The 41,740-nt window shown below is 42.0% G+C and carries 39 protein-coding genes and 1 tRNA gene; 19 read left to right on the forward strand and 21 right to left on the reverse strand.

Annotated elements, in window-relative coordinates:
• From Q0R52_RS03070 to Q0R52_RS03080, 3 genes are all read left to right on the forward strand, one after another.
• On the forward strand, window positions 1-327 hold a 327-nt coding region (locus Q0R52_RS03070; protein ID WP_295792009.1), incomplete at its 5' end, for a gliding motility-associated C-terminal domain-containing protein.
• A gap of 218 nt (window positions 328-545) precedes the next feature.
• Complete coding sequence (locus Q0R52_RS03075) at window positions 546-2,258, forward strand: tetratricopeptide repeat protein (protein WP_295792013.1); 1,713 nt, start codon at window positions 546-548, stop codon at window positions 2,256-2,258.
• Between the two features lie 174 nt (window positions 2,259-2,432).
• The gene (locus Q0R52_RS03080) at window positions 2,433-2,663 is read left to right on the forward strand and encodes a hypothetical protein (RefSeq protein WP_295792015.1); all 231 of its coding nucleotides are present in this window, start codon (window positions 2,433-2,435) and stop codon (window positions 2,661-2,663) included.
• A 157-nt stretch (window positions 2,664-2,820) separates the two neighbouring features.
• On the opposite strand, the gene Q0R52_RS03085 is transcribed toward Q0R52_RS03080, so the two are convergent.
• The gene (locus tag Q0R52_RS03085; RefSeq protein WP_295792017.1) at window positions 2,821-3,528 is read right to left on the reverse strand and encodes a twin-arginine translocation signal domain-containing protein; all 708 of its coding nucleotides are present in this window, start codon (window positions 3,526-3,528) and stop codon (window positions 2,821-2,823) included.
• A gap of 251 nt (window positions 3,529-3,779) precedes the next feature.
• On the opposite strand from Q0R52_RS03085, the gene Q0R52_RS03090 reads away from it, so the two are divergent.
• The 4 genes from Q0R52_RS03090 to Q0R52_RS03105 all read left to right on the forward strand — a co-directional run bounded on the left by Q0R52_RS03090 (window position 3,780) and on the right by Q0R52_RS03105 (window position 7,299).
• Entirely contained in the window at window positions 3,780-4,802 is a 1,023-nt protein-coding gene (locus tag Q0R52_RS03090; RefSeq protein WP_295792018.1) for a sialidase family protein, read from the forward strand.
• Window positions 4,803-5,054: 252 nt separating this feature from the next.
• Window positions 5,055-6,248, forward strand: a complete 1,194-nt coding sequence (locus tag Q0R52_RS03095; protein ID WP_295792019.1) for a crosslink repair DNA glycosylase YcaQ family protein — start codon at window positions 5,055-5,057, stop codon at window positions 6,246-6,248.
• 139 nt (window positions 6,249-6,387) lie between these two features.
• On the forward strand, window positions 6,388-6,585 hold the full coding sequence (locus Q0R52_RS03100) for a hypothetical protein (protein ID WP_295792020.1): 198 nt from the start codon (window positions 6,388-6,390) through the stop codon (window positions 6,583-6,585).
• A gap of 240 nt (window positions 6,586-6,825) precedes the next feature.
• A complete protein-coding gene (locus Q0R52_RS03105; RefSeq protein ID WP_295792022.1) occupies window positions 6,826-7,299 on the forward strand; it encodes a hypothetical protein in 474 nt (157 codons plus the stop codon).
• Window positions 7,300-7,880: 581 nt separating this feature from the next.
• On the opposite strand, the gene Q0R52_RS03110 is transcribed toward Q0R52_RS03105, so the two are convergent.
• Together Q0R52_RS03110 and Q0R52_RS03115 are read right to left on the reverse strand one after the other, a co-directional pair.
• Window positions 7,881-8,912, reverse strand: coding sequence for a DUF262 domain-containing protein (locus Q0R52_RS03110; RefSeq protein ID WP_295792049.1), 1,032 nt, complete (start codon window positions 8,910-8,912; stop codon window positions 7,881-7,883).
• Window positions 8,902-9,486, reverse strand: coding sequence for a hypothetical protein (locus tag Q0R52_RS03115; RefSeq protein ID WP_295792051.1), 585 nt, complete (start codon window positions 9,484-9,486; stop codon window positions 8,902-8,904). The genes Q0R52_RS03110 and Q0R52_RS03115 overlap by 11 nt, the downstream gene beginning before the upstream one ends.
• A gap of 247 nt (window positions 9,487-9,733) precedes the next feature.
• Here Q0R52_RS03115 and Q0R52_RS03120 point away from each other — a divergent pair, with 247 nt between their 5' ends.
• On the forward strand, window positions 9,734-10,810 hold the full coding sequence (locus tag Q0R52_RS03120) for a hypothetical protein (RefSeq protein ID WP_295792052.1): 1,077 nt from the start codon (window positions 9,734-9,736) through the stop codon (window positions 10,808-10,810).
• 11 nt (window positions 10,811-10,821) lie between these two features.
• Window positions 10,822-11,172 (forward strand): hypothetical protein, encoded by a 351-nt coding sequence (locus Q0R52_RS03125; RefSeq protein WP_295792053.1) that lies wholly within the window; start codon window positions 10,822-10,824, stop codon window positions 11,170-11,172.
• Window positions 11,173-11,301: 129 nt separating this feature from the next.
• Here Q0R52_RS03125 and Q0R52_RS03130 read toward each other — a convergent pair whose 3' ends face one another.
• Window positions 11,302-12,141: a hypothetical protein gene (locus tag Q0R52_RS03130; protein WP_295792056.1), complete on the reverse strand. Its 840-nt coding sequence runs from the start codon at window positions 12,139-12,141 to the stop codon at window positions 11,302-11,304.
• An 838-nt stretch (window positions 12,142-12,979) separates the two neighbouring features.
• On the opposite strand from Q0R52_RS03130, the gene Q0R52_RS03135 reads away from it, so the two are divergent.
• Entirely contained in the window at window positions 12,980-15,355 is a 2,376-nt protein-coding gene (locus tag Q0R52_RS03135) for an ABC transporter permease (RefSeq protein WP_295792057.1), read from the forward strand.
• Between the two features lie 232 nt (window positions 15,356-15,587).
• On the opposite strand, the gene Q0R52_RS03140 is transcribed toward Q0R52_RS03135, so the two are convergent.
• The 4 genes from Q0R52_RS03140 to Q0R52_RS03155 form a co-directional block, all read right to left on the reverse strand.
• Window positions 15,588-16,721 (reverse strand): hypothetical protein, encoded by a 1,134-nt coding sequence (locus Q0R52_RS03140; RefSeq protein ID WP_295792058.1) that lies wholly within the window; start codon window positions 16,719-16,721, stop codon window positions 15,588-15,590.
• Between the two features lie 64 nt (window positions 16,722-16,785).
• Window positions 16,786-17,220 (reverse strand): nuclear transport factor 2 family protein, encoded by a 435-nt coding sequence (locus tag Q0R52_RS03145; protein WP_295792060.1) that lies wholly within the window; start codon window positions 17,218-17,220, stop codon window positions 16,786-16,788.
• Window positions 17,221-17,352: 132 nt separating this feature from the next.
• Window positions 17,353-17,754 carry a TIGR03067 domain-containing protein gene (locus tag Q0R52_RS03150; RefSeq protein ID WP_295792062.1) on the reverse strand — a complete coding sequence of 134 codons (402 nt, stop codon included), beginning with the start codon at window positions 17,752-17,754 and terminating at the stop codon, window positions 17,353-17,355.
• Between the two features lie 84 nt (window positions 17,755-17,838).
• Complete coding sequence (locus tag Q0R52_RS03155; RefSeq protein WP_295792064.1) at window positions 17,839-18,741, reverse strand: metallophosphoesterase; 903 nt, start codon at window positions 18,739-18,741, stop codon at window positions 17,839-17,841.
• A gap of 229 nt (window positions 18,742-18,970) precedes the next feature.
• On the opposite strand from Q0R52_RS03155, the gene Q0R52_RS03160 reads away from it, so the two are divergent.
• Window positions 18,971-19,846, forward strand: a complete 876-nt coding sequence (locus Q0R52_RS03160; RefSeq protein WP_295792066.1) for a PfkB family carbohydrate kinase — start codon at window positions 18,971-18,973, stop codon at window positions 19,844-19,846.
• Between the two features lie 8 nt (window positions 19,847-19,854).
• Window positions 19,855-20,235 carry a DUF1801 domain-containing protein gene (locus Q0R52_RS03165; RefSeq protein ID WP_295792068.1) on the forward strand — a complete coding sequence of 127 codons (381 nt, stop codon included), beginning with the start codon at window positions 19,855-19,857 and terminating at the stop codon, window positions 20,233-20,235.
• A gap of 16 nt (window positions 20,236-20,251) precedes the next feature.
• On the opposite strand, the gene Q0R52_RS03170 is transcribed toward Q0R52_RS03165, so the two are convergent.
• Window positions 20,252-21,682 (reverse strand): HAMP domain-containing sensor histidine kinase, encoded by a 1,431-nt coding sequence (locus Q0R52_RS03170; RefSeq protein ID WP_295792070.1) that lies wholly within the window; start codon window positions 21,680-21,682, stop codon window positions 20,252-20,254.
• Between the two features lie 419 nt (window positions 21,683-22,101).
• Entirely contained in the window at window positions 22,102-22,575 is a 474-nt protein-coding gene (locus Q0R52_RS03175; protein WP_295792072.1) for a hypothetical protein, read from the reverse strand.
• A gap of 140 nt (window positions 22,576-22,715) precedes the next feature.
• On the opposite strand from Q0R52_RS03175, the gene Q0R52_RS03180 reads away from it, so the two are divergent.
• A complete protein-coding gene (locus Q0R52_RS03180) occupies window positions 22,716-24,056 on the forward strand; it encodes an FAD-binding protein (RefSeq protein WP_295792074.1) in 1,341 nt (446 codons plus the stop codon).
• 254 nt (window positions 24,057-24,310) lie between these two features.
• Here the strand turns inward: Q0R52_RS03180 and Q0R52_RS03185 are convergent, their stop codons facing one another.
• From Q0R52_RS03185 to Q0R52_RS03195, 3 genes are all read right to left on the reverse strand, one after another.
• On the reverse strand, window positions 24,311-25,102 hold the full coding sequence (locus Q0R52_RS03185; RefSeq protein WP_295792076.1) for a succinate dehydrogenase/fumarate reductase iron-sulfur subunit: 792 nt from the start codon (window positions 25,100-25,102) through the stop codon (window positions 24,311-24,313).
• A 70-nt stretch (window positions 25,103-25,172) separates the two neighbouring features.
• Entirely contained in the window at window positions 25,173-27,107 is a 1,935-nt protein-coding gene (locus Q0R52_RS03190) for a fumarate reductase/succinate dehydrogenase flavoprotein subunit (RefSeq protein ID WP_295792078.1), read from the reverse strand.
• 150 nt (window positions 27,108-27,257) lie between these two features.
• Entirely contained in the window at window positions 27,258-28,043 is a 786-nt protein-coding gene (locus Q0R52_RS03195) for a succinate dehydrogenase cytochrome b subunit (protein WP_295792081.1), read from the reverse strand.
• Between the two features lie 197 nt (window positions 28,044-28,240).
• On the opposite strand from Q0R52_RS03195, the gene Q0R52_RS03200 reads away from it, so the two are divergent.
• On the forward strand, window positions 28,241-29,380 hold the full coding sequence (locus Q0R52_RS03200; protein WP_295792082.1) for a thioredoxin family protein: 1,140 nt from the start codon (window positions 28,241-28,243) through the stop codon (window positions 29,378-29,380).
• A gap of 398 nt (window positions 29,381-29,778) precedes the next feature.
• On the opposite strand, the gene Q0R52_RS03205 is transcribed toward Q0R52_RS03200, so the two are convergent.
• From Q0R52_RS03205 to Q0R52_RS03215, 3 genes are read right to left on the reverse strand one after another with little or no spacing between them, the layout of a single operon-like run.
• Entirely contained in the window at window positions 29,779-30,567 is a 789-nt protein-coding gene (locus Q0R52_RS03205; RefSeq protein ID WP_295792083.1) for a (Fe-S)-binding protein, read from the reverse strand.
• A 22-nt stretch (window positions 30,568-30,589) separates the two neighbouring features.
• Entirely contained in the window at window positions 30,590-31,030 is a 441-nt protein-coding gene (locus tag Q0R52_RS03210; protein WP_295792084.1) for a DUF2750 domain-containing protein, read from the reverse strand.
• Window positions 31,031-31,041: 11 nt separating this feature from the next.
• Entirely contained in the window at window positions 31,042-32,352 is a 1,311-nt protein-coding gene (locus Q0R52_RS03215) for a (Fe-S)-binding protein (RefSeq protein WP_295792085.1), read from the reverse strand.
• 261 nt (window positions 32,353-32,613) lie between these two features.
• On the opposite strand from Q0R52_RS03215, the gene Q0R52_RS03220 reads away from it, so the two are divergent.
• Window positions 32,614-32,686 (forward strand) — tRNA-Phe (locus Q0R52_RS03220).
• Between the two features lie 542 nt (window positions 32,687-33,228).
• Here Q0R52_RS03220 and Q0R52_RS03225 read toward each other — a convergent pair.
• The gene (locus Q0R52_RS03225) at window positions 33,229-34,389 is read right to left on the reverse strand and encodes an RNA-binding domain-containing protein (RefSeq protein WP_295792086.1); all 1,161 of its coding nucleotides are present in this window, start codon (window positions 34,387-34,389) and stop codon (window positions 33,229-33,231) included.
• Between the two features lie 359 nt (window positions 34,390-34,748).
• Here Q0R52_RS03225 and Q0R52_RS03230 point away from each other — a divergent pair, with 359 nt between their 5' ends.
• From Q0R52_RS03230 to Q0R52_RS03240, 4 genes are all read left to right on the forward strand, one after another.
• A complete protein-coding gene (locus Q0R52_RS03230; protein ID WP_295792087.1) occupies window positions 34,749-35,021 on the forward strand; it encodes a hypothetical protein in 273 nt (90 codons plus the stop codon).
• An 884-nt stretch (window positions 35,022-35,905) separates the two neighbouring features.
• Entirely contained in the window at window positions 35,906-36,118 is a 213-nt protein-coding gene (locus Q0R52_RS29300) for a helix-turn-helix transcriptional regulator (RefSeq protein ID WP_366520846.1), read from the forward strand.
• Window positions 36,119-36,453: 335 nt separating this feature from the next.
• Window positions 36,454-37,581 carry a S1/P1 nuclease gene (locus Q0R52_RS03235; RefSeq protein WP_295792088.1) on the forward strand — a complete coding sequence of 376 codons (1,128 nt, stop codon included), beginning with the start codon at window positions 36,454-36,456 and terminating at the stop codon, window positions 37,579-37,581.
• Between the two features lie 38 nt (window positions 37,582-37,619).
• Window positions 37,620-37,877, forward strand: a complete 258-nt coding sequence (locus tag Q0R52_RS03240; RefSeq protein ID WP_295792089.1) for a hypothetical protein — start codon at window positions 37,620-37,622, stop codon at window positions 37,875-37,877.
• Between the two features lie 25 nt (window positions 37,878-37,902).
• Here the strand turns inward: Q0R52_RS03240 and Q0R52_RS03245 are convergent, their stop codons facing one another.
• From Q0R52_RS03245 to Q0R52_RS03260, 4 genes are all read right to left on the reverse strand, one after another.
• On the reverse strand, window positions 37,903-38,385 hold the full coding sequence (locus Q0R52_RS03245) for a hypothetical protein (RefSeq protein WP_295792090.1): 483 nt from the start codon (window positions 38,383-38,385) through the stop codon (window positions 37,903-37,905).
• A 51-nt stretch (window positions 38,386-38,436) separates the two neighbouring features.
• Window positions 38,437-39,168, reverse strand: a complete 732-nt coding sequence (locus Q0R52_RS03250) for an N-6 DNA methylase (RefSeq protein ID WP_295792091.1) — start codon at window positions 39,166-39,168, stop codon at window positions 38,437-38,439.
• Between the two features lie 216 nt (window positions 39,169-39,384).
• Window positions 39,385-40,167 (reverse strand): DUF2971 domain-containing protein, encoded by a 783-nt coding sequence (locus Q0R52_RS03255; RefSeq protein WP_295792092.1) that lies wholly within the window; start codon window positions 40,165-40,167, stop codon window positions 39,385-39,387.
• A gap of 58 nt (window positions 40,168-40,225) precedes the next feature.
• Window positions 40,226-40,897, reverse strand: a complete 672-nt coding sequence (locus Q0R52_RS03260; protein WP_295792093.1) for a hypothetical protein — start codon at window positions 40,895-40,897, stop codon at window positions 40,226-40,228.
• Window positions 40,898-41,740 lie beyond the last annotated feature (843 nt).

Raw genomic sequence — 41,740 nt, forward strand, 5'->3', positions numbered from 1 at the left:
GTTATGCAATATCAGCCTCAGGAATCGCCGATCACTAACACCGCAATTGTTGTTCACCAGAACGTATCGCCAAATGGCGACGGGAACAGTGACGCACTGGTTATTGAAGGTATCGCTGCGCATCCCGATAACAAGATACAGATCATGAACCGAAGCGGAGCTTTGGTATACGAGGCTAAAGGTTATGACAATGCAACAAAATCGTTTGATGGACACTCCAGCACCAACGGTAAATTACAACAGCCCGGTACTTATTTCTACTCTTTGGAATATAAAGACGGAAATGAAACTAAACACAAAACCGGCTTTATTGTACTTAAATATTAGAGCCTAAAGGTCCTTCAGCATAAACGAAAAAGCAAGGGTTGTAGCTCTTGCTTTTTTTGTGTTCTTACCTGTTCTATCGTTGCTCGCTTTAGAAACATTGCCTTGCCAAAACCCACCACAAATTCTTCGTCAAAAACCCAAAAAAATGCCAAAAGAAATTATCTTTATCGCTAAAAATAATGCGCATCGGGAGAATTATTTTTTTCTGCTTTTTTTTAATGCAGGCATTATATGCTGATGCGCAGGTTTTTGACACCCTAAAAAGTATTCCAACAAAAAACCGCGCGTCGCAGGCACTTGCAATTTACAAAGCCAACTATCGCCATATTGATTCGGCAATTGCATTTAAAAAGATCGACGAACTCACAAAGATTGCAGCGGAACTAAACGACAAAGCACTTGCTCTTGCGGTATTTGATTGCAAAGCCGACTATTACTCGGTGAATTATGGCTTTAATCCGCATAGCCTTTATTATTACCAGAAAGCCATTGATCAGGCAATAGCCGAAAGCCTGACGGTTGAAACCGGCATTTACATATTTAAAAAAGGGCAGTATTACAATACGTTTGAAATGTATGTACCTGCCTGCCAGCTGTATTTAAAGGCCTATGACATATTTAAAAGCGCCGGCCCCGAAAACATTCCCGGCTACGCTACCAACCTGAATAGAATAGCTGATTTCTATTATGCGCTGGGTGATCTTGAGTCCTCGAGGCGCTTTTTACTCGAGGCACTTGGCTCGCCGGACATACAGGCGCGCGATCAAATAAATATGATTAACACCGTAGGCCTGATATACCGCAGCACCGGGAAGTATGATAATGCATTGCATTATTTTAACACGGCGCTGCAGCTTGCCAAAAAAAATAAAGATTCGGTATGGGTGGCTATAGCTACCGGCAATATAGGGTCGGTTTATTTTATGCAGAAAAAATATGATATCGCCTTGCCCTATATTAAAACAGATTATGAGCAATCGGTTAAATTTGGTGAAAAGGGTAATGGTGCGATTGCACTTGTCCGAATTGCGACTATTAATGCCGACCGGAAAGATTATACTATTGCATTAGAGCAGATTGACACCGCCGAAAAAATATTCAACATCCACCCTAAAAGTACCCTAAAGTATAGGATAGATATGTACGCGTTGAAAGCTGATATTTTTGAAAAAATGGACAAGCCTGCCGAAGCTCTCCGCTACCGCAAAATTTATGATGCGGCAAGTGACAGCCTGGCCCGAATAAACGATGTGCTGTCGGTTGAGCGTACAAAGCTTAAATGGGAAAATGATAAGCAGCAACTTAAGGTACAACAATTAAGCGCCCGTGCGCGAACCGAGCGGATTAAACGCAACGCGCTTGCAGGGGTATTATTTTTGCTGATAGTTATTTCTTTTTTAATTTATAATCGCCAAAAACTCGTCATCAGACGGGATAAAGCTGTGCTTGAAAAACAGGAAGTAGCCCTGCAGCTGGAAACCTCGCGCGCCGATGCGGAACGCAACAATGCAAAACTGGCCCTTATAGATTTTACCGACCAATTGCGCGTTAAAAACGACATCATTGAAAATTTTAAGGCTGAGCTGGATATGATGCAACGGCAAACCGACCCTTTGTACATGTACCGGGCAAACCAGCTAGCCGATATGATGAATGCCCACATCATGACTGATAAATCGTGGCACGAGTTTAAAACTTTGTTCGAAAAAGTACACCCCAGTTTTTTCAAAATCTTAACCGTCCGTTTTCCCGACCTTACGGAAACCGATATGCGCTTGCTCTCATTGGTAAAACTAAAGCTTAACAATCGCGAAATGGCGGGCATGTTGGGCATTACCATTGAAGGGGTGAAAAAATCAAAACAGCGCCTGAGAAAAAAAATAGGCTTATCAGAAGAAGGTAGCCTGGAAACGCTTATGGCAGAGATATAAAAATGCGGTTGCTTTAATACCGGCCTGAACGCCATTTGTATTTCGTGCCTTCCCCAGCCTTTAATCTCCCTCTCATTTAATACTGAAATTTGTCCACCCAATTGTCCACCCCTTCGGCATCGAAAAAATTGCGGTAACATTTTATTTTCGTTAATCCAAATTAAACCTTTGATAATGAAACCCGTACGTGGGCCGGCTTTTAAACTCATACTTGCAGTGCTGCTATTGGCCGCGTTGATTATTTGTGTGATTATTTATTATAACCGGCGCATCGCAATGATAGAGCATAAGCTAAAGCAAACGTCAGTGTTGATAGACCGCTACAATTTAAAAGGCGATAGCCTCATTATGACCCATACGGCCGGTACTAACACCTACAGGCACAAATTGAAAAAGGTAAATTGACATTGGGTTGGCAGGCGCGGTGCGTAATGTAACGGCGTTAATATCGCCCGTAGATTTAACTCACCTGACTATCGCATCGCCCGGTCACCCTCTATTTTACAAACAAAAAGGGAAAGAAAAGCAAATTTTTCTTCCCCTTTTTGTTTTTCAGCAAGTACTATCCTACAAAACAGTAGCTGCACTTATGCTCCTGCGCACGGCCAACGGCCCACACACCTGATGGGGCCACCATTACACCGGGCAGCAAAGCCTTTAGCCATTCGCTTTTTACTTCGGCAGGGTCGAGGTTCACTTTTTGGGCCATTACCGCGGTCATTACGGTTACGGCAACATCGCACACACAAAACATTACGCCATCGGCCTGTAACTGGTTTATGCCGATCTCAACTTCGCCAATACCTGGTATTTTAAAGTCGCCTTTGGCGGGCTGCCAGTAGGGGTTGCGCTGGGCGATAGCGTTGGTGGTGGGGTCGTCTATTTTAAAAGCGGTACCCAGGTTATATTTTTTCCAAATGCTGCTGTCAAAAGCAAACGGGATGGCGTTATGCCGTAATACCACTACAACACCACAGTCAGACGCGGGCGTACCAGTTTTTGAATTGGTTATCAAAAATACGCGCGGCCAGGCAAAGGGCATCATGCCTTCGGGGTGTGTAGCATCATAAACAATACGGTGCGAGCCTTTTAAGTTGCTAAACCATTCGTCGGGGGTGAGATCGCCGGTAATTTTTTTAGCAGGTGGTGCGGGTGTTTCGGCATTTAAGCCAAGTGGTAGTACCGACGCCATGCCCAACGCAGCTGCGCCGGCGGCGAGTGTGCCGATGAAACCACGGCGGGGCGTAAGGTGTTTGTTGTTGCTTTCCATTTTTGTGAGGTTTTTAGATAAATGATTGGTTACGTTAAAGTTATTTGATTATGATGGGATTTGCAACAGCGCAGGCGGCGGTGCCCTGGTATTATTGAAGATGCCCGGTCGCTTCAAAATGGACACACCCTTGCAGGGGTAATGCTTTTGTTACAATAATACTGTCGACATAAGGCAACCAGCACTCCTTATACACCGTCATACTTGTGAATTTGAACACAAAATTTTATAAAAGAAGATATAACAACACAATGACAACAAAATTATTTGTAAAAAAACTGGCTATCTGCTTGTTTACAATTTGCGCCCTTTATGGATTATCCTCATGCCATAAAAAATATGACAACCCGGCGCCGAAATCCACACCACCGGTTGCCACAGCCAAATGGACAAAACTCAATGCACCAAACAAAGGCATAAATGTGCTCGAACTGGTAAATAACACCATTTACGCCGGCATCGGCAATAATTTGTACATAAGTAACGATGAGGGCGCTACCTGGACATCTTCCGAAATAGGAAAACCCGGCCTGGCTGATGTTACCGCTATTAAAGTGTTCAACAACATTGTTTATGCAGGCACCAACGCCTCTGGTGTGTTTAGCAGCAGCGATGGGGGAAAGACCTGGACAAACAATGGCCCATTCTTTAATACCGGTGTTACTTCGTTTGCCGAACGCAACAATAATTTGTATGCAGCTACCGATGGCGATGGCGTAATGATTTTAAACCAGGCCTCTGCCAAGTGGGAACCATTCAATAATAATCTTCCGCAGATAATTACATCGTACACTGTTTTTAAAATAGTAAATACCAATAATACCCTGGTGGCAGCCGCCGGCGTTAACAGTACTTTTTATCACTACGATTTTACCAACAACCAATGGGTTGAATCGGCGCTGCCGAAATTGGGAAGCTACCTTGTTGACGCGATATACGACAACGGCGCCATTATCGGGATCGGCACTGAACGCAAGATAATCCGCAGCGTGAATAATGGAATCGACTGGACGTACGATACAAAGGATCTACAGGAAACGTTACCCGGTGCATTAAATAACGAAAAAATATACGCCGGGTCGCTAAAATATTATGTATTGATAAATACCATACAAGGTGGCTGGGTTCAGCAAAGAGATAAAACTGCCGCGGTGGGTTCGTCGTGGGCAAATGGGCAGGAGCTATTGTCAAAAATCCAGCTGCATGGAATAGTTGAGCTTGACAATAAACTCTTTTTAGCGACGGATAGCGGGCTTTATGTAAAGAAATTGTAGTGGGTATTCTGCAATTTTAGTACAGGCCTGCGACCTGCGCTGGTGAATTGCGCCCCGTTGGGGCTTCGGAACTATTCTTCAATTCTAAATGACGTATTTTACCAAAGAAATCCAAATCTAGCTAACCAAGACAAAACACCCAGCCCCAAAGGGGCGGCGCCCGTCAGCGCAGGTCGCAGGCCTGCGCTAAACGCGAACGCCCTGACGCACAATTTACCCCACACAAATACATTTTTTCATTAATTTGCCGCCATGGAACCACTGTTGCTTTCACGGCTGCAAGCGCGTAAAATCATTCTCCATGCGGCTGGACTGGCCCGGCATGCCCAGTTCGGTACCGGCCCCGAAGCGGTTTACCGGCTGATAGATCACCTGGGTTTTGTACAGCTTGATACCAACTTTGTTGTGGAGCGGGCCCATCACCACGTGATGGCTGCCCGCGTGCCCGACTATGAGCCCCAATGGCTGGCCGACCTGGTTGAGGACGGCCTGATCTTCGAGTATTATACCTCCGATGCAGGCTACCTCCCCATGCACGATTTCCGCTTTTCGCTGCCCGTAAAGGAAGCTTTTGCGGTGAACAGGGGCACCCCCGCTCCTGCCGAAACCCGGCTGATGAAACAAGTATTGGACCGCGTGGAACGCGAAGGCCCGCTGATGGTAGGCGACTTCGAAAACGACCGCATAGAAGCCAGCGCCGGCTGGTGGGACTGGCGCCCCGCCAAAGTAGCCCTGGAACGCCTGTATTACGACGGTAAACTGATGATAACCCGCACCAAAGGTTTCCAGAAAATATACGACCTGCCTTTGAACCTTGTTCCGAATGAAACGGACTTGACAGTTCCAACGCCCGAAGAATACGCGCGCTTCGTGATCCGGCGTACGCTGGGGGCCCTGGGGATTGCCTATTCCAAAGAAATGGCCTGGCGTGCACGGTACGTAAAGGGCAACCTGGTAAAAAAGGAACTGGAGAAAATGGCCGCCACAGGCGAAGTGCTGACAGTGGCGGTTGAAGGACTGAAAAGCGCCCCGCTTTATATGCTGCCCAACCAGCAAACCGATATTGAATTGACGGGCGATGCGTTTATCCTTTCTCCGTTTGATATCCTGAATGTTTTCAGGCACCGGTTACGCGACTTTTTTGATTTTGATTACCAAATTGAATGTTTTGTGCCTGCCCCCAAGCGTAAATATGGTTATTTCTCGCTGCCCATATTGGTGGGCGATACCTTTGTGGCCCGCATGGATGCCAAAGCCGACAGGAAACAAAAGCTGCTCATCGTGCATAACCTGCATTTTGAGGCGGTGGAACTGAGTGCGGCGATGATCGGGAAAATTGTGGAGGCGCTAAAGGCCTTTGTAAAGTTTAACGGCTGCAGGGATGTAGTGTTTAGTAAGTGTAATGAGGAGGGGTATTTGGTTTTGATCAGGGAGGGATTGAGGTAACAAGCTTATCTAAACGCCTATCGCGGTTCGTGGGCAGCAGTATATCCAAAAAAAATGCTAAAAATAGATCTTTAGTGACGACGATCATTTTTAATTAATTGATACTGAGGTAGCTTTATAATCCTTAAAGTAAATCGGTATGTCGGACTATGAATTTGCTGTAAAATATCTTAAAGCGATCGAAAAGAAATACAACGACTACTTTGAGCGGTCGAAAATTTCTATTGTGGATTGTGTAATTATTGCAGGCAAAAACATCGTTTCTGTCCATGTAGTAAAACCAAACCTGCCATTTGATATCAGGCACGACATCGAAATGATGTTTTGGGCTGATTGATTTGATTGTAACACTGTTTTACGATTTTGCTTCCAGGTTTCCACCATCGGGTATTCAATAACTCCACCTATATTTTTGATATAACCTTTTGATTTTCAATAAATATCCATAGCTTAAAACATTGTTTATAAATGGACCGGAAAGCATTTTTTAAAGCGCTTTATCGGCAATAATTCTGTCAGCACGGTTTTAAAATCGAAATATTAAGTCGAATCGTTAACAATCACAATTATAAAAACAATGAAAACAAACTCAAAACTTAACCTGGTTGCTTTGGCGCTGGTAGCCATTATTGCAGTCGCCTGCAAGGGAAAATCAAGTTCATCAACTTCAAACTCAACGGTTGCCGAATCCCCAAAAGGTAATTCGGTGATGGACTCACTAAGTATCACCGATCCTGACGCGAAAAAAGTATGCGCCTTGTACGATGATGCAATAACGGATTACATGAAGGAATTTAAAGGTTCATTGACCGATACCACAAAAGAAGCTGTGGCAAGAAGGGAAGCGCTGGACAAAAAATGGCGGGACAAAGAAAAAGAAATACAGCCCCAGTTAGAAGCTTTACGCAAAAAAATGATGGTGAGCCCCACCGAAACAGCAAAGTTCGCACAGTTTTCGGCTTATGAGTCGCGCCGTTTGATGAGCGTAGTCGCCGAATACCAAAAATTGATGATGAAAAATATGCAGCAGGCTGTTCCACCAACTAAATAGCCGCGAACTATTCCGTCTTCGCAGGGTCTGTCACAGACGACCCTGCGGTGGATGGATCTTATACTGTACAGTAAGCCCCCAGACTTGGTTCACCGGACTGGTTTTCGGCTCCCACAAAAGTAACGCAAGGGCATCAAAGGGCTCAACTTACACGCAGGCCAGACGTTCCATTTTCCCACGCGGAACACCCCGAACGCTGTGGAACATACTGATTATCAAACACTTCAGTTTTTAGTTAAAATTAACACATTGATTATCAAACAATTAAATAATTTTCGGGAAATTCCTTCCACACTAATCAAGCGTTCCGCCGTTGTTGGTGTTGTCACCATAGGTGTTCGGAAGATTTTTTTGTCATTCTGAACGCAGTGAAGAATCTTCTACGCGCGACATTAACGCGGGACAAGTATAGCGGAGACCTATCAATTGTATAAGATTCTTCACTGCGTTCAGAATGACAAAGGGGCTTTTTTAATCTTCCCAACACCTATGGTCACAAGACCAACCATGGCATCAAAAAGTGCTTACGGGATCGGCACTCTCCTGCGCGTCTTTGCGAGGAATAGCCTGTCCAGACCTATTCACATTTTCATTGATTCTGGCAACCTACTATATGTTGCTTTGCCGCGAATAATGTCAGCAATAGTTTTTCCACGTTCGATCCTTGAACCCCTGTCATTGGTTCCTGCCGTAGTTGCTTTCCTGTAGTTATTTGCAATGGTGTTTTCCAAATAATTCCTGGCATCAACTAAAGAATAAAAAATTTCAAGTTGTTCACCAACTTTTTTGATGTCTAAATCAGCTTTATCTTTGTAAATCGCTCTATGTATTTCTACGATAAGTGTAAACAGATCCGACTTTTTCCACCCTCGAGATTTATCACTCATTCCCAATTTTTCAATTTTAGAGAAGGTATCAACCAATTCAGTTCTAAGATCATCTCCAAACTCAAACTCGTCATTGTATTTAAGCAAGAAACTCTCAATTTCATCATCTCTATTGAAGTAGGTGGATAAAATTGTTACTATCACATTTAAGCAGAACACGACGTCAGACATTCTTCGAACCTCAGTGACCGTAAAAATTCTATTTATTTCAAAAAAGCTATGTTGGGAAATTTCCTCTGCAAAATGTTTGAACGCCCCATCAAAACGGGCATTGTGAATTTCCATAGCATTTAACGAATATTTAGTTGAGTTAATTCTTTTAAAAATTTCCTTAATCTCTTCTATGGTTTTTTGACCAAGATCTCTTATCACTACCTCATATTCAAGAAAAGAAATTTTATCGTCTCGTTCCAGATCATTGTAAAGTTTAAACTGATCTTTTAACTTTATTTCGTCTGATCCAATAAAGTATTGATAAAGTGTTGTCATCCTCTGTTGCCCATCGACCAACATTTCGGTCCCCTCGCCACTGTCGGGATCTACCGTACCAGCTGCGATGTATATTTCAGGGAAGGGATAACCTTCAAGAACTGTTCTAAGAAATTTAAGCTTGTCTTCGTTAGTCCACACAAGCCGCCTCTGAAATTCTGGTCTAGGTATTAAGGCACCAGCTTTTATCTCATTTAACAATACCCTTAACTTCCTATTAGTTGCACTAGTTTTCATACTTTACCAATTTTAGTTTCTCAATGTTATTCAAATGGTACCCCTCTAAAAATTCCCAATCTTTGTATAATGCTCCACTTATTTTATAGCTACCGAACAACCCAGACGACGTTAGCTCTCGAAAATACTCCCACCAATCATTTGCGAGTTCAAATTGATTTGATGGTGGCAGTAAATCAGGCCTTATCCAGCCGATAAAAAGATAATCTTTAAAGCTGTCAAAAGTTTCCCATAAAACTTTTTGTTGAACTAGGTTATAAACGTTTTTCCAAACACTATCAAAAAGTTCAGAAGACACTATTACCACATCAATGTCTGAACTATCGTTAAATCGTCTGAATAGCTTTTTTGGCGACAATGAGAACCCTAGTTTTGCAGATCCAATGATCATCACTTGATCCTTGGCAATTTTAAAATGGGTAGATATGTTCAATTTAAGAGCTTCATATTCTTGATCGGAGACCATGGCACACCCTCCGGAAGTAATCCATTTTTGAACCATTTTTCTGCTGTCAAGAATTCCCAAATCGCTCTTGAATTGTATTAACTTGTCATCAGTCCCCCTTCTTTTCAATTGGCTAAAGTTTAAATTATACAGAAACGAATCTACAATTTATTGTTGAAAATCTGATACAGAATACTATCAGGACGCCCCACTACCGTAGGCCTCCCCGATTGTGGCTCTTAGATAAAAAGGTTAAATCACAGCCATCGAAAGAGCGTTTTAGGTAAATTGGATCTATCTACTAATAAGTTAAATAATAGTTGCAAATATCTAGATCAATAAGTAAATTGACCTTACTCTTTATCACATTATTATCATGGAATTTTCAGGTCATTTTATTGGGAGTCAATCGCATTCATACAACCGCGAAGATGTGGTCAATAGCTTGAAGGACTACTTGGACTTGTACCTTTTACAGAAAATACCAAATGAAACATGCACCGTTGGCGCACCTGATATTATTTTTTATAAAAATTCAGAATTTTGGAACCACCTTGCCGAGGTAAAAAATTATCCTGGTAAAATTGTAAAGTTAAATAGCTTTTCTATACTAGAATGGTTGCCGGCTTCGCCAGGTTTATTTTACACTGAACAAGCAATACACGAAAGAAAAGCCGCCCTTAATCGAAGTAAGTATTATGTTGAATATGAGAAGGCAAGACCCGTCGGAAATAAGTTTGTCGAACTTCATCCTGATGAAAAATTAGGCATGATTCGGGGTGGATTTGGCTCCGTTAGGTTAGCTTCTAAGACTATAAATGGATGCGAAAAATATTTTTTATGTGCATCGTCTACAGGAATCAGCCATGAGGGTATCCCTATTGTAGTAGAAGAACTCATGTACCGCAAGCTGATGGAATTTATCGCTTTGAACGAGTTGCCTGTAATTAACGTCATTGGCAAATTGCGGCTTTTACCAGCTGATAGTTCGCTGTTAAAGATTAGTTACGACTCGTCATTCCCCAAATTTTATCTAGAAGTCCTAGACTTTGAGGTCATAAAAACTCGAAGTAACGATGACGGCATTATTAGCGTAACAATCGCTTACAGCCGAGAGAAAGAATTTAATTGGCAAATGTCTTATTCGTTTTGCACGTTCTCACCGTCACAAAACGATAGTGACTTAAAAGAAGGGGTTAGCTGGCTCAATGATTACGCAGTCAGGTATTCAGGCACTAACGATCCGCTTATACTTGGTGATTTCGATGAGTTTTACGACCATTATCAAAATGTACAGTTTCCACTGAAAGAACTTATGAACGGGAAAGTTTCCGCCGAGTCGTTAAAATCGCTACAAAAATTCTTTCACTTTGAGATTAATAATAACGTATTTGAACACGTGTATAATTCGAAAATAATCAACAACTCAACAGTAAATAACTCGGATATTTAATACGATTTACAATGGCAGAAAGTTTTAAAAACATTAAAGGGTCAATAATTATCAACGATTCAAATTTAACTAACGTCAATTTTAATAAAGCTTGGGAGCAACATGAGGAAAGCATCGATCTCGAAAAGTTGTCTTTGCAGTTGTCAGAGCTTAAAAAGGATCTCCTTCTGCAAGCTAAGAGCGGAGAAGATTATGCAGCTATTGCGAACGTAGCTTCAGCTGAGGAAGCATCGAAGCAAGGAGATGGCTCGAGAACAATGCAATTTTTAGCTAAAGCTGGAAACTGGGCTCTTGATACTGCAACAAAAATCGGCGTAACTTTAGCGGCGGCCGTTTTAAAAGATTCAATCGGTGTAAAATAGAAAACCTTTCAGGCCCAGAATATTCGCTATCCGTAGACTGTCTACGGACGACTATGCTTGTAGTTTGCAACGACAGTACCCCAAAACTTTTTCCCGCTAACAGCTAGCCAACATCATAAAATCAATTCATCACCTATTTTCGTTCATACCAAATACAAGCGGCCTCCGTGTATACGCCTCTATTCTATCCTCGAGACCTTTCACCATTCCTACTGAATACCCCGAAATCTTACTTATCTCTTCTATGGAGGCCGATTCTCTCAGCAATAAGATTGTAATTCCCGTTAGCGCGGCTGTACCCGACGCATGATGCCGGCTCTTTAAAAACTTCTTAAAAATTGGCAGCGATTTGGCGGTGCCAACAAATATTAAGGCATGGAGGATGCTGGCGATATCGTCGTTATGCTGCGTTAATTTTAGCTTATCAAGTAAAAAATCTTCAACGTTATACTCGCTGTTTGTAAGCGCTTCATAAGCCCGTCCGCGAACAAAGCCATTTCTGCTTTCCGTGCATTTAATAATTGGTGTCAGGTCCATGGTAGCGGGCTTGTACAATTTCCCCAGGCAACCTAATATTGTTTCCAGGACATGTTTGTCTTTCTCTATTAAAAGCCTGGGAACCAGGAAGGCCGTTATTTCTAAACTTTTTGTATTAACAGCGAGGCTTGTGAGTATAAAGTAAAGACGGCCTTTAATGTCAATGTCCTGCTCGCTCACTATAGCCGAAAACAATACGTCGCTGAATTCAATGTCTGAGATGACTCTTGCTTCCTCCAATGCCTCGCCGGAAATCGGATAAGTAATTTGTGTAAATCCAAATTCCATGCGTTTTTCCAAAGTGGTACGGTCCAACATTCGTGATACCAGGTCTTTGATATATGAATTCATCGACCCAAATTCTTTCGTGTATTTTTCCGAAGGAGTGCGGTCAAACATTCGTGATACAAGGTTTTTGATGTATGAATTCATTTTTGTGTAGTAAAATACCAAGTGCCCTCAATATAAACATAACATTTATATTCTTCAAAATCCTCCCCGGGTTATTCAGACAGGCCAAAATTGATGGGCTAGTGCCCCGCATGCTAAGCAGCCAATATGCCCGGCTATTTGCTGCCCAAAACATTAAGGTTCGTTGATTGTCCAGTGCAGTCCGCCAGCTGGCGAATCGTTCGCAATAACGTATTTGTGAGAAGGTAGTTATCAATGGCGATTCTCATCATTTTACGGATACTTTTATGGGGGATCCGTCACCAGATAAGCTTCGGGCGAAATCCGAAAACGCTGCCGGCCTGTGCACCGGGCAGGGCATAGGAAATTTTTGCATTGCAGGGTATACGCCGGAAAGGGTAGCCCGGCAAAAACGGCGCAGCCTTCTTGAGCGCCTATAAAAAACAATTAAAACTGCGAAAAACATTCCAGCCCGCAGCGTTTTCGGATTTGTGCGTGGGAGGCCTTGTGCGCAAAGAAGCATTTCTGGTGACTTGATTTTTTGGTTACTTTTGTATCAAGACAAAAGTAACAGCCTCCGCGGCAATTGAGCGGGGTGAACACTAAGTTCTAAGAAGAAACAAAGCTGCGAAGCTACCCGACTGCGTTTACGAACTACTATCCCTGTACTTTGCAAAACAGCACCCCAAAAACTTTTTCCCTTCCCCTAACCCCCTGTAACCTTTCCACTTAACCCAGCGTCTAACTACCAAACCGGATCAGCATAATCAGTCAATAAACCAATGACCTAAACTAATATGCTATGCCCGGTAACCCGCTATAAACCGAAACGTAACCGATAAACTATAACAACAAAGGCATGTATAAAAACTTTATGAAAATTGTGTCGCGCAATTTGTGGCGGTACAAAAGCTACACCATAATAAATATAGTGGGCATGGGCATCGGGATTGCCGCCATGGTTTGGGGCTATCAAACCTATAAATACGCTTTTAGCTTTGATAATTTTCATCACGACCAGGACAACGTTTACCGTGCGCTCACTTATAAAAAAGGCGCCGATGGATTGAAGGGTGTTTTTCCGGCTGCCGCAGTGCGAAAAGCAAAAAACGATTTTGCCGGCATAAAGGAAGCCGTGCGCTTCGACAGCAGGGGCATGAATATAAAGCGTGATACCGGCGAGGCTTTTTCGGAACAAGTGCATTTTACCGACCCGGCATTTTTTAAACTGTTTAATTTCCCTTTAACTTCGGGAGATAACAACCTGGCGGACCGCAGTGCCGTGCTGATTACGGAAACAGTCGCTAAAAAATACTTCGGCAGCGGCAATCCTTTGGGCAAAACGCTCACTTTATATGCCGGGGAAACCTATGCAACGCCGCTCACCGTACGGGGCGTACTCAAGGATGTGCCGCTTAATTCAACCATACGGTTCAGTATTATAACCGGCTTCGATAACGAGCTGACAACTGATGGAAAAAAGATAGCGCCCGATGACTGGGGCCATTATCTCGACGCTGCATATTTCTATATTCCCGGCGCGCATGACGTGGCCCGCCTGGAAAAAGAACTAAACAGGTATTTGCCCATGCAAAACAAAGCCCGCGACGATTCGAAAGTGTCTGCGTTTAAGTTAGTCACCCTGCGGCAAAATGCCGCCTGGAACGATGTTGTTGGCGATAATAATTTATACCGTCGGCCCGATGATGCTGCCACCTATGGCGGCTTCGCATTGGCCTGCCTTATCTTTCTGTCGGCCTGCCTTAACTTTTCAAATACTACCGTCGCCCGTGCCAATAAGCGCCTTAAAGAAATTGGTATGCGTAAAGTAATGGGCAGCACCCATACACAATTAATGGGGCAGTTGCTGATGGAATGTGGCGTGGTTGTAATCGCCGCCATTTTACTTTCTGTTTTATTAAATTTGTGGTGGCTGCCTGCATTCAACCAAATGTTTAACGGGATAAAGGTGACGGCAAATTATTTGCACGATAGCGGCCTGCTGCTGTTTATAAGCTGCATGCTGATTGGCGCCACCGTATTGGCCGGGGCTTATCCCGCCTTTTATTTAAGCCGTTTTAAGCCTGCATCTATTTTCAGGGGGACCGTAAAATTTGGCTCTTCCAATTTATTTTCGCGTTTAATGCTTGGCTTGCAATTAACCATTGCCATAATAACGGTTATCGCGGGCATCGCATTTTCGCGCAACGCAGCATTTCAGCGCGATTACGATTACGGATACACCATCGAAAATACCATGAGTATTTTGTTGAAGGATACCACTACGTATGCGGCCCTAAAAAATGAATTGTCGTCCATACCTGAAGTTACCACGCTGGCCGGAGCCCACAACCATATTGGTTTTAGCAGGCAAAGCGCTATCGCCGAAACAGGCGGCATTAAAAAAGAAATAAGATTTTTGGAAGTGGGCCGGGAATACCCTGCAGCTATGCACCTCAAAATGGCTGCCGGCCGGAGCTTTGACGCAGCCAACCGGTCGGACTATGCAAATGATCTGCTGATATCAGAACAAATGGCTGCAATGTACGGATGGACCCAATCGCAGGCTTTGGGAAAACGGGTGCGTATCAACGGCGTTGATTACTCAGTTATTGGCGTATTAAAAGATTTTCATTCCGAAACCCTGTTCGAACAAACACAGCCTTTGGCTATGAAATGGTGCAAGGAAAGCAAATTCCAGTTCCTGGTTGTACAGTCGAGGCCGCAAGACCTGACGGAAGTATTTGCCAAAGTGAAAGATGCCTGGAAAAAACTGTATCCATTAAAACCATTTGATGGGTTTTACCAGAACCAGCTTAAAGCCGAAGCATACCGTACAACCAACAGCATAGCGGCAATATTTTTCGGGTTTGCCATTGTGAGTATTTTACTCACAGCAACCGGGCTGTTCGCGCTGGTGTCGTTAACTGCGCTAAAGAAGATGAAAGAAATAGCCGTGCGGAAAGTTATGGGCGCCAGGCCCGGCAATATATTGGTGCTGATCAACAAGGGTTATTTCTGGATCTTTATCATATCTGCCGTACTGGGCTGTTACGGCGGCTGGAGCTTCTCAAAATTGCTGCTCGATTCCATTTTCAAAGTAAATTCCGGTGTCGGGGCAAATTCCCTCATCGGTTCTGTAACCGTGCTGTTTATTATTGCGGCAGGCACCTCAGGTATTAAAGTTTGGCAGGCAGTCGGGGCAAATCCTGTAAAGTTGTTGAGGACGGAGTAACATTAGCAACCGGCGTTAGTTGTGAATAAGCGGTTTTTTACGAAAAGCACTGACACTAATTTGTCAGTACTTTTCACGTTTTTAGCGTAGCAGATATGGCAAAAAGTGCATTATTAATGCGGAAACGAACTTTTTAGCAACCCGGGGCGACTTTTTGCTGTTCCACCCTGTTCCTTATGTTTCAGTGTGAACAGGAACAAAAAGACCATGGACACAAAAGTGTGTTAACCAATTATTTCAACGCGTTCATGCACATGTAAGGTATCGAAATATTAATGGCGATATAAAAAGTAAGGGTAATAATAAAAGTTACCCACTTGTTTAAGGTGTTTAGCTGCTGGTTTTTGCGGAACAAAAACTTTATCAGCGTTTCACGCCCCGCAATCAACAGAATGGTTACCAGGCTGATGTCATTTACAATTTCGGCAACTGAAACGCCGTTTACCGGGGGTATGCGCTGCATAATAATATTTAAGGTGGCAGCTGCAAAAAACAAGCTTCCTACTATAACCCGAATTTTGTCGTTCTCGCCCGCAAAAAACGACAAAAAACCGAGCAGGGCCGCTATGTAAAGCGTAATAAATGCCTTTATGTAAATACCCAATCCCCCCCGTTTTATAAACAGTGCAAACCTTAGCTGCGAGTAGGTGTTGCGCTGATTTTTCAACCGGCGCGGATCGCCCAGGGTTGATTTAATGGTATGCGGTTTTGAAAGTATGTAATTTTTATCTTTTTCGAACCCGCTAACTGTTACCCGGCTGCTAACATTCGAGCTGGCTGAATCGGCCACAAATGCCAGCTTGTTAATATGGTAATTAACGCTTTCCATTTGTATCACCAGTTGGTAATTATCAAGCGGGTATTGGGCCACATCAAATAATTTGGTGGTGGCGCCTGCAATATGGAACAGCATATAGGCTGAATCGGCTTTGCTGTTTATGTAAAATGCATGCGTTTCTATGTGGGTGATATTGCCGTCAACAATTTTTACGGGTGCGTTTTGCACAGTAATTGCCCCTTCAACAGTGTCTTTTAAATTGATGAAATTTATTTTTTTAGGGTTCCACTTAAACCATGCATAAAATTCGTAGCCCCATCGCGAGTGTACGATGTCAAAATCTTCAATGCGGTCGAGATATATACCGGCGGTTACCTTTTCGGGTGTCGATTTTTTCACCTCGGCCCAGTCTATTTTTGTCAGGCCGATATCGTTTTTTACCGGGTTTAATTCAGCCTGGTTTTTCTGCCGGTTTTCAACAATAATTCCTTTAATATAATCGTGACAGTAAATAAACAGCGCAATAAGGCATGCAATTTGAAACAAGCCGATCAGGACGGCTTTTCTGATATTGGTTTTGGAGTACACAAACCAAATTTAATTATTTTGCGATAATATGCAAATGCAATTTGGCCGGTGCGCCGTGCTGATTTTATTTCAGATCCGTGGAGTGCAGCAATTTAATTTTCCACTTCCCGCCTTGTTTTACCAGGGCGGCGCTTTCCAGCCATTTCACGGTACGGTGTAATTCGCCAATGGTTACTTCGGCAGTGTTGCAATAAACAACCCAGGCGGCATCACCAATTTCATCGATTTTAACAAAGTCGATTTTATTTACCCGTTTAAAGCTTTTGCCTTTCAGGGGCGCCAGGCCTTTTGTTAGCGAATCGGCATTTAACACCTGGGCGTGTTCAACCAGGGTAAAATCGGTGGCGAGTTCGGCCCTCATCGCGGGGACGTCTAAAGCAGCAATCGCATCAAAAAAACGCATAACAGTGGCCTGTGGCGATGTTGGGGTGACTAAATTTTGTGCAAATGCCGTAAGACTTATTAAGAAGGTTGCAAATACAATGATGAGTGTTTTCATAAAGGGAGTTTGCCGGTTTACGTACCCGGAATACAGATAATAGCGGCAAGTTAAAAAAATAGCACTAACGGGGCAAATTGAGGAAAGACATACTCCCCACCGCATCGCCTTTCTGATTTCGGACTTCCGACTTCACATCCGCTTAAACACCGACATAAATAGCGCTGGGTTGCCGCTGGTATCAAATGCTTCGGGATAGCTGTCGCCTTTCAGGTTGTAGCAAATGGTAAGCTGGTCGTTTTCGTATTTGTAAATGGCGGTAAAATGTTTGCCGGTGTTTACGCCTTCTTTGCCGTAAATATCCATTTTGTTGCTGCCTTCCGTGTAGCGGCAAATGCCTTTGTCAACACTTTCGGCGGTAAAGGTGTAGGTGCTGTCGGCTATAACCAGCTTTTGTGTGCCGAAGGATGCCGGCGGCAAGGTCATTTTGCCCATGGTTTCTTTAACGGGTACCCAGGTACCGTTTAACTTATTAGTTTGCTTTGCGCTGCCAATGTTGAGGATAAGCAGCGAAATAATTGTTATAAGGCGCATATATTTCTGTTTTAAAACTGGTTACACCAATCTAAATTACAAAAAACATAGCAAAGTTTAAAAATGTAAAATCACTTTTACCGGCTATTTTACCGTGAATACTGCGCCATCAGTAAATCCCTTAAAATCGGTGGTTAGCTGCCGCGATACCAGCTGCAGCGAATCATTTTTGCGCCTTACTTCAAGGTAATGGAACATGGGCTTGTAATTGGCCGACAGATCAGGAGTTACGGCATTTGCATAGAGGGGCTGGTGCAAGCCTCCCCCACCGCCTATCACCATAAAAGTTTTGCCCTGCATATTAAACCGTTCGAAGTTATGCGAGTGGCCGCTCAAAAACAGCACACATTTTTTTGAGTTGATAAACGCCGGGATAAAATTTTGCCGCACCTCCATTGATGGCTTTACAACTTTACTGTTAGTATACGGCGAGTGATGGCAGCCCACTATCACAAATTTAATGGCAGCGTCGGCATCCAGCTTTTTGATGGTGGCGCTGTACCAGTTATCCTGCGCCAGTATTTGGGTGGTGGTCATTTTAGCAAAGTTGGAATTAAGCAGCACCACGGCAACAGAGTCGATCACTTCGGTATAACCGGCCGGGTTATACATGGGGAAACGGGTCTGGAAGTTTTTAGTGCCGCGGCCCGCGTTTAACATTACCTCGTGGTTGCCCAGTGTGGCGTATACAGGGATGCAGTCGTCTGTACATTGTTTAAGATAGCTGTCAATCCTTGCCCACTTTTTTGTTTTGTAGCCAAGCGAAACCACATCGCCCAAAATAAACATGCCTGCGGGGCGCAGTGTGTTCACATCCTTAAAAATCATTTCGGTAGCCTTTTGGTTGTGGTTCGATTTAAGGAGCAGCTTTTCAACCCACATAGGTTCCTGCGTGTCGCTGGCAAAGGCTATTACAGGTTGCGTTTGCTGGGCAAACGCCCGGCCTGTAGAAAAAATGAGTGCAAAAATAATGAAGAGCCTGCGCATGAGGTAAATAACGAAAAAATTGACGGAATAGTTTATTGGTCATTAGGTCATTAGGTCATTAGGTCATTAGGTGAAGTTGATGTTGATGTTATTGTTTTATCAAATTTTATATTTTTAGCGATGCACACGGCGACAGGTGCAGCGTCTTTCGGACTTTTCCGACTTTCGGACTTCCGACTTCGGACTTTCCGACTTCTTTACTATCTTGCCCGATTACAAATATCCACATATGCCACAACTTTGCTGTATAGGCCATATCACCAGCGATAAGGTAGTAACCACCCGCAATACCATGCATATGGCTGGTGGCACCGCCTGGTATTTTTCGTGCGCGCTCAGCCGCCTGCCGGTCGACTACCTGCTGGTAACCGCCCTTGCCCCGGCGGAAATGCACTACGTAGCCGATTTGCGCAACAAAGGCATCAGCGTACAGGTGCAGCCCAGCGCCCACACCGTATACTTCGAAAACATATACGCCCAAAACCAGGACGAACGCACCCAAAACGTGCTCGCCACCGCCGATGCGTTTGATATCGAACAATTTGACAATGTTGACGCCGAAATGTATCACTTCGGGCCATTGCTGGCAGCTGATATCAGCACTGAACTGATAAAAACCCTCGCCGGTAAAGGCCGGGTGAGCATTGACGTACAGGGTTACCTGCGCGAGGTTATCAATCAAAAAGTACACCCCACCGATTGGCCCGCCAAAAAGGAAGGTTTGCAATATGCCGATATCGTTAAAGCCGATGTTGCCGAACTGCAGGCCCTAACGCATTGCGATAGCGCCGAAGACGGCGCAAAAATGCTTGCCGGGTGGGGAGTGAAAGAAGTTGTGATAACCAACGGCAGCCATGGGTCGGTAATTTATAGCGACGGGCAGTTTTACACTATCCCGGCTTACCCGCCGGTAAACCTGGTCGACGCTACGGGCTGCGGAGACACTTATATGGCGGGCTACCTTTACCGCCGCCTTAAGGGCGATGATATTCAGCAGGCAGGCGAGTTCGCTGCCGCCATGGCCAGCCTGAAAATGGAATCAGCCGGCGCGTTTTTGGGAACTGAGGACGAAGTTGTTGGAGTTTTGGAATCGAGAATAAGTTAACAGGACATATGGAAGCAAACGGTCAAAAAGTATTCGACGACTATGTTGTTAAACAAGATGAGCAGTTTAGACCTTGCTTAACTGAGCTTCGCCGTATCATACTTAATATAATGCCCGCAGCCGAAGAAAGCTTTAGCTACCAGGCACATTGCTTTAAACACGTTTATATGCTGGTGGGTATTGGCGTTACCAAAGAATTTTGCAGTTTATATACCATGAGCCCTCCCCTGGTAAAAAGCATGAAAGATGAACTTAAAGACTATAAAGCTTCGGGTGCTACCATCCACTTTAAACCTGGCGAGCCCCTGCCCGTTGCCATCATTACCAAAATAGTGCTGGCACGGGCAAAAGAAAATGAACTACTTGCATTAAGTCGCGGGAAAAAATAAAAGCAATTCAATAATGTCAACAGGGTATGCTGATAATAAATTTGCTATAAATCCCAGGCTCCGACTGCACTTCAATTTTCCCGGCCATTTGTGTAATGGCATCTTTAACCAGGTAGAGCCCCAACCCTGTACTTTTTTTATTATTACCCGACATGTAAAATTTATCAAAAATACGTTCCTGGTCCCGTTGCCGTATTCCCAGCCCGTTATCCTCAACCTCAATTATTGCTGTTGCTTCCTGCTGATAGGTTTTCACTTTTACCCACTGTTCGTCTTTTTTTGGATCGCAGTACTTCATCGCGTTAGATACCAGGTTGCTTAATATTACCTGTAGTTTCAGCGCATCGCTATCAATTCTGTTCAGCGTCACTTCTCTATATATCTGGATCTGCTTACTGCCATTTCGATAATGATTCTGTGCTATCACGTCATTAATAATCGACGCCAGGTAACATTCCTTTTTAACAAAGTCGGTATGTTTACTCTGGATAAACAGCATCATTTCATTTATAAAATGGTCCTGCTTTTCAAGACTTTCCTTCATCATCAATATGTACGCTTTAATTTGCTCAATATCCGATTCCTCATCAATCAGGTCTATTAAACCAATAAGCGCAACCAGCGGCGCCCGCAAATCATGTGTTACGTTAAATACAAACTTATCCAGCCCCGCATTAATTACCTGCAGGCTTTCGTTCTGCTCAATTACCTTTTTCTGGGAGTTAGCAAGCTTACTGATCATGATGCCTGCGTATGATAGCGAACTACCTAAAATGACCAGCGTAATAAAAATGTTGGCCAGGAATATATACAAATTTATACTGCGGCAAATTGCGCCAAGGGCATCAGAAAATGCTTTCTCCTTAACCGTCAGCTCTGCCGAAATACCCGTAATTGAAAGAATAAGAGACTTCTTTCTCGCCGCCGGTATTTCACCTTTCATCATCTCAGCATGCGCATGCAAGCCAGTCTGATGCAGTTTATTTACCAAAACATCGCCTTCCTGCCATATCTGGATTACGCTTTTAAAACTGGGCAGATCCTTGAAATTTCTAAAAAGCCAGATCAGGTTGTCAACATCCTCGGGATGATTTTTTCCCCGTAAAAAACCTTCCTCTGCCAACTGGTAGTTATCGATTGATGTAAGTGCCATTCGGGCATCATGATCGCCCTTAGGTACGCTGATCTCCTGCTCAAAAGCAGTGTAATCATCTTTATTCTCCAGGAAAATATAATTGATCAGGTGGGCTGATGCATCTTTTTGCCCCTTGGAATATTGCGACTCGCCGTTGATATAAGCCCTTGCTGCAGATAATGTTTTGATAGTATAAAAATTCATCACTATCATTATAGCCGATGCCACCACCACAATCAGCAGCAAAATAAAGGACGTTTTTTTGAACAACAGCTTCAGACCGGCTACAAACGATTTAGGATTCTCCCTCACAATAAAAAATATTAACTGTTATCAATAGTTTTCTTTAAAATATATTTAAAACAGATTTCAAAAAAACAGCCTATTTAATCTTTAAATGCTTTTATAAACCGGGATATTGAATTGTAAAAAGGGTTAAATAAACCAAACGATTTATAATATTTGCTTTATAAAATTTAATAAGGTTTTAATATTTTATTACGTAAAAGCTAAAACATTAGTTTCGCTTTAGCTAACTAATTTTCAAAATATTAGTTTGCTGTTTGCCAGGGTAGACATCTGAAAAGACAGTAAAATATTCATAAAAAAATTACTGCCCAACTTCTGCCGAATTTCTGGTAAAAACGAACAGGTAAGTATGCAGCAATTAGTTAGCACCCCAAAGGCATGTAACCTCCGGCGCTATAATTTATCATTAAAAACGATGGCCTTTATTTGGTTAAAACCGCGACATCAGGCCCGCTAGCTCGGGTATAAACCACGTTTCCATTATAGGTTACTGAGCTTAACACCAGGAAGGAACAGCAGCCCGGGGTTTTTCCGGTTTTAAATAAAAGTAAATCCTGTGGTTTATCGGCTACCTGCATCGTTACTGTATCAATCGGGCCGCTTGGGGGGACAAAAATATTGAACTTTCTTCCTGCGCTGTCAACTCTCAAAAAAACAGAATCAGGTTTGCCATTTATTATATGCCGTAACTTTAGTTGGCCAATTTTGAACTTAGGCGAAGGAGCAAAAAACAAATCTTCGCCGGTAGTTTTATCAACTATCCTAAAGTTAATATTTGGCAATACCGTGGCAATTGCAGGGCACGGGCCACATTTGTTGGTTGAATTTGAAGTACAGCCCATCAGAAGCACTGAAAGCAGCATGATGCCGGTAATAGAGTGAAACAATGGTTTCATATTTCGCTAATTTAAATTTTCAGTTGGTTAGTTAATAATACGGTCCACCAGGATTAAACGCAACAACCGCAGGCAGATATGTATAAAATTTGTTTGTTTATATCTCCCAATAAACCTTACCTTGTAACAACCTGATTATTATGAAGAGAAAAACTTTTATCCAATTAAGCGCTACCTTAATGGCAACACCACTTGTATCACCATTTAATTCATTAGCTTCCCAACCACGGCTAAAAAACTGGGCTGGTAACCTAACCTTTAGTACGGGCAATGTTTTTTACCCAAAAACGGTTGAAGAAGTACAGGCGCTGGTAAAAAAGCATAACAAGATAAAAGTGCTGGGTACCCGCCACTGTTTTAATAACATTGCAGATAGTACCGACAACTTACTCTCGACAAAGGAACTGAATAAAGTAATTGGTATTAGTGACGATCAAAAAACGGTTACCGTTGAAGGTGGTATAAAATATGGAGAGCTTGCCCCTTACCTGCATCAAAAAGGCTATGCGCTGCATAACTTGGCTTCGTTGCCGCATATTTCTGTAGCAGGGTCAATCACTACCGCCACACATGGTTCCGGCATTAAAAACGGGAACCTGGCAAGCGCTGTTACCGCATTAGAAATTGTAATTGCAGATGGAAGCATCGTTCAGCTTTCAAAAGATACTGACCGTGAAAAGTTCAATGCCGCTGTTGTCGGCTTAGGCGCTTTAGGCGTAATTACCAAAGTAACGCTCCAAATTCAGCCTACTTATATGGTGAGGCAAAATGTTTTTGTTGGCCTGCCCATGGAACAGCTGAGGATCCATTTTGAAAAGATACTATCGGCGGGCTATAGCGTAAGTTTGTTTACCGACTGGCAAAGCAATAACATTAACGAAGTTTGGATAAAAAGCCGCGTTGGGGTTGATAGTGATAAAGTATTGCCCGAGTTTTACGGGGCAAAGGCAGCAACAAAAAACGTGCACCCGATTATTGCCCTCGATGCCAAAAACTGCACCGAACAAATGGGCGTGCCGGGGCCATGGCACGAAAGGCTGCCTCATTTTAAAATGGGCTTTACGCCAAGTAGCGGCAAGGAGCTGCAATCGGAATATTTTGTTCCGTTACATCATGCTCTACAGGCAATCCATGCCATTCACCGTTTGGGCAAACAAATTGGCCCGCACCTGTTTATAACCGAAATACGCACAATAGCAGCCGACGATTTGTGGATGAGCCCCTGCCATAATCAAACATCGGTTACCATTCACTTTACCTGGAAACAGGAAACAGCCGCAGTACTAAAGCTGCTGCCAATAATTGAGCAAGAGCTTGCACCTTTTAACGCAAGACCGCATTGGGGAAAGATATTTACTATAGAGCCAAAAACACTCGAATCACGCTACGAAAAACTGGCTGGCTTTAAAAAGCTTGTAGCCGAATATGACCCACAGGGCAAATTCAGGAATGGCTTTTTAAACCGTAATATTTACGGGTGAGGAAAGAGAAGCAAGACGGCAAGAATCAAGAGTCAAGAAATTAAGGGGTAAGATCAAGAAAGATCGCGTTTATTCAATTCGTGTAATTCGCCTCAATTCGTGAGAATTAGTGCTTCATTAAATTCGTGTAATTCGCTCAAATTCGTGAAAATTTGTACTGATTAAATTCGCTTTAATTCGTGAAAACTAATGTCGAATAAAAAAGGCCTTGAAATTCCTTTCAAAGCCCTTGATATTAAACAATTTTAATGTTGTTATTCGCCGGCGGCGTGGTCATGCGTAGCTTCCTCGCGGAATAGCTTGGCGCTGAAATAATCGTTATTCATCCGGCTGATGTTGGTCATCTTAATTTCCTTAGGGCATTCCGCTTCGCAGGCACCTGTATTGGTGCAATTACCGAAGCCTTCGGCATCCATTTGGGCAACCATAGCCTGTACACGGCTGTAACGTTCAGGCTGGCCCTGCGGTAACATGCCCAGCTGCGTAACTTTAGCAGATACAAACAACATAGCCGAGGCATTTTTACAAGCCGCCACGCAAGCCCCGCAACCAATACAAGTTGCCGAGTTGAATGCTTCATCAGCTATTACCTTCGGGATAGGAATGGAATTAGCATCGATAGTAACACCAGTGTTTACCGATACGAAACCACCCGCCTGTTGTATTCTGTCGAAAGCTGACCTGTCTACCGCCAAATCCTTCACTACCGGGAAAGCAGCAGCGCGCCATGGCTCAATCACAATGATTTCGCCATCGTGGAAGGTACGCATGTGCAGCTGACAAGTGGTGATGGCATTTTTTGGCCCGTGCGGATGCCCGTTGATATACAGCGAGCACATTCCACAAATACCCTCGCGGCAATCATGGTCGAAATGAATGGGCTCCTCCCCTTTCAGGATAAGGCTTTCATTCACCACATCCAGCATTTCAAGAAACGACATATCAGGCGAAATACCTTCGGCCTTGTATGTCACAAATGCACCTTTGGTTTGGGCATTTTTCTGCCTCCAAACTTTTAGGGTTAAATTCATATTTCCAGTACTCATATCATTAAGTCTTGAGTCTTAAGTCTAAAGTCCAAAGTCGACTAACGACTCAAGACTTTAGACTTAGGACTTATTTATAAGATCGTTGTGTTAAATGAACAAATTCAAAGTCCAATACTTCTTTATTCAGTACCTCCGGTTGGTTATCCCCTTTGTACTCCCACGCAGCAACAAAAGCAAAATTGTCATCGTCACGCAATGCCTCACCTTCGGGAGTCTGCGACTCCAGACGGAAGTGACCGCCGCACGATTCTCTGCGCATCAGGGCATCATCAACCATCAGCTCGCCAAGCTCCAAAAAGTCGGCTACACGGCCTGCTCTTTCAAGTGCCGGGTTAACTTCTTCGTTCTCGCCAACTACTTTAGCATTTTTCCAGAAATCGGCCCTAAGCTCGGCTATCAAACCTTTTGCTTTGGTAAGGCCTTCTTCGGTACGCGCCATCCCACAATACTCCCACATAATGTGGCCAAGGTCGCGGTGGTATTCGTTAACTGTTTTGGTTCCGTTTAGGGCTAATAGTTTGTTAATCCGTGCCAGCACATCCTGTTTGGTTTGCTCAAAAGCAGGATGTTTGGTATCAACAGGTTTCGGGCCTATCTGGGCAAGGTAATCGCCCAGGGTGTAAGGGATAACAAAGTATCCATCAGCAAGGCCCTGCATTAATGCCGAAGCACCAAGGCGGTTTGCACCGTGGTCGCTAAAATTACATTCGCCTAAAGCATATAATCCCGGTACGTTGGTGCTCAGGTTATAGTCAACCCAAAGGCCGCCCATAGTATAGTGCACGGCTGGGTAAATACGCATTGGTTGTTTGTAAGGGTCCTCGTCGGTAATCTGATAGTACATATCAAACAGGTTACCGTACTTGGCCGATACTGCATCTTTACCCAGGCGTTTTATCGCATCGGCAAAATCAAGGAATACCGCAAAACCGGACGTTCCTACACCGCGTCCGTCGTCAACCATTTCTTTCGCGTTGCGTGATGCCACGTCGCGCGGAACAAGGTTACCGAATGAAGGATATTTTCTTTCCAGGAAGTAATCGCGGTCGTCCTCTTTTACCTGGTCGGCGGTTATTTCTTTCTTTCTTAATTTAGTCGCTACTTCAACCGTTTTTGGCGCCCATACCCGGCCATCGTTACGCAACGATTCCGACATCAGCGTTAATTTACTCTGGTGGTCGCCGCTTACAGGTATGCAGGTTGGGTGTATTTGCGTGTAGCATGGATTAGAGAAAAACGCACCGCGCTTATGTGCACGCCACGCAGCAGTAACGTTTGAACCTATGGCATTGGTCGACAAATAAAATACGTTGCCATAACCGCCAGTCGCCAGCAATACGGCATGGCCGCTGTGCGTTTCCACCGCGCCGGTTATCAGGTTACGGGTAACAATACCTTTAGCATGCCCGTCAATTGTTACTACATCCAGCATTTCGGTGCGGGTGTACATTTTCACCTTGCCAAGGTGTATCTGGCGGTTTAATGCCGAATATGCACCCAACAATAATTGCTGTCCCGTTTGGCCACGTGCATAAAATGTACGTGATACCTGCGAACCACCGAATGAGCGGTTATCTAACAAGCCGCCGTATTCGCGGGCAAAAGGAACGCCTTGTGCCACGCATTGGTCAATAATATTTACCGACACTTCGGCAAGGCGGTATACGTTGCCTTCGCGGGCGCGGTAATCTCCACCTTTAATAGTATCATAAAACAGGCGATAAACGCTGTCGCCGTCGTTCTGGTAATTTTTGGCAGCATTTATACCACCCTGCGCAGCAATAGAGTGCGCCCGGCGGGGGCTGTCCTGGAAACAAAATGCTTTCACATTGTAGCCCAACTCAGCCAACGATGCCGCTGCTGCTCCGCCCGCCAAACCTGTACCTACAACTATTACATCGTATTTACGCTTGTTGGCCGGGTTAACCAGCTTTAAGTCAAATTTATGCTTGCTCCATTTTTCGGCCAATGGCCCTTTTGGAATTTTTGCATCTAAAGTCATCTCTTATATCTGTTTTGAGAACCAAGAATCAAGAGTCAAGAATCAAGATAAACCTGAAAAAATCGTCTGTTTTACTTAGCTCTGTTTTTGCATTTTTTTAACTAACTCCAAATGTCTTTTGTCTTGACTCTTGGTTCTTGATTCTTGACTCTATTTACCTATACTCTGCAGGTAATAAACTACCGGCATTGCCGCAAATCCTATCGGGATAATTACCGCGAACAGCCAGGTACCAATTGCATAAACTATCGGTGTATATTTCCGGTGAACCCAGCCCAGCGTGCGGAATGCACTCTGGAAACCATGCAGCAGGTGGAATGATACCGCGAACATGGCTATCACATAAAATATTACATATAATAAGTTGCTGAAGCTGTTTGCTACACGTGCATGCAAATCTTTCACCCTTACAATTTCAACATTGTTTTCAACCGATACACTTTTTTCGAAATCGGGTGTTACCGGGTTGTAGGCAACCGAGGTGGTTTTGTCAGTAGCAAGGTCGGTACGGTATTCTTTATAAACTATCTTGTGGCTGTATTTGTAAGCAAACCAAAAGTCGCTCATGTGTATCACTATAAACAAAAACAAAATTGAGCCCAGCAGCCCCATGTTTTTCGACGACCAGGTTGCCGGCGATTTGTTTACCGTTGCATACGATACCGGCCTGGATTTGCGGTTTTTAATAGTCAAAATCAATGCATACAGCGCATGCACCAAAATGGAAAGATAAAGGAGGTAGGCAATAACTTCTATCGGCGGGAAGTGTGTTAAGAAGTTGGCGTACAGGTTAAAGCCAAAACCATCATCGTTTCTGAACAGCAGCAGGTTGCCGCCAAGGTGTACAATTAAAAACGTACACAAAAACAAGCCCGTTAAAGCCATTATCAGCTTCTTCCCCAACGATGAGTTAAAGGTTTGTTTGAATTCGCTCATTATATGTCAAGATTTATTTCCGCAAAAGTATTTATTAAATACTAAAAGATATTAATGGAAGCAGCTTATTGAGTATGAAATAACTATTTAGAAACGTTCTAAGTTACTTATTTAGAGATTAGCGATTAGAGGTTAGAAGGACTAAAAATAATTGTTATTTTCGGAGCGTTGTTCCTTATCTCATTAACTTTTATCAAATGAAATTCCCCTGCATTATTTTACTTGGTTTATTGGTAGCCGCCGGCTGTAAAAAACAGGCAAACGTTGAATTTTCCGGCAGCATACCGGGCCTTAACGCTGGCGTATTTACTATTAAAACACTTGGCGACAGCACCGTTTATGGCGAAAACATAAAAGACGGCAAGTTTGCTATCCCGCAAAAACACCTTGGGCGTCCGGGCTATTTTAAATTGAACATTACGGATGATGCAAAAAATGATGGCCACAACCCTTTCGAGGTTTACCTGGAAGACGGGAAATATACCATTGAGGCAAAGGCCGATGAGCTTTACAAATATCCTAAAATTACTTCAACCTCAAAAATACAGGAGCAGCTTTCGATGTTCTACACACTGGCTGATAACATGAGTGCCGAAACGCAACTACAGATCGTAAAGATCAATAAAAACCTCACCGATAACGTAAATAAACTTTCGCCCGATGCATATACTGCCCTGCTGACCAAACTACAGGAGTACCAGTCAAAAATGCGCGATGTTAACGCTACTGCATTTAAACAGTTTTTAAAACAATATCCGCAGAGCGAGATCAGTGCGCATATTCTTTCGAAGCTGGATTATGAAGGCGACCCGGTTACCTATTATGCTATTTTCAAAAGCCTTAGCCCTGCTGCCCAAAGCAGCGAAGATGGCCAGGAAATTGGCGACAAACTGAGCCATATGATAAAATTGGTGGCCGGCAAACAGGCGCCAGTGCTGGAAGGTAAAACACCGGATGGCAAAACATTCGACCCGAAAAGTGTGCATAAGAAAATGATCGTGATTGATTTCTGGAAAGCAGGCAACGCATTCAGCCGCAAAAACCACGACCAGGTAAAATCGCTGCTGGCACAGGATGGTATAGGAAAAAAAGTTGAATTTATAAGCGTATCGCTGGATTCAAAATCAGACTGGTGGACAACGGCTTTAAAAGACGACAAGCTGACCTGGACCCAGGTATCAGACTTAAAAGGCAACGACTCGCCCAATGCAGCCAACTACAACATCACCGAAATACCAACCTACTATTTGCTGGACGGGCAGTGGAATATTATTGTACCGAAAATTCCGCTTAAAACTTTAGAATTTGAGATATCGCAGTATTTGAAGAAGCATTAGTAAATTCATTCGCGATCCCACATGTTCTGCCAGAGATTTAAGTTAACTCACAAAAATTCTTCAAATATTTAAAGGGCCATCGGCCCGGAACATATTGTAGCCGCGGGTTTCAACCCGTGGTAGATTGATTAAAAAATAAAGAGTGCCATCGGCACGAGCCATAGTTATGTGTAAATATTCAAAAATATTGGTCGAACCTACGGTTCTGAATCCATTTCGTCTTTAATCCACGGGTTAAAACCCGTGGCTACAATATCAGGCCGAGGCTACGCCTCTTTATTTAACCTAAGCATCTGCAGCAAAAACCCATATATTTTTTATGGGTTAACCTAAACTCGAGAACCCCTGCGGGAACGGAGCGACTTTCGACTCAAGACTATCGACTTAAGACTATTACCTTACAACCCATTCGCTCTAACAGTAATTTCAGCAATATCAAGCACCTGTATTTCCTGTTCTTTGTTTTCATGCTTAACGCCATCGCGCAGCATGGTCATACAAAAGGGGCAAGCGGCAGCAACAACTGTGGCTTTACTTTCCAGTATATCGGCCATGCGTTCAACGTTGATATCTTTGTTGCCTTTCTCGGGTTCCTTAAACATCTGTGCGCCCCCTGCGCCGCAGCACAGGCCGTTGCTTTTGCAGCGTTTCATTTCAACCAGGTCGGCATCCAAAATTTCAAGCGCTTTGCGGGGCGCTTCGTAAACGTTGTTACCGCGGCCAAGGTAGCATGGGTCGTGGTAGGTTATCTTTTTGCCTTTAAAGCTTTCACCACCTTCGGCTGTTAGCTTGCCTTCGTCAATTAACTGTTGTATAAGTTGCGAATGATGGATTACTTCGTAATTACCACCCAGCCCTGGGTATTCGTTTTTAATGGTGTTAAAACAATGTGGGCAACCCGTTACTATCTTTTTTATCTCGTAAGCATCCAGCACCTGTATATTGGCCATGGCCTGCATCTGGAACAAAAACTCATTACCAGCACGTTTGGCAGGATCGCCGGTGCAGCTTTCTTCGGTGCCAAGTACGGCAAAGCTTATACCTACGTGGTTTAGTATTTTGCAAATATCTCTTGTAATCCGCTGTGCGCGCTCGTCAAAACTGCCGGCACACCCTACCCAAAACAATATTTCGGGTTGTTTACCTTCGGCAGCCATTTCGGCCATAGTTGGAATATTTTGGCTCATTATTTATGCTTTTGCTTACAACCTAACCAATTGATTCATTGGCCTCTGTTATAAACTCGTTTATACTTTTATAATTTAAAAATGCAATCGCTGAATTGATAGTAGTTAATTGGTTAAGAATGTCGAGCGCTAAATTTAATGCATTACTTTCGTTTCCAAACATATTAGCATCCCAGTTAACTCCTGCCAAAACTTCTTCATTAGCCATTTCGACACACCAACTTTCTAAAAATTCAGCTAATGGAATTTGCGTCGGAACATATCCTTTCCATTCATTAGTTGCGCAGGCTTTCGCATAAGCCCGGTCTGACCAAAACGGAATTACACTAATTTCATCGTTTTCATTTGAAGTTGAATTTGCCCAGCCCTGCTTATCCTTCAATCCCCACACAAGTTTTGATGCAGCAATCCTTTCAATAAATAATTTGTACCCGTTTTCTGTTGTTGCAATGTCCTGTAGCATTTTTCTTCTTCTTATTTATCGATATCCGCATCTGCCCAGTTAAATCTATCTGCTGCGCTATATTTCCATGGTGCGCCGTTATTCTCCACGTTACCAAACATATTGTTAATGCTTGCCGGTGCCTGCGATTCTTCCATCACCGCGTAGCGTCGTAGTTCCGTTATTATTTCAAGCGGGTTAATGTTCACGGGGCAGGCCTCAACACAGGCATTGCAGGTGGTACAGGCCCAAAGCTCTTCGCGGGTAATGTAATTGTCCAGCAGGGCTTTATTGTCAGTATAATCTTTTCCGTGTTTATCAATATTGTTGCCCACCTCGGTTATCCTGTCGCGGGTATCCATCATTATTTTGCGGGGCGATAGCAGTTTACCCGTAATATTTGCGGGGCAAACCGAGGTGCACCTGCCGCATTCGGTACAGGTGTAAGCCTCCATCAGGTTTTTCCAGGTAAGGTCGGTTACGTCTTTTGCGCCAAAACGCTGCGGTTCTCCGGTTGTTTCGGGCACAAAGGAAGGATCGAGCATTGCCTTTACCTCACCTGTTACCGAAGCCATATTTGTAAACTCCCCTTTTAGGTGCAAATTGGAATAATAAGTATTTGGAAAAGCCAGCAGGATATGAAAATGCTTTGAATAAGGCAGATAATTTAAAAACGCAAGTATACCTATGATGTGGAACCACCAACAGCCACGCTCGATTAGTTCAAGCCCTGCAGCACTATCCGGCAACAGCGGACTAAGCAACGAACTCACCGGGAAACTGCCCGCTTTTATATAGTGCCCGAAATTTAGTAATTGTAGCTTATGATCGGCGGCGTTCATGGTTAAAAAGGCCGTCATTAATAGTATTTCGATGATAAGAATGTAATTAGCGTCGGATTTTGGCCATTCGGTCATCTCTGTGCCGCTAAAGCGTTTAAGCCGAACAATGTTGCGCCTGCACAAAAAAACCACACAGGCAGTAAGTACCAAAATAGCCAGGAACTCAAATCCGCCAATAAGCAGATCATACAGCCCGCCCAGCGGCTTTGAAAATATGCGGTGCGAGCCGAAAATACCGTCGATCATTATCTCCATTACCTCCAGGTTAATGATAATAAAGCCCACATAAATAAAAAAGTGCATTACAGCAGCTAGCGGGCGTTTTACCATTTTGGTTTGGCCAAGAGCAATTTTCGCCATCGTTTTCCAGCGCAGGGCTGGGTTATCCGAGCGATCGGCGGGACGTCCAAGCAAAATATTGCGCCTTATTTTGCCAACATTTTTGCTAAAAAGATAAATGGCCGCAGCCAGGATGATGATAAACAGTATTTGTGCAATCATTATGCGTGCATAGTAATTTTTTCAAAGTTATATTTATTGTTGTAAAGATAAAATTGAATTAGCTGATTGAGTTGAATATTTAGAATTAGTTGATTGAGTTGGACAGGTTGGGTGAGTTGAGTGACGAGCAATCCTTATTTTCAGCCAAATTATTCCAGTTCAGCTTAATTAATTCTCTACATTTTCAGCGACTTACATCTTTTTTCAAAAAAAATCATCCTAAAATAAAAAAAACGCTACATTTGCAGTCCTTAAACGGTCGGTATCATAGCTCAGTCGGTAGAGCAAAGGACTGAAAATCCTTGTGTCGCTGGTTCGATCCCAGCTGATACCACAACTACTAGAAGCCTTAAAGTGTTTACTTTAGGGCTTTTTTATTGCCTTAAAGTGCCTTTCTGACATCAAAATGCAGGTTATTTGTTCTGTTGATTAATCTTTTGTTTGAAGGAGTTGTTTCATTCGATTGTTACTTTCCGATTCGTAATTAAGGAGTTTTAGTGTGTATTTGGCGCACTTTTGGCGCAGTTTTAATGGTAATTTTACATGTTAAGTAGTCATTAAAGGGCTTTTTCATATCAATTTTGATTAAGTGAATAAATAATTATAAAGCCCCACCCAGGTTCGGCGCAATCAAGTGCAAAAGGAAACGATATAAATAGCCTGTGTAGTAGACTGCGGGTTTATGCTCGGCAATCTTTTGCACGCTTCAGCAGCGCCGGTCCTAACTTTGCTGAATAATTATATATCACCACCACCCGCCTTTTTGCCTTTCCAGCTATTCTGATGCCAGTAAAATAAGACACCGAATTATCTGGGTATTACCCCTAAAAACTAAGTGTCTTTAATCATAGTTAGTATTGTTGCTGTTTATCATAACTATTCAATATTCACGGGTACTAGTTTTAGTGTTCTTCCAAATATTTCCTTATGTAAAGCAGGATTGTTAACTGTTTCTGATATTTTATTAATTGCTGATTTAGAACAAACAACTTTGTGGACATCCTTAATTGCATCGAATATTTCTAACCAGATATAGGCACTGAATGCTTTGTTAATCGGGTCAATTTTTGGATTTTCGACCTTAAAATTTGAGTCATTTACCCATTTTAGATATTTCATAACTTCTTTGAGTTGAATATTAGAAATATTGTACTTAATCACCTTCTTGACTTCCGTTAGTAGTGTTGATAAGGAAATATGCTCTCTTGGTGCAGTAGTTTTTATTTCGCCGACTATTTTATAAAGCGGCTTACCTTCATCGTCCGAGATCTTCCCAATTTCACCAGCCGAAATAGCATTGAGAATAATGTTAAAAACGCCATTATCAGATTTATCTATTTCGATTTTACTACTTGAAAGAATGTTTTCCTTGCCGTTGAATCCATAAATCCTATTGCTCTTAGGATTAATTATCAAAATTTCCCTAGGATTTATGTCGAAAATTTCTGGCATTAGCTTTGACCAAATTGCCATAAACTCCTTATTTTTTTCATTAGCCTTGACTTGAAGAAAGCGATTGAAATCTTGAGTTGTAATATTTGCTACCTCGTTTTTACTCGATGTTCTATATATTATTTCGCCTTTTTTTATTTTATAATCTAAAAAATCATTGATTGGAATCAAGACTTGGTTTTGCTTTTCAATTAGTAAGTAGTAGAATTTTCTAGTGCCGCTTTGGAAAAATTGTAAATCTATGCTGACTCCGACTTTAGTGATTTTTTCAAACTTTTGTGTTACAGAATTCAAATCTATTTTGTTAAGTAATTCAAGATTTTTTGGATCGAGACCCACGTCTTCTAAAGTCCCATGTATTTTATCTTCTTTTATACCGAAAATAATAATGCCACCATTCCCATTGCTAAAGGATAATATGTCCTTTCCAAGATTTCGCATCAAAATTTCAACTGGATCATTTAAACCATAAAAATTGAGTTCCAGTTTGTAGTCATACAGATTATTTTCTTTGGGAAACAAACCATGATTTTTGAGGTCATTGATTGTTTGGTTAATATTTTCTTGAAGTTCTTTTAATGTCATATCTTTTAATTCGTCAAAATAATAACTGAGCTTAGAAGCCTTAGTTTTTACTGTTTTTATAGTGGATTAAGTCATACAAACTAATTATTTCTTACAAACTCCACACGTTAAACCATTCTTAGCGCACCTTTTACAATACTTGCAGTTCTTGCAGGCTCTGCAAGGCGTTTCGCCTTTGCAAGTCGCAAAGTTCTTTTTGTCTGAATTATTCGTCGGTTTGATGGAAGTATTGCCGACTAAAGTGCCCATGGCAAGCAAGGAAATTAGGATTAACTTTCTCATTATGATTGGATTTGGTTTAGTAAACTTAATGATAAAAAAATCAATAATTAGATAATGTAAGTTTATACCTTCGAAGTATGGAAGAAAAATACGTTTTTAACGATGAAGCTTTTAATTTGCATTTTAATTGCCCATTAGTTGAGTTGGAGCAATTCATATATAAATCTGAAAAGTGGATAATTAATGCTCGGAAGCGTCCTTTTAGATTTCCAAAAGACGCAATATTTTATAATGAACAGTATAGTACGTTGAAGGTGTTGGAATTGATTCTAAAACTTCGTAAAGGGTTTATTACCAGTGAACAATTCGACGAAAAAGTTAAAATTAAAAAAGTCAGTATAAGTAATTAGTAAATCAACATTGAGCATGACCGCAAAAATGCTTAATGCCTACCGCCTCTAGAACCTCTTCCACCCACATGTTTTGTGCTTCCTGACGGTGTACTTCTTTTGACATAAGTCTTATTACCATTTTTATTAATATAGTATTTCCCTCCACGAGAACCCGTTTGTATAGTGGCGTCATATCCATTACCAGCCTTGTAACTCGTTTCGTAGGTGGAATATGAACTTGAATATTGTTTTGGATCGGCTCCAGGAATCAAGGTGACATTTGAATAGTTTAGCCAAAACCAATCCGAATATGAATGATACCTTGCTTGGATGAACCCGTTTCTCGGTTGTCCTTTTAGCAATAAGACGGTCCCCACTGGCACGTTATAGGCTAATTGGGTAGCTTCATAATCAGAGTACAAATCTGTTGGTTGAACTGATGAAGCAATATAATATGTATTGCAACTAGAAGTGCTTATCCAAATCAGGAAAGCAAAACTGCATATGTGAATTAATCTCTTCATTGTATGGAGGTTAGGCTTTCTCAAAGCTAATAAAACAATTTGTATTATCAAGTTCTACAACTCGGTAAGTCCTAAATGCAAGTTTGGTGCAGGTAATTTTATTACCGATAAATTTAAGACAGTTACATATCAGGGTTTAACCCCTAAAAATTTAGAGTCTTTAAACATTACCAAACAACAGTATTTTTTAAAATAGCATTATATATCCCTGACAAATTAATGCCTTTTATAAATAAGGACATTTATAAAATATTATAGGACTGGTCAAGAAAATGTCCTTGTATAGTCCAATTTCGTTGGCTACCGGGTATTTATTCGAATAGCTTTAAGGTCATTTTAGATTTTTAATACAGAAACTGAATCTGTTACATTTGCTTCATGAGCGATCTTAACAAGCTTGTAGGTTCTAAAATCAAGCAGAAACGACTTGAACTCGGAGTTACACAAAGTGAACTCGGTCAGATATTGCGCTGCACTCAACAAATGATTCAAAACTATGAAGTTGCTTACTGCGCTATGCCAATTTCGATTCTAAATGACTACACGAAACTTTGCAAAGTACCTCTCGATTGGTTCTTTGAAGATGAGTGATAAGGTGTTCTAAATGCCACTCAACCTTATTATCTAAAAGGGGACACTTCGAGTCAACCATATATTTCAACATTAGTAACTTAGTTAAGTTCCCGTTTTAAATAGTTATTAGGCTATCTTTGGATATGAAAGAGCCTACGGAGTATGAGATGTTACTAACGGATGAAGTTGGTCTCTTGGAAGATATTGCTGAAGTTAAATCATTACTTCGCGGTCACCAATATGAATTAAGAAAAGTTCGGAAAGCGTTACTAAAGTATAAATTACTCTCAGTTGTACACATTAGTGACAAGTTGGAGAAAGTAGAAAATTAAGTAAATCTGTACATTCGACTCATGAAGAAATACCACATCCTATCACCGTTACTTATTGTCGCAATAGCATTAATCTCATGGGGCGCTGTCGGTCATAGAACCGTTGCTGCTGTTGCCGAAAGGCATTTACTTCCCAAGTCTGGCAGATTTGTTTCGGCCTTTTTAAACGGGCAACAAATGACGGATGTAAGTAGTTGGGCCGATGAAGTGCGCGGACAGCAACAATATAAGCATACAGCCTCTTGGCACTTCCTTAATCTGCCTTTGGGATTGGGACACGATGAGTTTGTCAAATATATTGGAGGTTTGAACAATGACAATATCTATACCGCTATCTTAAAATCTGAAGAAACGATTAAAGACAATACAGCAAATGTAACTGCCAGGGAAGATGCTCTAAAGTTCCTCATTCACCTTGTGGGCGACGCTCACCAGCCAATGCATGTTTCCCGTAGGGAAGATAAGGGAGGCAATACGATTCAAGTGAGATTCGATGGCAAGGGAACTAACTTACATTCTCTTTGGGATAGTAAGTTGATTGAACATGAGCAATTAAGTGATGCTGATTTAACCGCTGCTTGTGATAAAGCAAAACCTCAAGAAGTTAAAGATTGGCAAAGCGTTGATCCAATGGTTTGGCTGTGGGAAAGCTATCAGATAAGCAGTGAACTTTATAAGGAGGCCGAAGTAAGTAGTAACATAGACGAAGCTTATTATAATAAATGGATTCCAATCATCCATAAACGTATCAACCAGGCGGGGATTAGGTTAGCCGGTGAATTGAATCGAATATTTAAAAACGAGCGAATTAAGATTACTAAGGTAGTATTATCACCTCCACCACCAATTAATGAACCTCCTGTTCCACCAATGCCTGTTCAACTTAAAGAAGTAAAAGACTTCATTGGTCAGAATGTAAAGGTTGAGGGTAAAGTTTATGGGACGAAGGATATGGGTAGCATGGTATTAGTAAATGTTGGTGCAGCCTATCCCAATCAGCTTCTAACTGTTGTTTTAAAAGGGGATGCAAAAACAATAGCTTCTAAGATAGTTGGTAAAACTATTGTAGTTAGTGGCACAGTGGGAGACTATAAAGGCAAACCTGAGATCATAATAACAAACCCTGACCAGTTACTTGGCATACACTAATCCAGCCAGGCATAAAATTTATTATACTTGCAAACAGAATGAGAAACTTTAAAGTTGAAGCCGAAGGTGCAAAGTTTGAATTTATAAGTATGCATGTTAGGGAAGTCAAAGCGTTCCAGGTCTATGTGATCCATGAAGGAGTTAGACGTCGCTTTCATATGCAGCGAGATGTCGTTGGAGACTTTAAAATTACCAATAAAGATCACTGTCCAACGGAATACCATAAGGCGGAAGAACTGCTCAGTAAAGCCATCAAAATATATGGTAATAAGAGTGAACGCGAGGTAGTTCAATAAACGCCAGGCTGATTAAGCCTAGCGTTTAACTTTGGTAAGTGATTGAATAAATCGATGTTGATTCGCTCAACTCAATAGAGATAATATTGTTACTATTGAGAGGCTTGGGATGCTTAAAAATGAGCACGTTTCCAAATGACTCCAGTAACTCAAACGCTTCGGTTATGAGGTAAACAGTTAACTCGGGGTTCACCTGCCCTCTTACGAAGCCATATGAAGTCGTTTTTACAGTAGGAGTTACAAGTTCATAACCAAAGAAATCAGTAAAGGGTCTACTTTGAATTATCTTATTTGCAATTGAGGCCGCATACATTCCTTCAAGTCTTTGCATGATTTTCATTTGGTCAATTTGGCTTGCTTGATGACCTATTGGAATGTTTAGGAATGATAACTGATAATTATACTCAGTAAAGTAGTCATTGTAAAATTGCTCAACTTGGTAGTAAGTTAGGTCCTGCTGTGAAGAAATTACCACCTTATGTGATAATTGTATTGTTTTATGTGTCATAAGGATAAGTTTTTACAAAGCTAGTAAACATTTGAACTTCGAAATGATGTTTTAAAACAAAGTTCCTTGTATGCCATTGATGGGATGTGACGCTCTCACAGGGTGAAACGCAGTAGAAAATGCTGGTTTAGGTTTCGCAACTTGATTAGGCTTTAGCCAAATATAACTTAACAAAGGTTCTGTGAATTCAATGTAGTAGGGCATTTGGTAACCATCAACAATGGTAGTATTAACACTGTAGCCAGTGTAAAACTCGTTGCTAAGGGTGTTCATGTGCGCTACTTCCCCTTTTAAAGAATTAAGGAGCATGTTAACCAGGGCCATTTTACAACATGTATTATCGAGGTCAGCACCATAAAACTTTGAATGACGGTTTTGCTTTGCAGCGGCTAATAACATCCTACCGGAGCCGCATGCAGGGTCACAAATGGTTTCACGATTTTCAATTCCTTCGCCGATAGTCATTGCCGAAATCATCCCGCATATAGGCTCCGGGGTGAAGTATTGTCCGTTGTGACCATTAGATATTGCTTGCATATAAAGTTCCCCCAAAGGGTCGGAAAACCCTTCTGACAGGTCACCTATGATAGTTATCAAGGTGGTAAGTTGAGTGATTTTTGGGTGTGTTTTGTAGGCTTCAAAATTTCCGTTTTGCTCGTCCTGGTCAGCACACATTTTAAAAGGTAAGAGTGTCCAGTTAAGTAGGTCAGCGAATGCAGAATGTAAGTTTTGTCCATGGGCGAAGCGTTCAAACTCTTTGAGTAGTTGTTTGATATCAGTCATTGCAGTAAGTTTAATTCGAGTGAATTCTCGAACAGACGAACTGCTGAACAGCAGCACTAAAGCAAGTTGGAGATTGAGATAATGCGGAGGCTCCCGGGAGGGAAACCCATTATCGAGATCCTATCTTGCAACGAAGTGATATTGTGCTGATGGATCAGCTAACTTTGTGGAGAGAATTGACATATCGGAAGCTTGCACTAAAGATTTGTTTTTAGACTATTCTTGAGATTTATACGGTTTATAAACCTTATTAAGATGAATGACGTATTTTCGAGCGTCGAGCTTTAGATTTGATGGGTTGATGATAAGCTCCTCAAATTTAGGTTTAAGTCCTCTGTCAATAAACATCATTGCTGTTTTTAATTTATCTTCGTCAGATGCCTTTATACCAAAGATTATTTTCGATATTATTGATAAGTTTATAGGTAGAAATATATGCTTGAGGTCGCCACTTAATGTATACCCCTCTTCGTTTTGATTTTTTTCATTATAAATTATGATCAATCTAACTTCTTGCTCATGTTTCCATACTGATGACTTATGAGTTAGAAAGACAGGACCGAATTCATTTTTCGGTTGGATGAATTTATTTCGAAGCTTTACTAAGCTATCTGAGTAATGTACAAAGAGAGGTCCTCCTAAAAGCCTGTGTTTCTTAAAATCCACTTCGAAACAAACCTCTTGGTGATTATTTGAGTAATATGCCCACATTAAATATGAATTTAAATCTTTGTATGTTTTGCTAAAACAGCATAAATAGAAAGATGAGGTTATCTTATTGTAAAGCTTCTTTACTTCTTCATGCTGCACAGTGTCATTATTGATAATTTTCCAACCAGGATGAGGTAAGGGGAGCAAATAAACGCTATTATCTAAAGGATCATTTAATTCGGAAACGGAAGTGAATCTTAAAGATTTGTTTTCTATAGTTCTCCATAATCCATTAAATGAAATGTATCGATAAGCTTTATCAAAGTGGGTTTCATCTTGTCTATTCATAAGTCTAGTGTATGAAAAAATTTATTGTTAATGATAGTAGCTTGTCAATTGGAATATGTTATTTCGTTACCCGATAGGGATGTCCACCGCATTCAAAACAAATGCCGCCCTGTACATGAACATACTCTGGAAACCAACCAGCGCCCTTACAACGACCGCAAATAGTATATGATACAGAATGCAAAACTCCTTTAGACTCCGAATAGACATTTACTTTATTGTTTTGATGGAACTCCCAATGGCACCAATTACACAAAGTTGTTAAATCTTTCTCTTCGTACTCCCACGGTAATCTCCCAACTATGTAGTGTTTATGATGGGCGTGTAAATGATAGGGTTTATCCGCAACTACTATTATATTAGGCTCTGTCGGCCCACCAGGCCACCATATATGAATTTTTTTATCCTTATAATAATCTTGATTATATTCTTCATCTATCCAATAGTGCCCAGTCCAATTGTCGATTGATATATCAAAATCATTTTTCTGTTTAGATTCTGTCGGTCCCTTCCCGCAATTGGAACAGCGGTAACCATCTTTTTTTAGAATTCTGTTCCTAAAGTCCCACCATTCTTGTGTTTCTAATAAAACGTGATAGGGTATATCTGCCGTTTTAAAATCGTTCTTTTCTAGTACATGTTCGTAACTTGGCTTAGCAAATTCTTTTATAAGTTCTTCTCGTTTTTCCTCTTCATAAACCTCTTTAAGTTCTGCATCGAACTCTTTCATTGTCATTCCTATGAAGCGAATAGGATCACAGAACGTATTTACATTCATTTCTTTTTTGCAACAGGATGTCTTTATGAAATAGTCGCCTTCAGGTAATGAGTTATAAAGTTTTAAATCACTTTGGTTAAACGGAGAATTGCAATAGGGACAGCTTGACATATTAAAGACTTAAGTATGTGAATTTACATTATTTATAAATACGTTAATAATCAAGCGCGTTGTCAACTGCATTTATTTAACTCATCGAGTTGAATGGATGCAGTTGCAATATTTCGAGAAGCGAAATATTTATTCCGCTCGCCGCTTTGCGAGTTGAGGGCAACGTTTTAGCAGAGGGAGCCGTCAGGCGGCTGCTAAATATGCCTCACAAGATGTTGGCATTGCATTTGACCAAATGCTATGACAACTTCGAAGCATTGCCCGATGAGCAGGCGAGCAAAATTGTGATGAGCGATTGACTTTGAATTGGTTGAGCGTTGCAAGCGTCACCTGGTCGCCAGACCAAGTGAGAGTGCAGCATTAGCGAAACTAATGAAAAAGGCAAAGAGAGCTCATGTGAAGTACGACTTTGTGCTCACAAACATCATGACAGGCCAATTAATAGCAGGCCAAAGTGGGACATTTTTGTGACCTGGCCATATAAAAGACAAAAAATGTCCTGCTGCAGTGCCGGGTATAAGTGGTGAAAGTTTAGTGTGCTGTAAGCTTACTAAACTGAACGAAGCCTGGCGGGATGTTCTGTAGCACTTAGGAGGAATGAACGCCTTATTTCCCGTATTATCGCAAGCCACGATTTTTAAGTTCGGTATTAACTATTTTGGCTTTGGCTTTGACTTTCGTAAG

Origin of the sequence: Mucilaginibacter sp., assembly GCF_025359345.1 — a bacterium.
Lineage (GTDB): Bacteria > Bacteroidota > Bacteroidia > Sphingobacteriales > Sphingobacteriaceae > Mucilaginibacter.

Coding starts and splice junctions, on each gene's coding strand:
- Q0R52_RS03075 (WP_295792013.1), top strand. CDS start 546: ATGCAGGCATTATATGCTGATGCGCAGGTTTTTGACACCCTAAAAAGT.
- Q0R52_RS03080 (WP_295792015.1), top strand. CDS start 2,433: ATGAAACCCGTACGTGGGCCGGCTTTTAAACTCATACTTGCAGTGCTG.
- Q0R52_RS03085 (WP_295792017.1), bottom strand. CDS start 3,528: ATGGAAAGCAACAACAAACACCTTACGCCCCGCCGTGGTTTCATCGGC.
- Q0R52_RS03090 (WP_295792018.1), top strand. CDS start 3,780: ATGACAACAAAATTATTTGTAAAAAAACTGGCTATCTGCTTGTTTACA.
- Q0R52_RS03095 (WP_295792019.1), top strand. CDS start 5,055: ATGGAACCACTGTTGCTTTCACGGCTGCAAGCGCGTAAAATCATTCTC.
- Q0R52_RS03100 (WP_295792020.1), top strand. CDS start 6,388: ATGTCGGACTATGAATTTGCTGTAAAATATCTTAAAGCGATCGAAAAG.
- Q0R52_RS03105 (WP_295792022.1), top strand. CDS start 6,826: ATGAAAACAAACTCAAAACTTAACCTGGTTGCTTTGGCGCTGGTAGCC.
- Q0R52_RS03110 (WP_295792049.1), bottom strand. CDS start 8,912: ATGAAAACTAGTGCAACTAATAGGAAGTTAAGGGTATTGTTAAATGAG.
- Q0R52_RS03120 (WP_295792052.1), top strand. CDS start 9,734: ATGGAATTTTCAGGTCATTTTATTGGGAGTCAATCGCATTCATACAAC.
- Q0R52_RS03125 (WP_295792053.1), top strand. CDS start 10,822: ATGGCAGAAAGTTTTAAAAACATTAAAGGGTCAATAATTATCAACGAT.
- Q0R52_RS03130 (WP_295792056.1), bottom strand. CDS start 12,141: ATGAATTCATACATCAAAAACCTTGTATCACGAATGTTTGACCGCACT.
- Q0R52_RS03135 (WP_295792057.1), top strand. CDS start 12,980: ATGTATAAAAACTTTATGAAAATTGTGTCGCGCAATTTGTGGCGGTAC.
- Q0R52_RS03145 (WP_295792060.1), bottom strand. CDS start 17,220: ATGAAAACACTCATCATTGTATTTGCAACCTTCTTAATAAGTCTTACG.
- Q0R52_RS03150 (WP_295792062.1), bottom strand. CDS start 17,754: ATGCGCCTTATAACAATTATTTCGCTGCTTATCCTCAACATTGGCAGC.
- Q0R52_RS03155 (WP_295792064.1), bottom strand. CDS start 18,741: ATGCGCAGGCTCTTCATTATTTTTGCACTCATTTTTTCTACAGGCCGG.
- Q0R52_RS03160 (WP_295792066.1), top strand. CDS start 18,971: ATGCCACAACTTTGCTGTATAGGCCATATCACCAGCGATAAGGTAGTA.
- Q0R52_RS03165 (WP_295792068.1), top strand. CDS start 19,855: ATGGAAGCAAACGGTCAAAAAGTATTCGACGACTATGTTGTTAAACAA.
- Q0R52_RS03175 (WP_295792072.1), bottom strand. CDS start 22,575: ATGAAACCATTGTTTCACTCTATTACCGGCATCATGCTGCTTTCAGTG.
- Q0R52_RS03180 (WP_295792074.1), top strand. CDS start 22,716: ATGAAGAGAAAAACTTTTATCCAATTAAGCGCTACCTTAATGGCAACA.
- Q0R52_RS03185 (WP_295792076.1), bottom strand. CDS start 25,102: ATGAGTACTGGAAATATGAATTTAACCCTAAAAGTTTGGAGGCAGAAA.
- Q0R52_RS03190 (WP_295792078.1), bottom strand. CDS start 27,107: ATGACTTTAGATGCAAAAATTCCAAAAGGGCCATTGGCCGAAAAATGG.
- Q0R52_RS03195 (WP_295792081.1), bottom strand. CDS start 28,043: ATGAGCGAATTCAAACAAACCTTTAACTCATCGTTGGGGAAGAAGCTG.
- Q0R52_RS03200 (WP_295792082.1), top strand. CDS start 28,241: ATGAAATTCCCCTGCATTATTTTACTTGGTTTATTGGTAGCCGCCGGC.
- Q0R52_RS03205 (WP_295792083.1), bottom strand. CDS start 30,567: ATGAGCCAAAATATTCCAACTATGGCCGAAATGGCTGCCGAAGGTAAA.
- Q0R52_RS03210 (WP_295792084.1), bottom strand. CDS start 31,030: ATGCTACAGGACATTGCAACAACAGAAAACGGGTACAAATTATTTATT.
- Q0R52_RS03215 (WP_295792085.1), bottom strand. CDS start 32,352: ATGATTGCACAAATACTGTTTATCATCATCCTGGCTGCGGCCATTTAT.
- Q0R52_RS03225 (WP_295792086.1), bottom strand. CDS start 34,389: ATGACATTAAAAGAACTTCAAGAAAATATTAACCAAACAATCAATGAC.
- Q0R52_RS03230 (WP_295792087.1), top strand. CDS start 34,749: ATGGAAGAAAAATACGTTTTTAACGATGAAGCTTTTAATTTGCATTTT.
- Q0R52_RS29300 (WP_366520846.1), top strand. CDS start 35,906: ATGAGCGATCTTAACAAGCTTGTAGGTTCTAAAATCAAGCAGAAACGA.
- Q0R52_RS03235 (WP_295792088.1), top strand. CDS start 36,454: ATGAAGAAATACCACATCCTATCACCGTTACTTATTGTCGCAATAGCA.
- Q0R52_RS03240 (WP_295792089.1), top strand. CDS start 37,620: ATGAGAAACTTTAAAGTTGAAGCCGAAGGTGCAAAGTTTGAATTTATA.
- Q0R52_RS03245 (WP_295792090.1), bottom strand. CDS start 38,385: ATGACACATAAAACAATACAATTATCACATAAGGTGGTAATTTCTTCA.
- Q0R52_RS03250 (WP_295792091.1), bottom strand. CDS start 39,168: ATGACTGATATCAAACAACTACTCAAAGAGTTTGAACGCTTCGCCCAT.
- Q0R52_RS03255 (WP_295792092.1), bottom strand. CDS start 40,167: ATGAATAGACAAGATGAAACCCACTTTGATAAAGCTTATCGATACATT.
- Q0R52_RS03260 (WP_295792093.1), bottom strand. CDS start 40,897: ATGAAAGAGTTCGATGCAGAACTTAAAGAGGTTTATGAAGAGGAAAAA.